Here is a 54403-nt window from a genome sequence, read left to right on the forward strand (position 1 = left end):
TGGATGTGCTCGTAGCGTGCCCGTGGAAGACTCACCCGACCAGCACCCATCAACAAAAGCAGAGAGCAAAAAAAAACGGGAGCCCAAAGGCTCCCGCTTCATAACAAACCGAAAAAAGCTGAACGTCAGCTACCAGACAACGACTGATCCGAAGGATCAATCTCCATCTGCTGAATCGCAATCACCGCCTGAGTTCGATTACGAACCCCCAGTTTCCGGAACACCGCCGTAATATGCGCCTTGATGGTCGCCTCCGACACATCCAGATCATACGCAATCTGCTTGTTCAGAAGCCCCTCGGCCAACATACCCAGCACACGGAACTGCTGCGGCGTCAGCGACGCCAGCTTCTCGGAAAAATCCGTCATATCCGAATGCATCTGCTCGATTTTGTCCGCCACACCCTGTGGCAACCAGACATCCCCTTCCAGGACCGCCTGAATCGCCTCGGTAATGGTAGGCAGAGGCGCCGACTTCGGAATGAACCCCGACGCCCCGTAGTCGATCGAACGGCGCATCACCTGCATCTCCTCCGAGCCCGACACAACCACCACCGGCAACCCCGGATACTGCCCGCGCATAAACACGAGCCCCGAGAAGCCATGGGCACCCGGCATATTGAGATCCAGTAACACCAGATCCGCATCCGGATGCGACTCCACCGCCGCCTGCAGCGCCTTGATGCTGTCGACCTCGACTGTTTCCGCATCAGGAACCGCCTGGCTGACCGCCTGCTTCAATGCTGCACGGAACAGCGGGTGATCATCGGCGACGATAATGGTTTGTGTCATTCAACAGATTCCTCGCAGGTTACACGACCTGATCTCAAACAGGCCTTACTTGTTCTCACGACCGCTGATCAGGTCATCCACCACGCCCGGGTCCGCCAGTGTGGAGGTGTCACCCAACTGATCGTGCTCGTTCGATGCAATCTTACGCAAAATACGGCGCATAATCTTGCCAGAGCGGGTCTTGGGCAGTCCAGGCGCCCACTGAATCACATCCGGAGACGCAATGGGACCGATTTCCTTGCGTACCCACTGAACCAACTCCTTCTTCAGCTCGTCCGACGGCTCCTCACCGTGAACCAGGGTCACGTAGACATAAATGCCCTGCCCTTTGATCTCGTGAGGGTAGCCTACCACAGCCGCCTCGGCGACTTTGTCGTGGGCCACCAGAGCGCTCTCGACCTCGGCGGTACCCAGACGGTGACCGGACACGTTCAGAACGTCGTCCACCCGGCCGGTGATCCAGTAGTAGCCATCCTCATCACGACGGGCGCCGTCACCGGTGAAATACATGCCCTTGTAGGTGCTGAAGTAGGTCTGCTTGAAGCGCTCATGGTCGCCGTAGATGGTGCGCATCTGGCCGGGCCAGCTGTCCAGGATCACCAGGTTACCCTCGGTCTTGCCTTCCAGGATCTTGCCGTCATTATCCACCAGTGCCGGCTTCACACCGAAGAACGGCACGGTAGCCGAACCCGGCTTCAGGTCGACGGCGCCCGGCAGCGGCGAAATCAGGATGCCGCCGGTCTCGGTCTGCCACCAGGTATCCACAATCGGGCACTTACTGTTGCCGATAACACGGTGGTACCACTCCCAGGCTTCGGGGTTTATGGGCTCACCCACGGAACCCAGAAGACGCAGGCTGTCACGGGTGGTGCCATCCATGCAGGACTCGCCTTCCGCCATCAAGGCGCGGATGGCGGTAGGCGCTGTGTACAGGATGTTCACCTTGTGCTTGTCGACCACCTGCCCCATGCGGGAGGTATCCGGGTAGTTGGGCACACCCTCGAACAGAACCGTCGTGGCGCCATTGGCGAGCGGGCCATACAGGATATAGCTATGGCCGGTGACCCACCCGAAGTCGGCGGTACACCAGTACACGTCGCCATCGTGATAATCAAACACATACTGGTGGGTCATCGAGGTATAGACCATGTAGCCACCGGTGGTGTGCAGTACGCCCTTCGGTGCGCCGGTAGAGCCGGAGGTGTACAGCATGAACAGCGGGTCTTCCGCGTTCATCGGCTCCGCAGGGCAATCCGTTGAAGCGCTCTTCATAAGCTCTTCATAACTCTGATCACGGCCGTCTTTCCAGGGCACATCGCCACCGGTGCGCTTGACCACAATCACCTTGTCAACATTGGCGTTCGCTTCATTGCTCAGTGCCGCGTCCACGTTCTTCTTCAGGGGGATCTTGCGACCACCTCGAACACCTTCGTCGGCGGTAACCACAAAACGGGACTTGCCGTTGGCGATACGCGCGCCGAGGGCTTCCGGTGAGAAACCACCAAAGACAACGGAGTGAATAGCACCGATACGGGCACAGGCCAGCATGGCAACGCCCGTTTCAACAATCATCGGCATGTAGATGGTAACCACATCCCCCTTTTTCACGCCCTGAGCTTTCAGGACGTTGGCGAACTTACAGGTTTCTTCATACAGTTCGCGATAGGTCACATTGCGGGAATCAGCGGGATCGTCACCTTCGAAAATAATGGCGGTCTGATCGCCGCGCTTTTCCAGATGGCGGTCCAGGCAGTTGGCGGCAGCATTCAGCTCACCGTCTTCAAACCATTTGATGGAGAGGTTGTCGTAGTCGTAGGTGGTATTCTTGACCCGGGAAAACGGCTTGATCCATTCAAGGCGCTTACCGTGCTCGCCCCAGAACGCGTCCGGGTCCTCGATAGATTGCCGATACATATCTTCGTACTGATCACGGTTCAGCAGCGCATGTTTCGCCACCTCCGGACTTACCGGATAAACGTGTTTCTCAGTCATTGTGCTCCCCCTATAGTTTAGAGTCTGTTGTCATTATCGGTTTTGTAATACAGAGCTTGGCGGGCGCCTTGGCCCGGAAGACGGATACCTGTAGTTCAACATGTGTGCCACCACACAATGAATTAGACTAACGTCCTAATGTTACTGAACTTTTCTACGAGAAAGCAGCCAAATCCATATGAAAACAATGGGTAATCACGTTATGTGAGAGTCTGAGTAGAAGGATAGTCCTGTCGCAATGAACCGCAAGGTATGGAGACGGGGATCAACGGGAAGAGAAGGGAACGGAAATGCCCGGCCGGCAGGCCGGGCACCTCACTGGCCATCAGGCGGCCTTTTTTCGCGTTTTCGCACTGCGCAGACTGTACAGCTTACGCTCCTTCAGGGCGTACTGATTGAGGCCGGCCAGATGGATTTTGCGCAGATAGACTGACCAGTCGATCCGGCGGGCGTCTACCGGGAACAGCGCCTGATCCTGCTCTCCCATTCGGGAAGCCAGAGCTTGCAGCTCATCATTGCGGAAAATGTAATCCGGCGCCGTGTAGAAACCAAAGATGGTCGCCAGGGACCGGCTGGTATCCAGGTTCCGCAGCATCTTCAGTTCACCGTTCTGTCCCAGCATTCTCATGACCCGCGCGGTAACACTCAGCGGTACCCTCACACCACCAACAACCGCATCGAACAGCTTGCGATTCACCGCAATGAATGGCTTGGTCGGCTGGCGATAGAACAGTTGATCATAGGCAGCGTAATTGGCCTTGGATTCCGCCATCAGGTGATCAATGAACTCACCCAGTGAAATCGGATTACTGCTGCCGCTACAGCACTGATAAACCCGGCGCTGCGGTGATTCCGAGAGGGCTTCCGCCAGGGACAGAATAATGGCGTTGGCCACCATATCAACGGGAATCACGTCGATGACGCCGCTGCGCTTGCCAGGGAAGAGAGTCACCTTCTCGCGGGCGTAGGCGAGGATAATGGCGTCCGCCACTTTGACCCCTTCAATCCAGCCCGGAGCGGGTTCTTCCAGGGCGCTTTCGATGATGGACGGTCTGACGATAGTCAGCGCACGCTTATCCAGCGCCTTCATCAGCAGTTGCTCACCCAGCCACTTGGTGAAGGTATAGGTATCGCTCCAGCCGTAGTGATTGGCTTCCTGAATACCCAGATCAACCAGTTTCTTTTCCAGAACCTTGCCGGAGTACCGGGAACGGACGTCGGCAATCTTGTCTTCCAGGAGCCTGACCAGTTCCTCTATCTCATAGTAACCGGAGGTGCTGCGGGGAATGCTTTCACCGGCAGGTTTGATCACCGACTCGGTCACCTGGCCGGAATTCTTGCCATTCACGTAGCAGGTGGACACCTGGATAACCGCCATACTGCGGTTTTGCCGGGCCAGCTCTACCACATTGTTCAGGCACAAGGTGTTGATAGTCAGGGCCTTGTCCAGCTCTTCGCGGAAGTTCACGCTCGCGGCGGAGTTAATGAACGCATCCGTACGGCTGGCCAGCGCGCTGAAACGCTCAGGCGTCAATCCGAACCCAGGCTTCGTGACTTCACCGGTAATGCAGTGGATCCGCTCATCGATGAAGGTCTCGAAGGCGTCGTTGTCCTCCTGCCTTAACCTTTCAAAAACCGAGGAGGTGGCAATTTCGTGAAGGAAGCGCTCACGCGCATTCGGATGCCGCTTGTTTCCCCGGATCAGCAGATGTATTCCGCCGATATCGGGAACCGCACGAATAAGTTTTTCCAAAACAACCTTACCGAGAAAGCCGGTTGTGCCCGTTACCAGAACGTGCTTTCCCCGCAGCTGTTCCAGAACTGTGGAGGATGACTCTGATGTTTGAAGCTGCTGTACCATTCCGAGAACTCCTTCTCATAAATAATCTGTGGCCACGAATGCTTCTCTCCTGACGACCTGCCGCCCCACTGTGGAAATAAAGGAAGCACTGGAATAGCCGCTGCATTATGCGGGCCACTATCCGAAAGAACGCGGTTAATGTTTGCACGACTTCGATGACGGTGCGGTGACACAAAGCAAATTTACGCTACAAAAAGATACAATCAAATGAAAAAAGCTTTAGGTACGGGTATCCCGCAACAGAGAGGAAAATCAAATCAGGAACGATCGTTGTCAGCCGCCGCCATTGAGCGCACCAACTGATCCTGCTCGCCAGACAATGCCCTCACTCAAGAGAGGCCAGACCAGTCTGGATGATTTCAACTGTCGCGTCATCCACTGTGCGCCCCAACAGTGCAAATATACGGTTGAATGCCTCACATCGCAGCAGCGCGGCATCCTTCTCATACGCCTGCAACTCAGCCCGCTCTTCTATCAACTAACGCTTCTGTCCCTGGCACTGTCGGAAGATTGAGCAGGTTTTCATCCCGCCAAGCGGCACCAAAATCGCCATCAGAACCTGTCTAAATTCTACGCACATCACAAATTGGTGAACACAACGTTCAAAACTGCAGCAATAGCAGTTTAATAAATCCACGTTATTGTCTAAGCTCTTGACGGACAATAATAATGAACATGTCGTCAGAATATGGCGACACCAGGCGCTCACAGGTAGCCCATGCAAATTGCCCCAGACATCCAGTTACCGAGTCTTCCGGAGGTTACCCTGCGGGCACTGGAATCCTGCCGCCAGGACGACAATTACCGCAAGATCAGCGATATCGTCTCCACCGATACCGCGTTGGTCACCCGGGTGCTGGCGCTTGCCAATTCCGCACTTTACGGTCCCGCCACCAGGATACGCTCGATAGAGCAGGCCCTGATGCGACTTGGCACTCATCGCTTCCATACCCTGCTGATGACCACAGCTCTTCGGCAGATGTTGCTCGAACTGGGCGCAGACCAGTGGCAGCAGCTGCGGGATTTCTGGCGGCATTCTCTGACCACAGCGCTGACGGCCCGGGCACTGGCCAACCTCACCCGCTACCCCGAACCTGATCAGGCATTCATGTTGGGCATGCTCCACAACGTCGGCGAACTTGTTGCCCTGAAAACACCACCCGGAAACGCCCGCCAATACTATCTCAACCACCATGCTGACATTGCGGCGGCACTGGTCAGATCCTGGGGGCTCGGCAGCATGGCGGAAGACGCCATGCGCTACCAGCAGGTCCAGCCTTCGGAAGTCCAGAATGCCGGGCATCTGGTCAAACTGATCAGTCTTGCCACCCGGCTGGCTATGTGCGACGCAGCCGGTATCGCCGCCGTTGGCACAGTATTCGGACTGAGTGAGGAGCTGACCCGGGAAATTAACCGCCGCATCGACCGGGAAGTCTCCGACGTCGCGGAATCCCTGGGTATTTCCCTGAACGACGAATACTGTGCCACCGCGGCGCAGCGTCGATTAAAGCACGCCGTTCTTGAGCAGGCCATGACCAGCCATGCTCTGAACATGCCCTCTTTTGAGGGTGCCCCGGAGAGCGCGATGGCCGAAACCGTCGACAGCCTGACCCTGATCACCGGGCTGCCGGCACTGTGCTTTGGCAGCGAGGATGACGGGCTGACGCTGCTGTCCGGAACCATCGGCGACATTCCAGATCTGAACGTCGCGAGCGCCCCCGCCGCCAGCGTCCTGACCGAGGCCTTTACCCGGCAGGCAGCCGTGCACCTGGGACAACGAGATCAAACGGTTCTGGACCGGCAACTGCTGTCACTGCTACACACACCCTCGCTGCTCGCCCTCCCCCTTACCGTGGAAGGTAGCTGCCCCGGTGTATTTGTCCTGGGCACGGACAAAACAAACGCGGCCTCGGCCGAAAATATGGCGACGCTTTTCACGACCGAACTGGCTAAATCCCTGATCCGCAAAGGGACGGTGTCACCCCGCATCGGCACCCGGGATGATCAGCTAGAGGCGGAGCTTGCCCAACAGTCATTGCGACGGCAAATTCATGAAGTCACCAATCCACTGACCATTATTCGGCAGTATATCCATCAGCTTCGTCACCAACTCGACGATGCCGGCGTACATAACGAGCTGGACGTTATCCGGGAGGAACTGGACCGGGCCGGAGACCTGCTACTGCGAATCAGTCGCCCGGAGGCGTTCGGAGATACTGGTGATACCGTCCGTGCGACCCTGAATCAGGAGATTCACGCTCTCAAGGAACTTCTGGAAAACGGGCTGTTCGCCGAGGATAGCAAACAACTCACGACCTCACTGTGCAGGGAAAACACCGAGGTGACAGCCCCGCCATCGGCAATCCGACAGATCCTCATCAACCTGACTCGCAATGCCGCCGAATGCCTGGCCGAAGGGGGCAAAGTTTCCATCAGAACATCAGCCCCCGTCTGGCAGAGTGGCCAGGCCTGGGTTGAACTTGAAATTTCCGACAACGGTGGCGGCATTCCTGAACCTATCCGGAACACGCTGTTTTCACCGGTAGAAACCAGCAAGGGGAAAGGCCACAGTGGACTGGGCCTGAGCATTGTCAAACAGCTCATCGACGACATGGAGGGCAGCATCGCTTGCCGCACGGGGAATGAAGGCACGGTCTTCAGGATGTTACTACCCGCGGCAGGCAACCATAAGAACGATAACGATTGAAGAATAACAGGCAAACACCAATGACACCGGCTCACTCCGAACAGCCTTTCTGCGACCGGTTACCGGCGCGGGTTCTCGTGGTTGATGACGAACCCAGACTCCTGGCCAGCCTTGGCTCCCTGCTTCGCAGCCAGGAATACCATGTTACCGAAGCAGACGATGGCCAAAGCGCGTGTCAGTTGATCGACAGCCAGACCTTTGACCTTGCGATGCTGGATTTGCGCATGCCCGGACTGGACGGGTTTGACGTCATGCGGCACATCGCAGCGCGACAACCGGATTGCGGTGTTGTCGTAGTCAGCGGTGAAAGTTCCTTCGACTCAGTGAGCCGCGCCCTGCGACGAGGCGCTCTGGACTATATCCGCAAGCCATTTGATCCGGACGAGTTACTGGCCACCGTTGGCAGCGTACTGGAAAAGCAGGCCCTGCTTCAGGCCCATGAGCACATTCGCGGACGCCTCGAAAAATCCGAAGCGCTGCACCGCTATATCGTCAACAGCTCTCCGGACATCGTTTTCATGCTGGACGGAGACGGTCACTTCTGTTTCGTGAACAACAAGATCGAGAGCATGCTCGGATACCAGCCGCAGGAGTTACGCGGTCGCCATTTTCGCCACATACTCGACGACCGGGACGTGGCCCGGGGCACCTATGCTCTCAATGCCCCGAATATATCCGCAGACAATCCCCGCACCCTGGAGGTTCGCCTGAAAACCCGGGGCAGCCGTCGTGCCAACCGCCACTTTGAAATCACCGCCTTCCCGATTGACCCGGAAACCTGGCCCCAGGCTGGCGGCGACACACAGGGCAAATGCCGGGAGGCCCGCTATTACGGTACCGCCCGGGATGTCACGGAGCGCAAGGAAGCGGAAGCGTTTATCAACTTCCAGGCCTACCATGACCTGCTGACCCGCCTACCCAACCGTGCCCTGTTCAAGGATAGGCTTGAACTGGCCATTACCCACGCCCGGCGGGGGAACCAGAAGCTGGCGGTGATGTTCCTGGACCTTGATCGTTTCAAGGTGATCAACGACACCCTCGGCCACGCCATGGGAGACCGACTGCTGCAGGCGGTTACCCATCGCCTGGAGCGCTGTCTGCGCAAGGGCGATACCTTATCGCGGTTTGGCGGCGACGAGTTCACGCTATTACTGCCGTCCATCCGCAGCCACGAGGATGCGCGCCAGATTGCGAAGAAACTGATCAAAGCCCTGCGCTCCCCGTTTCAACTCGGCGAACACGAAGTATTTGTCGGCGTCAGTATCGGCATTTCCATTTTCCCGGAAGCCGGGGAAACCATGGATAACCTGATCCAGAACGCGGACATAGCCATGTACCACGTCAAGGCCAAAGGCAAGGACGGCTATCGCTTCTATTCCGAAAGCATGAGCATTGACTCGGCCAACCGACTCGGCCTTGAGCGTGACCTGCGACTGGCCCTGGAGCGGGACGAACTGCGGGTGTTCTATCAGCCCCAGGTCTGCTCAGACAGCAACCGCGTGATCGGCCTGGAAGCCCTGGTGCGATGGCAGCATCCCAGGCGTGGCCTGCTCTACCCCCGGGATTTCCTGCCCCTCGCCGAAGAGACCAGGCTGATCTCCCAGGTCAGCGAACGGGTCATGGATCAGGCCTTCCGGGATGTTGGTAACTGGATCAGGTCCGGCCACCACGACCTGCGACTGGCGGTGAACCTCTCTCCGATCCAGGTCGAACACCCAAAGTTTGTGGACAACCTGATGAACCAGGTCCACGCCAGTGGATTCCCGCCACAGAACCTGGAAATAGAAATTACCGAAAACCTGATCATGAACGACCTGGAGCAGATCAGCCAGAAATTGCGGGAGCTGGCAGATTTCGGCGTTCGCATCGCTATTGACGATTTTGGCACCGGCTACTCATCCCTCAACTACATTCACCGCCTGCCAATCCACACCCTCAAGGTGGATCAATCGTTCGTCAAAGCCATTCGCAGCGGCGAAGACGGCGCCTGCATCGTCAACGCTATCATTGCCATGGCTCACGGTCTGAAACTCGATATTGTGGCGGAAGGCGTTGAGACAAACGAGCAGCTGACCTACCTGAAGCAGCTCGGCTGCCACCAGATCCAGGGGTTTATCCATGGCGCGGCAAGGCCCGCCGAAGTAATCGGGAAGTCCCTGAACCGCCCGCATGCCAAGGCGGCCGCTCTCTGACCGCCGCCTGACTCATTCACCTGTTCCGTTCGCCCTCCATACAATTGTCCGACATTCCTATTATAAATGTTGACTTGGTTTGCAAAGCGTTTCACTGCGTTACTTTATGTATCCGGAAATGCGCGGTGCTGCACATAATTCCCCCTGCCTCTTCCCTAGAGTGAGATTCACAAGGCGTTGTCACCGGAAAGCCGACAGGCAGTCGAGCCAACAATCACAAAAACGGTGACAACATCCACAGGATCCGGACAGGCAGCAGTGATCATGCGCGACAAGTACAAATACATTGGCCCCGTTTACGATTTCCTCAGCAACCTATACAGCGGCAAAAATATCCACCGGTGCAAGACTGCCATGCTGGACGTGGAGACCGTAGGCCCCGGATCACGCGTTCTGTTTGCCGGGGTGGGCCACGGGCGGGACGCCATCAGGGCAGCAGAGCTCGGCGCCGACGTAACGGTGGTCGACCTGTCCGAAACCATGCTGCGCAAATTCGGGGAAGCCCAGGAGAAAGAAGCCCCCCACCTGATCATTCGCCGCATCCACAGCGACATTATGAAAGTCGAAGAGTTCGGGCAATACGACATGGTCGTTGCCAATTTTTTCCTCAACGTGTTTGACGAAGACATGATGGTGCGGGTGCTGGAGCATCTGATTCGACTGGGCAAGGCAGACGCCAAAGTGGTGGTGGGAGATTTCTGTTACCCCACCGGCAACCTCGTCGCGCGGATGTTCAAGAAAATGTACTGGTACATGGCGGTTTTCATATTCTGGCTGTTCGCCAACAACGCTTTCCACAAGATCTACAACTACCCCGAGCATATGCAGCGTCTCGGCCTTGAAGTCACCGAGAAGAAACACTTCAAGCTGCTGAACATGAACTGCTACTGGTCGATCCTCGGTCAGAAACAGGCGCAGTAACAGGCTCTCAAAGCACTCTCTGAACAAGAACAAACCGGGGGAGCATTCATATGTCAGACCAGATTCTTGCACTCGATGATATTCGTTCGCTGGACGAGGGCGCCTTCAGCTTTCCGGAACGTGTGGGCTACCTGAAAAAATACGGCGGCCATTCCCAGTCTTTTTCCACACTGCAGCCAGGCATGAAGTATTACGACATGGCCGGAGTCGGCTACGTCGCCTACATGCGCAAATGGGGCGGTACGTTTGTATTGTCGGACCCAGTCTGCGCTCCGGAGCACGTCGCCCTCATTCTGGAGCGGTTTCACAACCGCTTTCCGAATGCCTGTTACATTCAGGTCTCCAAACCGGTGGTGGACTTCCTGCATAGGCGTTTCGGGTTGTTTGGCACCCAATTCGGCAGTGAGTCCCGCATTGACCTGAAACACTGGACCCTGAGCGGGAAGAAAAAGCAGGTCCTGCGCACCGCCCTGAACCAGGCGGGAAAAAACGGGATCACCGTGAAAGAGCGGTTCAGCGACGACCATACCCGGGAAATCTCAGACGCCTGGATCCGCACCCGCAAGTGCAAAAGCAAGGAGATCCGGTTCCTGATTCGTCCCATGGAAATGGATTACCGGGAAAACGAACGTCACTTCTATGCCTACCAGGACGGCAAGGCGGTGGGTTTTATCTACTTTGATCCGGTTTACCGCAACAATGACATCGTCAGTTATGTACCCAATATTTCCCGGGCCAACGCCGATTTCAGACAGGGCATCTTTTATACACTGATGGCCCACGCCATGGAGGTGTTCAGGTCGGAAGGTGTGCCCTACCTGGATCTCGGGCTGATTCCGCTATCGCTGGACCCGGCTACCGAGCATCAGGAAAGCCGGTTGCTCAAGCGCTTACTTCATGGTCTCTATGAACGCGGAAATTTCCTGTACAACTTCAAAGGGCTGGAGTTCACCAAATCCCGCTTTCGCGGTGATAATTTCAAGACCTACTGCTGCCACCGCAAAACCATCCCGGCACTGGAATTCCTGGCCATGTTCAAGCTGACCCGGCTGTTGTAACCCCTTCATCACCGGGCCAGTGGCCCCGGATGTTATCCGGGGCCAACCCTGCCTGTTCCATGTAATGCCTCAACCCATCGGGCACTTCCCCGGAAAACAGAGCTGCGCATACCGCCCCCCCGGGCAGCGTTGACGGAGGCAAGGACACACCCTGCTGGCTCAGGAGCCACTCGGTGCGACGGGCAATGGCATCTCCGGAATCCACCCAGAAACGCACCTCCGGCAGGCATGCCTGGAGCTGGTCGCGAATCAGAGGGTAATGGGTGCAGCCCAGAACCACCGTGTCGACACCGGTTTCCCGGAACGGCTGCAAGGCTTCCTTCAGCGCCTGTTGCGGCAGGTCGTGCCCGATGACGGTGTTTTCAATCCAGCGCACCAGCTGCGGATGGCCGATGCGCTCAATCCGGCAATCAGCGGCAAATTCCTGAATCAATTCGTCCAGATAGGGGCGGCGGATAGTCGCCGGAGTCGCCAGGATGCCGATATGGCGGTTCAGACTGCACGCTGCCGCCGGTTTCACTGCCGGTACAACGCCCACCACGGGCACGGATGTCATTGCGCGCAGATCCGGCAGCACCACCGTACTGGCGGTATTACAGGCCACCACGATAACGTCACAGGGATACATCCGCAGTGCCCCGGAAATCAATTCCCGGCAACGCCGGATAACCACGGGTTCGGGCTGGTCACCGTAGGGAAAACCGGCATTATCCGCGACATACACCTGCTCGGCGTACGGCAGGCGCTGCCGGATACAGGCAGACACACTGAGACCACCAATACCGGAGTCAAAAACCAGAATACGCGGTACCGTCACACCATCCATCCCGACAGTTTCATCAACCCTGTCATATCTGCTCCAGCTCCTGCGCCATCTCCCGAATCAACCGCCCGGCGATGGTGGTTGTTGGCGGCACCGGCGGTAAATCGTTGGGGAGAAACCAGTCCGCGTCTGCCAGCTCATCCTCCTGGAGCACCAGATCGCCACCACTGTAATCGGCGAAAAAACCAACCATCATCTGGTGCGGGAAGGGCCAGGGTTGGGAGGAACGATAGCGGATATTGGTCACATCCAGGCCGGTTTCTTCCTTTACTTCGCGGACAACCGCCTCTTCCAGGTTCTCTCCCGGCTCCACAAACCCGGCAATCAGACTGTAAAAGTGCCGTTTCACCCGGGACGATCGGGCCAAAAGCATACGATTTTCCCGGCGAATAACCACGATGACGCAGGGCGCAACCCGTGGATACCAGGGAATGCCACAGGGCTCACACCACTTCGCCCGCTCCAGTGGATGGAGCCCGGTGACGCCACCACAACGGCCACAAAAACGATGATCCCGCCACCACTGCCAGACCTGGAAACCGGTTCCCAGCATGTCCGCGGGAGCCTCTTCCATCATCAGGATCGCGTCCCTCAACGGAATCACTTCCATCGTATCCGGTAACCGGTCGGCGGCCAGTTCAACCACGTAAAGCGGCTGACCGCCCCACTGGCCAAGGTTTACCGGCACCAGATCACTTGCGGCGTATGGTTCCGCCCGGTGCCAGCGAGTCAGCCACTGACCGCCGGACCTCACCACGTTTTGCCCGGTGATTGCCAGCACCGGATCACCCGGAGCGGGAGGCGTTGTTGTCCAGCCTGGCTGCCATGACGTCATACACAGAACCTGAAACAATAATTGGAGGTTTTAACGATCAAACGGTGATTCCTGTCTGCGGGAAATGTATCACACGGAGCTTGGCAGCAGAACGCCGGCACGTCTTTCCGCACCGCACACAACCAAGTAAACTTAGCGCCTGTTCAGCAGACCGGAGCAACACTTTATGCGAATTTTACAGGCCCTTCGCAGCCTGATTCTGACTTTTTTCCGCAAGATTCTGTTTCTGTGGGTCAGGACCGATGTCAGTGGTAACAGCCGCGAAGCTCTCGGGCTCGATCCCGAAAAGCCTGTCTGCTATGTGCTGCAGTACAGCTCCATGTCCAGCCGGCTGGTTCTCGAGCAGGAAGTATTGCGGGCCGGTCTGCCCGGCGCCGAGGCGTCACTACCCGTCAAGAACGGGCCGGTGCATTCGTTTTTCTTCCTCTATCGACGCATTGGCGGGCTGTTCCGGAAGCGGCAAACCCCGGTTCCCACATCGGAATTCAAGGCGCTGGTTCGCTACGGTCTCGAGCAACCGGACAAGGACGTGCAGATTGTGCCGGTGTCACTTTTCTGGGGCCGCTCTCCGGATAAGGAGAAATCCCTGGTCAAGCTGTTGCTCTCCGATACCTGGTCTGTTGCCGGCCGGCTGCAGAAACTGCTGATCATCATGCTTCACGGCCGCAGCACCTACGTCCAGTTCAATCAGCCGCTGTCCCTGAAACAGGTCATCGATGAATACCGTCACAGCGAAGAACGCGCCAACCGCAAGCTGGCCCGCATCCTTCGCACCCATTTCCGCCGCGTTCGCCAGGCCGTACTCGGCCCCGACCTGTCCCACCGCCGCACCCTGGTGGAAGGACTGGTGCGCACCCAGGCGGTAAAGGAAGCCATCCGGGAGACCGCCCGCCAGGACGACATCCCGCCGGAAAAGGTACGGGCGAAAGCCTACAAGTACGCTGACGAAATCGCCGCCAGCATGTCCATCGTCACCATCCGCTTCCTGGAAGTGGTGCTGTCCTGGCTATGGAACCGCATTTACAACGGCATTGCGGTGAACAACATCCGCGTAGCCAAAGAAGTCGCCCAGGACAATGCCGTGGTGTATGTGCCCTGCCACCGCTCCCACATTGACTACCTGCTGTTGTCCTACGTGCTTTACAAGAACGGCCTGATGCCACCGCACATTGCCGCCGGCATTAACCTGAACATGCCCATTGTCGGCCCTATACTGCGTCGGGGTGGTGCCTTTTTCATGCGCCGCAGCTTCAAGGACAATCCGCTCTACGCCACGGTATTCAACGAATACATGCACGTCATGTTCACCCGGGGTTACTCGGTGGAATATTTCGTGGAAGGTGGCCGCAGCCGCACCGGCCGCATGCTCCAGCCACGGCCCGGCATGCTGGCCATGACCGTCCGCAGTTTCCTGCGCAACCACCGCAAACCCATTGTCTTCGTCCCGGTATACGTGGGCTATGAGAAGGTCATGGAGGGTCGCTCCTACCTCGGGGAGCTCCGCGGTAAGAAAAAACAGAAAGAAAGCGTATTTGGCCTGGCCAAGACCGTGCGCAAGCTCAGCAACTCCTTTGGCCGGGTTGCGGTCAATTTTGGCGAAGCCATTCCCCTTGAGGACGTGCTGAACGAGGTTCATCCAAGCTGGCGCGACGAGGCCTACGACGCCGAGTATCGTCCCTCCTGGCTGCCAGAAGCGGTGGACAGCCTTGCCACCCGCGTGGCGGCTAACATCAACGCCTCGGTGGCCGTGAACCCCATCGGCATGACCGCAACCGTGCTGCTGGGCACCGACCGGCTGGCCATGGACGAAGGCCAGCTTATCCGCCTGATGGACCAGTACGCCAACCTGCTGAGGGCTTTCCCCTATGCCAGCACCGTTACCATGCCCGAGGGCAGTGGCAAGGACTGGGTAGCCTACTGCGAAAATATGGGACTGGTGACCCGCCAGCCCCAAAAGCTGGGGGACATCATTGCTCTGGAAGGCAGCAATGCCACGCTGATGACCTATTACCGCAACAACATCCAGCACCTGTTCGCGTTGCCGTCGCTGATTGCCAGCCTGTTCGAGAACAAGGATTCGCTGCAGCGGGACAAAATCGTGTTCCTGGCCAGTGTCGCCTACCCCTACCTTCAGTCCGAGCTGTTCCTGAAATACCAGCCGGATGAAGTAGAAGGCGTGATCAATCAGTGGATCGACCTGATGATCGAACAGGGGCTTATATTCGAGAGGGACGAGCGCATCTGCCGACCGGAAGAAGGCACCGATGCCATGCTGCGGCTAAGGGTTCTGTCACGCTTTATCATCCAGACTCTGGAGCGCTACCACATAGCCATTGGCATCCTGCGCAAATACGGTTCCGGCCGTATCAGCGCTGCCGAGCTGGAAGAGCAAAGCACCCTGCTCGCGGAGCGTATGTCGATTCTGTTTGGATTGAACGCCCCGGAGTTCTTCGACAAGAGCCTGTTCCGAAACTTCATCGCCAATATGCAGAAAAACGGCGTCATCACCACCGATGACAACGGGCTGCTCAGTTATACCGAAGGATTAAACGAGGTGGCGGAAGACGCCCGCCTGGTTCTGAGTGTTGAGAAACGCCAGGCCATCCAGCAGGTCACCATGCTCGGTGCCTGAATCCGGACTATCAGGCGTTGCCGCTGGGTAGCGCCTTGAGCGGGTATATGTCGTAGCGGCTGCTCTTGCCTTCAATGCGGGTAGCCGGTTCGGGACCCTCAATGGACGGCGCCTTGCGGGGACGCTTGACCACCACCCGGTAAGTGGCTGCTTTCAGTGCTGCGGCCAGCAGCTCCGCAGCATCGTCGTCGTCCCCCACCACCGTGCGAAACACCTGCATTTCCTTTTTCACCAGTGCGGACTTGTCGCGATGGGGGAACATGGGGTCCAGGTACACAATATCCGCTACGTCTCCCTCCGCAGTGTCTCCTGCTCCTTTCCCCAGACTTTCAAGCCACGCCCTGCTGCTGCCTGCCCGCAGCGTCATCCTGGCAACGATGGGGGCACATTCGGTATTCAGGGCCGCCCTGGCCAGTCCGTCCGCCAGCAGGGCGTGAATGACCGGGTTGCGCTCAAAAAGGGTGACCCGGCACCCCAATCCGGCCAGTACAAACGCATCCTGCCCCAGGCCTGCCGTGGCATCCACCACGTGCAGTGGGACACGGGTCTTTTGCAGACCAATGGCCTTGGCGACCAGCTGCCCGGTACCGCCACCATGTTCGCGACGATAGCCGGCCTTACCCGACACGAATTCCGCACGCACCGGCCCGGGCGCACCTTTTCCGGTCACTTGCAGGCTCAGCCCCAGCTCATCAAACATTAATAACACGGGAAAGTCGGCAACCAGCTTGGGCTTGACGGCCCCCAGAAAGGGAATGGCCAATTGTGTGGCCAGTTCCCGGGCCTGTACGGCATCACCCAGCGGACTGCAGGCTACGGCAAGGGATTGGTCTGAAGCGGGAGGTTCTGAAGACATCAAACCAGGATATCAATACCGGCCAGACCATTGTCACCATTATCACCGCGGGCAGCGATATCAGTGAACGTGGACAGGGCGCGTGTGGTGGATAACGGCAACTCGTCTGCGCGAAAGCGTTCCAGGCGGGCGTCTTCCGCAGCCCGACGTGCTTCCACACGACGCTCCAGGGACTCGGTGTTAACCTGCCGGGGAGCAGTCTCAGGACGTCCCTCGGCCAGATCACGGCGTACTCCCTCGGTACTTCTGTCAGGCGAGGACGCAGGCGTCCGCGCCACATCACTACGCTCCCGGACTGGATTGCTGTTACCAGACTGGAACGGGTAGTTGTTGTTGGGATTAACACCGCCGATCATGGACTGAAACCGGAAAAATGGATGGAATTCGAGTATGAAAGATCGTCACGCAATTTGAAAGCCCGACGAACAGTTTTTAACCAACCTACCACAGCATGACAACAAGCAGCAGCCCCAACAGCAGGCGATAGATCACAAATGGCATCATGCCCAGACGCTCGAGGAACTTCAGGAACAGATGAATGCACACGACAGCGCTGACAAAGGACACCAGGGTACCCAAGAGGATAGCGGTCCAGTCGGTGGCGCCGCCCTGCTCGACCAGTTCCAGGGTCTTGAGCAGTCCTGCGGCCAGGATCAGGGGAATGGACAGCAGGAACGAGAATTTTGCAGCCGCTTCCCGTTTCAACCCGAGAAACAGCGCCGCAGTGATGGTAATGCCCGAGCGCGAGGTACCGGGAATCAGCGCCAGAGCCTGCGCCAGTCCGACGATTACGGCGTCCTTCATGGTCAGCGCCGGCAACTCCCTGGCCCGCCGCCCCACGGCATCAGACCACCACAACACCAGACCAAATCCGATGGTGGAGGCGGCTATCACCAGCCCCGACCTCAGCTCCGTTTCGATAAAATCATTCAGCAGCAGGCCTGCAAGACCCGCCGGTATGGTACCGACAATCACCGCCCAGGCCAGCCCACTGTCCTGGCCTATCCGCCCACGGGTCGTGTCGCCCACCCAGGCCACGGTGAGCCGATACACTTCGCGGCGGAAATACCACATCACCGCCGCCAGCGTGCCTACGTGAACGGCCACATCGAAGGCAAGCCCCTGGTCCGGCCAGCCCAGCAGCTGCGAGGGTAAAATCAGGTGAGCGGAGCTGCTGATCGGAAGAAACTCCGTCAACCCCTGCATAACCGCCAGGGCAATGATGTGCCACAGTTCCATGGGCAAAGATTCCGGTAACGGGTAAGAGTGGATCAGCGGCCTGGTAGTTTCTTCCAGGTCACTTCGTCACGAACGTACACTGGTTGCGCCTCGGCAGCGGACACACCACCGCCGGCAGCCAGTTCATGACTGGCGAGGCGGGCCACATGGCCGGCACGCGGTACCAGCGTGTCATCCAGCCGCGACATGGTCGCCACCAGGGCTTGGGGCATCTGATCCTGCAAACGCCAGCCCTGACCAGCGCCATACCAGCTGCCGGTGATCACCGAGGGCAGGCTGACGGATGCCGGGGCACAGACCTGTTCGGGCACAAGCAGCTCGGGCAAACCCTCACTGGCCTGGAAACACCCCCAGTAGACTTCCCCCATACGCGCATCAAAGGCAACGGCAAGACCGTCGCCTTCGGCAACATTGAGGGTTTCCATTGCGCTGAGGGCCACCGCAGCCAGGGAGGAAACAGGAACAACCGGTACTTCCAGCCCCCATGCCAGGCCCTGGACCACACCCGTGGCGATACGCAGCCCGGTAAAAGACCCTGGGCCCCGCGCAAACGCTAATGCATCGAGGTCCGCCGGCGCCAGTCCCTGTTCGGCAAGCAGCTCGCGGATCATCGGCATCAGCAGTCGGGTATGACCACGAGGGGCCAGCTCAAAACGCTCGGTCAGGCTGCCATTGATCAGCAGCGCAGCCGAGCAGCCTTCCGATGAGGTATCCAGTGCCAGTAACTTCACGGATGCTGCCGTTGCCTCAAGGTTAGGTGGTTTACTTCAGCTGCTGGAGAATCTGGTCGCGGATCGCGTCCAGGCTGCCGACGCCTTCCACTCGCACGTATTTCGGTGCGGCACTGGCGTCTTTTTCAGCCCAGTCGTGATAATAGTCAACGAGCGGAGCGGTCTGCTCGTGGTAGATGGACAGGCGCTTGCGCACGGTCTCTTCCTTGTCGTCCTCGCGCTGAACCAGGGGCTCCCCGGTTTCGTCGTCCTTGCCGTCCTGCTTGGGCGGATCGTATTTGACGTGGTAAATGCGACCGCTGCCCTCGTGGACGCGACGACCGGACAGGCGGCTGACGATTTCCTCGTCATCCACGGCGATTTCGACCACGTAGTCGATAGCGATGCCCTGGTCTTTCAGCGCCTCGGCCTGCGGGATGGTGCGGGGGAAGCCATCCAGCAGGAAGCCATTCTTGCAGTCCGGCTGCTGGATACGCTCTTCGATCAGCGCAATGATGATATCGTCAGACACCAGACCACCGGTCGCCATCACTTCCTTGACCTGCTTACCCAAATCGGACTCGGCCTTGACCGCCGCACGCAGCATGTCGCCGGTAGAGATCTGGGGGATGTCGAAGCGCTCGGTAATAAACTGGGCCTGGGTCCCCTTACCTGCGCCCGGTGCGCCTAACATAATAATTCGCATAACGCTGTGCTCCCATAATATTTAGTCATTATCGTTTGAAAAGCTATGGCAAAAACGTCTGCCTTTGCGAAAGCCTCTCGACCAGGAACAGGTGCAAGCCGGAGCCGGCGAAGGCGCATTATACGAAGTCAGCCGCCTTAGAGAAAGTCGACCTCCGTATCATGCACCAGAACGGGACACGACTGCCCGGAATGCCAGGCAGGATCAGGATGACAGGGAGGCGGCCAACGCGTCCAGTTCACCGGCCACGTCATCGATACTGGTACCAATGGCCGAGATTGCGTTGTCGTCCAGGCCCAGTAACCTGGCCAGCGCGGGCACATCGTCCGGATTGAACTCGTCACCAATACCGCGTTCTTTCAGTAACCCGTTAGCAAGCTGCACCATTAATACATAGTGTTCATGCTCACCGTGGTATCCGGTTTGCTGGTGCATACCGGCGGCCTTGACGACCGGATCGGGCAATTGCCACAAGCGATGCAGGATCCCGCCGATGGCACCGTGGCCGACCGCCAGCACATCCTGGCCATGCCCCGCCCCGAACACCTGCTGCTCCAGGGAGTGCATGCTTGCTTCGGGGTTCGCTTCCCGCAATGTGTTCAGGTCTTCAAACTCGCTGGGGAACAGATGCCCCACCAGCAAGAGCCCGAAATTGTGCAGAAGGCCGCACAGATACGCCAGGCCTTTGTCCTCGTTGCAGTAAGAAGCGATACGCTGGCACAGGAAAGCACAGTACAGGGAGTGCCGCCAGAAGCTGTCCATCCCCAGCATCCCGTGACGGGGCACATCGAAAGCCCGAACCGAGGCAATGCCCAGCGCAATATGGGCCACCCTGTCGAACCCGAGCACCCGGGTGACCGCCTCCTGGACGGAATTGATCTGCCCGGGATAATTGAATAGCGCTGAGCGCGCATAACGCATGATTTGCGCCGTCAGGCTGGGATCGAATTCGATCAGTTCCGCCAATTCCCTCGCGGTGGCTTCGGTATTGGCGGTTAACTTGAGAATTTTCAGCGCAAGGGCCGGCATGGGAGGCAGGCGATAAAGCTTCTGCAGCTTGTTTGCGACCTCTTCCAGGGTCAAGACGTCCCGTTCGCCATCACCCTGCCCCCTTATAACCAGGCGCCCGCCACGAGCCCCCGCCAGCGCAAGGCGTAACGCACCACCATCAAGCTCAATCAGGGTATGATCATTGCCGCTGGTCATCAGGGCGCGGGAGCAGCCCAGCACATCCTCGTCGACCAGCACCGGAATGTCATAGGCCCCGCCCATCGGCGGCTGGAAACCGGGATCACAATCTGCGAACAAGCGATTACCCTGACGGGCCGTCAGCGGCTGCAGCCGCCGCCCCGTCAATTGCTGCACGGCGTCCATGTCGAGCGTGCTATCGAAACGGTGAACAGCCATAACCACACCGTTGATGTCGATCAGCAGCGTGGCGCGGATGAAGTCATCCTGCGGCCGCCCCGATGCAATCACGGCGGCATCCAGGTTGATCACCTGATCAATCGGTCGCTCCGTGAAGGAAATCCCCTTACGGGCAAAAAAACGTGCCAGTCGCGCAGCTACAGCCACGGCGTTACTCCTGTTATCCATACTGGCCGACACTCCAGCCAGCCATACATCGTCGGGCCTGATCAGCCGGTATTACGCATACCGGCGGCAATACCCGCCATGGTTACCTTCAGGGCCCGTCCGACCACTTCCGGCACTTCGCCCTTACCTTCGCTTTGCCGGTCACGCTTGAGCAATTCCGCCTGCAGGTAGTGCAAAGGATCAGTATACGGGTTCCTTACGCGCATGGAATGGGCAAACACCGGTTCCCCTTCCAGCAGGGTCTGCTGATCCTTTAACTCCAGCAGCCTGTCAATGCACCCGTTCAGGCGCTCCCGCAGACTGCCCCCCAGTTTCTTCAGGTCTTCATCCTCAACCAGGGTCTGCTCATAGTAACTGGCAATCCGCAAATCGGCTTTTGCCAACACCATTTCCAGCATATCCACGTAGGTGCGGAAGAACGGCCAGCCGCTCATCATCTCCCGCAGCACTGGCAGGCGGTCATTGCGGGCCGCTTCTTCCAGCGCCACATCACTGCCGAGCCAGCTTGGCAGCATCAGCCGCATCTGGGTCCAGGCAAAAATCCACGGAATGGCGCGCAGACTCTCGACGCCTCCGCTCGGTTTCCGGCGGGCCGGGCGGCTACCCAGGGCCAGCTTGCCCAGCGCCTGTTCGGGGGTGACCTGGCGGAAGTAGGGTACAAAATCAGGGTCTTCCCTCACCACATCCCGATAAGCCTTGAGAGACCTCTCAGTCAGCCAGTCCATGGTTTCACGCCAATGCGGTTCCGGTTCGGGTGGCGGCGCCAGTGTCGCTTCGACCACCGCAGTGGTGTACAGCGTCAGGCTCTGCTCCGCCAGACGCGGCAGACCGAACTTGAAGCGGATCATCTCTCCCTGCTCGGTGATGCGGAAGCTGCCATTCACCGACCCGGGCGGCTGGGACAGAATGGCCCGGTTAGCCGGACCACCGCCCCGCCCCACAGTGCCACCACGACCATGGAACAGGGTCAGGTGAACGCCATAACGGGCAGCAACAGCCGTCAGCTTTTCCTGAGCCTGGTACTGGGCCCAGGCCGCCATCAGCTGGCCGGCGTCCTTGGAGGAATCGGAATAGCCGATCATCACTTCCTGGCGCCCGCCGCAATAGTTTCGGTACCACTCCACGTCGTACAGGGCCGCCATGCTGTCGGGCGCACCGGTCAGATCATCCAGGGTCTCAAACAGGGGAACGACCCGCATGGGAAAGGTCATGCCGGATTCCCGCAGTAACAGGATGACACTGAGCACGTCGGAAGGTTTGCTGGCCATGGAAATCACGTAGGAACCCAGGGCTTCCGGCGTTTGACGGGCAATCACTTCGCAGGTGGCGAGCACTTCGCGCACCTCTTCCGAGGCTTCCCAATGTCTTGGCACCAGGGGGCGACGCCCCTGCAGTTCTTTCAGCAAAAACTGCTGACGCTGCTCCTCGGTCCACGACAGGTAATCGCCAAGCCCGAGGTAATCCACCATTTCCGCCACCGCCTGGGCATGCCGGGAGGCCTCCTGGCGAATATCCAGACGGATCAGCGTCAGGCCAAAGGTATGAGCGCGCCGGATGGTGTCCAGAAGAGGACCATTCGCAATGTTCTCCAGACCACAATCCACCAGCGAGCGGTAGCATATTTCCAGGGGCTCGATAAAATCCCTGTTCTCGAACAGGATGTCCCTGTCATCTCCGGACCCGCCATTGACACCGGCCTCAGCCCAGTCACGGGTCTTGATCAGCCGGTCCCGCAATCCGGCCAGGATGTAACGGTAGGGTTCCCGGCTCTCGCCCGCCAGCGCTTTCAGTTCGTCATTGGCCTGCCACATGGACAACTCGGCACGCAGCGCCTGGATATCCCGCAGATAGAGGTCCGCGGCCATCCAGCGCCCCAGCAGAAACACCTCGCGGGTCACCTGATGGGTCACGTTGGGGTTGCCGTCCCGGTCTCCGCCCATCCAGGAGGCAATTCGAATAGGCGCCGCATCGAGCGGCAGCCCCTGTCCGGTCACTTCGGTCAACGACAGGTCGAGGCTTCTCAGAAACCGGGGCAAGGCCTGCCAGAGGCTGTTTTCGATCACCGCAAACCCCCACTTGGCTTCATCTACCGCCGTCGGGCGCTCGTGTCGAATCTCGTCGGTATGCCAGGCCTCGGAAATCAACTGGGCCAGCCGGTTCACGATCTCATCCCGCTCCGCCGGCAGCAGATCCTGGTGATCCAGGCGAGCCAGGCAATCGGACATTTCATCGTACTTCATGATCAGGGTGCGGCGGGCAACCTCGGTGGGGTGCGCCGTCATCACGAACTCGATACTCAGGCCCGCCACCTGACGATGTAATTCATCGGCACTGATGCCGGACGACGTCAGACGCTCAAACACTTCCTCCAGGGACTCCACCATCAGGTCCGACTGGTGGCCTCGCTTGCGGCGTATGCCATGATACTGCTCTGCCAGGTTGGCGAGGTTCAGGAACTGGTTGAAGGCGCGGGTGACCGGAAGCAGTTCTTCATCTTCCAGCTTCCCCAGCAGGTTGACCAGACGCTGCCCCGAACCGCTTTCCTGGCGGCGATCAGCCTTGGCTGCAGCGCGAATCTCCTCAATCAGGTCAAAGCAGTCCTGCCCCGGGTAACGCTGGATGCTCTGGCCCAGCAGTTCACCCAGCATACGAACGTTTTCTCGAAGGTCGGGATGTAACTCGGTCACATTGACGTCCTTTTAAATTGACGGAAGCGAAGTAAACTAACGATACTAATAACGATTAAAGCCCGTAGTCGCAAGGAGAATTCATGAAAGTTACTGATCTGCCCAAGCATTGGGAAAGCAAGAAGAAAAACGTCGAGAGGACCCACGACTACAACCTGCGGCTGCCGCTGGAGGATGCCGCACGGATCGCCGCGCTGGCCGAGCTTTATCCGGACCGGTCGGAGAGCGACATACTCAATGACATGATCGGAGCCGCGCTGGACGACCTGGTCAGGCAGAGTCCGCTCAAGGATAAACTAGAAGGAAAAGAAAAGTAGCGCAGAAGGCATGGATTCGGGGTGGCGGGACCACCCCGACGGGAGAAGCCAAAGGTCAGTGAAGCTGCCGTGTCAGGCAACGGACTCCAGCTGACGGGCTTTCAGACGCTGGATGTGCTTCTGGCTCAGGCTGACAAAGCGCGGTGTCATACCCTGATCCTCGTAGATCTCGAAGCCGTCCTCATCGTATGCCACCACCTTCGTTCCCTCAACGTACGGGAAGCTGGTTTCCAACTCATCAAGAGCGGCGGAAATCAGATCACGCATCAGGTCCTGGGATGACTTCATCGGATAAAGCGCGGCGAGCTTTTCCAGTCGCTTGTGATGCTGGTCAGACAGCTCCATAAAATAGGCATCGCGGGTCAGACGTCCCCGTGCATGCTTATCCCAGTAATTGACCAGATCTTTGATTTTCATGGTGCCTTCACTCCTGCATCTTCTCTGCGGCCTACGGCGCACTGATAAAGTGCATCCGTTTCAGGAAGTGTAGACGAAGGAAACGCATGCCGGGACAACAAATTGGTAACGGATTGTACTTATCAACCCTTTGCCAACCCCCTTGCAGGTGCCGGGTTTTCAGCCTTTCTCCACACCTTTGACCTGTTGCCAGATGGCGTCCAGGGCCTCCAGGGTTTCATCGTCCAGGTTACGGCCTTCGCCCTCCAGGCGCTGCTCTATGGCACGAAAGCGTGCATCGAACTTGTGATTGGTTCGATTCAGCGCCTGCTCAGGATTCACCTTCATGAACCGTGCCAGGTTAACGCAGACGAACAGCAGATCCCCCAGCTCATCCTCAACCGCATCACGGGCGCCAGTACCGTTCTCGGCAGCGTGCCAGGCTTCCTTGAGTTCATCGATTTCCTCGTGGAGCTTGTCGAACACCGGCTCAATATCCGGCCAGTCGAAGCCGTGGTTGGCGGCCCGCTTCTGCAGTTTTTCCGCACGAGCCATGGCTGGCAGGGTCCGGGCGATACCGTCCAGTCGACTGCTGTCGCTCGTTTCCGGCTTGGGGTTGAGTGCGCGTTCTTCTGCCTTGATTCGCTCCCAGCTCGCCTTAATCTCGGCCTCGCCAGGCCGATTATCGGGGTCAACACGGCTCTCAAGGGTGCCTTCGGGGAAAACATGCGGATGGCGACGCAACAGCTTGCGCACCAGATTGTCCACCACCGAGTCAAAATCGAAATGCCCCTGTTCCCGCCCCATCCGCGTGTAGAAAATCACCTGGAACAGCAGGTCCCCCAGTTCGTCTTCAAGGTGGGGGTAATCAGCCCGCTCTATGGCATCCGCCACTTCGTAGGCTTCTTCCAGGGTGTGAGGCACGATGCTTTTAAAGGTCTGTTTGATATCCCAGGGGCAACCGGTCTCGGGATCCCGTAACCGCGCCATCAGGGTTTTCAGGTCCTCAATGGAGTAACTCATCCTCGCTTGCGCCTCACGTCAATGATGTTGGGCAGGTTGCGTATCTGGGCCAGCAGCTTCGCCAGTTGCTCAAGACTGGAAATCTCCACCGTTACGGTCATTGTCGCGGTGTTCTCATCCTTGTTGCTGAGCGTGTTCAGGGACAAAACATCACTTTTGGAGGACGACAGCACCTGGGTGATATCCCGCAGCAGCCCCGAACGATCGTAAGCCTGGATTTCAACATCCACGGGATAGACCGCCGCTGGCTGACCGCCCCAGCTCACCTCAATGATCCGGTTGGGCTCCAGATCCTTCAGGTTCAGGAAGGTGATGCAATCCTGCCGATGCACGGTCACTCCGCGACCAACCGTAATGTAGCCACCGATATCATCCCCCGGCAGCGGTTTGCAGCACTTGGCCACCTGGGTCTTGAGTTTGCCGACCCCCAGGATGCGGATATCCGATTCCGTATCATAAGGCCGGCGACGCTGGCCGCTGAGTTTGAGGTCCAACTGCTCCGACTTGGGCTCCAGCATCTGCTGGGCCACATTGGCCACGTGGGTGGGGCGCAGGTCGCCGGCGCCTAGTGCAGCGAACATATCCTCGGCATCGTGGTAGTTGACCTTTCGGGCCAGATCCCCGAGGTCGACATCATAGAGGGAGAGACGACGAAACTCGTCCTCGAGAATGGCTCGTCCATCGACGACATTCCGATCGCGATCCTGCTCCTTGAACCAGTGGGTCACTTTCGCCCGTGCCCGGGAGGTCTGGATGTACCCCAGGCTGGGATTCAGCCAGTCCCGACTGGGCGCCGGATTGTTCGAGGTAAGAATAAACACCTGATCACCGGTTTTCAGGGGATAGGTCAGGGGCACAATCCGGCTATTGACCCGGGCGCCACGGCAGGCGTGACCGATCTCGGTGTGTACCCGGTACGCAAAGTCCACCGGGGTCGCCCCCTGGGGCAGATCCACCACATGCCCTTCGGGCGTGAAGACATACACCCGGTCGGAAGCCACGTCGCTTTTCAGGTGATCGGCGAGCCCGGACAGGTCACCCAACTCTTCCTGCCATTCCAGCACCTGACGCAACCAGTTGATCTTGGCATCGTAGCCAGTGGAACGGTTCCCGGTGTCCGTGCCCTTGTAGAGCCAATGGGCGCACACGCCCAGTTCCGCTTCCTCGTGCATCTTGTGGGTGCGGATCTGCACTTCCATCACCTTGCCCTCGGGGCCAATCACGGCGGTATGCAGGGACTGGTAGCCATTTTCCTTGGGGTTGGCGATGTAGTCGTCAAACTCGTTGGGGATGTGGCGCCACAAAGTGTGCACGATACCCAGCGCCGCGTAGCAGTCCCGCACTTCGGGCACCAGTATCCGTACGGCTCTGACATCGTAGACCTGGGAGAAATCGATGCCCTTACGGCGCATCTTCCGCCAGATGCTGTAAATGTGCTTGGCGCGTCCCGACAACTCCCCTTCGATACCAAAATTCTTGAGTTCGGTTTTCAGGGTATCGATCACCCGGCGGATATAACTCTCCCGGTCGAGACGCTTCTCATCCAGGAGCTTGGCAATTTTCTTGTAGGCCGTGGCATGGAGATACCGAAAGGACAAGTCCTCCAGCTCCCACTTGATGTGCCCGATGCCCAGGCGATGGGCCAGGGGCGCATAGATGTCGAACACCTCCCGGGCCACCCGCATACGCTTTTCTTCGGACGCGTTCTTGACCGCGCGGATCGCACAGGTTCGTTCTGCCAGCTTGATCAACGCGACACGAACGTCGTCAATCATGGTTACCAGCATCTTGCGGACATTGTCGAGCTGGCCTTCACTCTGGCCAAGCACATTGCCCTTCAACGGGTGATGGATCGAGGAGATGGCAGCCATATGCTGAACGCCATTAATCAGCCCGGCGACTTCATCGCCAAACTCCTTGCGGATCTCCTCCAGGGGCACCCGCTCCTCACGCACCGCACGGTAAAGTATCGCAGCCACCAAACTGGCCTGATCGAGATGCAGCTCCACCAGCACCTGCGCCATTTCTATGCCGGTACGGAAACTGCTGGCGCCTTCGGCCCACAGGCGATCTTCGCGGAAAGCCTGCAGATCGATCTCTGCCGCTTTTTCGCAGGCACGGCGAAACTGGTCCACATTCTCCAGGCGGGTCTGGGATTCGATCCGGCGCACCCAGCGCCCGATATCTACCTGACCATCACCGGTGACTGCGTAATCTTCGCGTACTTTTACCATATCGGTTTTGTTCTTCCCGTTTATTCACCCGGCCATCCCTGACCGGCTGGTTAATCTGTCATTGATCGTCACGCTCAAACATCGCAATGGATTCCACATGAGTGGTGTGTGGAAACATATCCATCACACCCGCCCTGACCAGGCGATAACCATTACGCACCATAACGCCCGCATCCCTGGCCAGCGTAGCCGGATTACAGGAAACATACACAATACGCCTGGCGCCAAACGCTGTCAGGTATTCACACACTTCCTGGGCGCCCGACCGGGGCGGATCAATCAGGATCTTGTCGAACCCTTCAACTGCCCACGGCTGGGATGTGAAATCTGCCTGCAAATCGGCACCGTGGAAAGTGACATTGGTCAGGCCGTTGAGTTCCGCATTTTCCCGCCCACGGACCACCATGGCGTCATCACCCTCGACGCCGACAACCTGCCCGGCCTTGCGCGCCAACGGTAACGTAAAGTTGCCAAGGCCACAGAACAGATCCAGAACCCGCTCTTCCGGCTGAACATCCAGCCACTCCACAGCCCGGTGAACCATGGTGCCATTGATGCCCGCGTTGACCTGGGTGAAATCCATCGGATGGAACTTCATCGTCAGGTCAAATTCGTCGAGACGATAACTCAGGCGCTCTTCGCCCTCTTCGGGCCAGATGCGATGCACGGTATCAGGCCCTTTCGGCTGCAGGTAAATATGCAAATCGTGGGCCTGACCAAAGGCAATCAGGGCGGCCCGGTCCGGGTCACTGAGGGCGTCCATGTTACGGAACACCATGACCGCGACATCATCGCCACAGGCCACTTCGACCTGGGGAATGCGGCTGAAGGCGTCCAGCTTGTAGAGCATCTCCCGCAGCGGAGTAATACGCTCGCCAATTCGCGGATCCAGAACCGCGCAGCGGTCAATATCCGTCAGAAAACTGTTGCGCTTTTCCCGGAACCCCACCAGCACCGAATCCCTGGCCTGGACATGGCGAACACCGAGACGGGCCTTGCGGCGGTAGCCAAGGGAGTCCGGCGACCGCATCGGCGGTACCCATTCTTCGGGCTCAATGCCCCCGAAATGGGCGAAGTGCTCCCTGAGAGTATCTTCCTTGAACTGAATCTGGGCATCGGCCCCCATGTGCTGAAGGCTGCAGCCACCGCACAAATCTGCATAGTCACAGGGAGGCGTCACCCGCGCGGGAGAATCTTCCAGCACTTCCAGGGTTCTCAATTCGTCAAACTTGCTGCGGGAACCCACCACCTTCGCCATCACCGTCTCGCCGGGCAAGGCGCCATCGACGAACTGGGTTTTCCCGTCCTGACGGGCAATGCCCCGGCCATCGTGACTCAGGTTTTCAACTACACAACGGACAGGTTCTTTCGGAAGTACCTTCCTGCGTCTTCTGCTCATACTGAATTCTCTTGCTGCGGTTCAGGCGCCGGGAAAGACGCCAGTAGACAGGTAACGGTCGCCACGGTCACAGATAATGGCCACGATCACGGCGTTTTCAACCTGTCGGGACAACTGCAGGGCCGCGGCAATAGAGCCCCCGGAAGACACGCCGCAGAAAATCCCTTCCTCGCGGGCGAGGGCTCTCATGGTGTCTTCCGCTTCCTGCTGGCCAATATCCAGCACCTGATCAACCCGACTGGCCTCGTAGATTTTGGGCAGATAGGCTTCCGGCCAGCGCCGGATACCGGGAATGGATGCGCCTTCCCTGGGCTGCAAACCGATGATGCGGATGTCCGGGTTGCGTTCTTTCAGGTATCGGGACACCCCCATAATGGTGCCGGTGGTGCCCATGGAGCTGACAAAGTGTGTCACCCGACCTCCGGTCTGCTCCCAGATCTCGGGGCCGGTGGTGCGATAGTGAGCCAGGGGGTTATCGGGGTTGCTGAACTGATCGAGGACCTTACCCTTGCCATCGGACTCCATTTGCAGGGCCAGGTCACGGGCGGTCTCCATCCCCTCTTCTTTCGAAACGGTGACGATTTCCGCGCCATAGGCCCTCATGGACGCCCAACGCTCCTCGCTCATGTTCTCCGGCATGATCAATACCATGCGGTAACCCTTGATGGCGGCGGCCATGGCCAGAGCAATACCAGTGTTACCACTGGTGGCCTCAATCAGCGTGTCGCCAGGGCTGATTTCGCCCCTGCGCTCGGCTTCCTGAATCATGCTCACCGCCGGGCGGTCTTTCACCGAGCCGGCCGGGTTGTTGCCTTCCAGCTTGGCGAGAACGACATTACTGGTATCACCCGGCAGGCGCTGCAAACGGACCAGCGGTGTGTGCCCGACATAATTTTCTATGGTGGGGAAATTCATAACGGAACCTTTCCTCAAATCTGCCTCCTCCCGGCATGCCAGATAACCAAGCTGACAATAGCCTGTGGTACACTTCCGGGTTCGCATGATACGCGTTATGGTCGCCGTCTCCCAATACAGCTTCTCGCTATATCCATGACCGGCGGCTATATCCGGAACACTACCGGGCTGTCAGCACAGCACCGATGTTCCGGATCATCTATTCTGACAGGGAAGTAAGGCCAGATAACCGGCTGGTAACGACAACATCGGGAACACGATATGCGGCGTTGGGGCATTCGCAAAAAAGTACTGGTGGTGACGCTGGTCCCCACTCTTCTGACCACCCTGGTCCTGGGGCTATTCTTCACCTATAGCTGGGTCAATAACATTGAAAACCTGCTCCAGGATCGTGGCCAGTCGTTGTCGCGGCAACTGGCGGCAGGCTCCGAGTATGGCCTTTTCACCGCCAACAGAAGTCTGCTGAACAGCCTTTCCAACGCCCTTCTGGAAGAGCAGGACGTACGTTCCATCACGTTTTTCAACGCCGAACGTCAGCGCCTGCTGCATACCGGCCCGGGAAGCACCGACGCCATCTCCGCCGAGGACCTCACGGCGGATCGCCCCTGGCGCATCTTCCGCGAGAACAGCACCCTGTTCGTCACCCCGGTTTTCCTTCAGGACCTGATGATCGAAAGCATGCTGGACCCGGATGCCGGGCAGCCAGTGAATGGGGTGCGGGAGCCCCTGGGCTGGGCGGCCGTGGAGATGTCCCACATCCGCACAGAAAAGGAAACCTACAAGGCGCTGCTGATCTCGCTGATGCTGGTACTGGGGGGCGTCATTCTCAGTCTCATCATCGCCATGCGCCTCAGTCGCGCCTTTACCGATCCGGTTTTCGAACTGAACGAGGCCGTTGCCAAACTCAAGGAAGGCAAGCTGGATACCCGCGTGCACACCGCTGCTGGCCCTGAGTTCGAGCAACTGGAATCCGGCCTCAATGCCATGGCGGAGGAGCTCAGCAAGGCCCAGGCGGAAATGCAGCAGAACATTGACCAGGCCACCGAGGATCTTCGGGAAACCCTGGAGACCATCGAGATCCAGAACATCGAGCTGGATTTCGCCCGTAAGGAAGCCCTGGAGGCCAGTCGGATCAAATCCGAGTTTCTCGCCAACATGTCCCACGAGATACGCACGCCCCTGAACGGCATCATTGGCTTCACCGAGCTATTGATGAAGAGTCCTCTGCCCCGCCAGCAACGGGACCATCTCAGCACCATCCGAAAATCCTCGGAGATCCTGCTGACCATCATCAATGACATCCTGGATTTCTCGAAAATCGAAGCCGGCAAACTGATCCTGGACAGGGTTCCGTTCCAGCTGAGGGACATCGTCGAGGATGTCATGGTCATGCTGGCCCCGGCCGCCCACGGCAAGAACCTCGACTTGGTGCCGCTGGTCTACAACGATGTGCCAGACAACATCATGGGCGATCCATTGCGGGTCAAACAGGTGATTACCAACCTGGTCAACAACGCCATCAAGTTCACCCAGACCGGCGAGGTCGTGCTCCGGGCCAGCCTCGAAGAGGAGGACCAGGAAAGTAACAGGGTGACCCTGCGCATCAGCATCACAGACTCCGGTGTGGGCCTTTCCCGGGCCCAGCAGCAATCCCTGTTCAATGCCTTCAATCAGGCGGATGCCTCAACCGCGCGCCAGTATGGCGGTACCGGCCTCGGGCTGGCGATCTCCAAACGGCTGGTTGAGGAAATGGGCGGCAAAATTGGCCTGCAAAGCGACCTGGGCAAGGGATCGACATTCTGGTTCACCCTCACCTCGGAGCTGTCTTGCTCCGGCGAGGCCATCGCTCCCCGGGACGCCCTGCGGGGGGAACGTGCCATTTACCTGGAGCAACAGAGGACCACTGGCCTCGCGGTGGAGCACATGCTCAGAGAATGGGGCATGTTGGTCGATGTGGTCGCCTCCCCCGGCGCCATGCAGGAACAGGTGGAAGAGGCCCAACGCAACCAGTCCGGCTATGCTCTCGCCATCGTTGGGATTACCCGGCATTTGCTGAATTCCAGCCAGTACTGCGGCCTGGTACGGACCCTGGAACTGGAGCGTGACTGCCGGACACTCCTGCTGACACCGACTCTGGACACCCACGACACGCCCCTCTCCGGTCTCGCCAGCGGGCACCTGACAAAACCTGTGTGTCGTGACGCCCTGTATGACGAGCTACTGTTACTGGTTCACGGCATCAGCACCGGACAGAAAACCCTGCTGGAGCACTCCGCGCCACCGCTGTGGCAACCGTCCGGAGCCATGCCAAGGATCCTCGCGGTGGACGATAACGACGCCAACCTGAAGCTGGTCATGACCTTGCTGAAAGACTGCCAGGTCAACGCGGAAGGCGCTTCCAGTGGCTTTGAAGCCATCAGCAAGGCCCGCAAAAACCCGTTTGACCTGGTCTTTATGGACCTGCAAATGCCCGGCATGGACGGCGTCGAGACCACGGCCCGGTTGCGCGCCATGGACAGCAAGACCCATCGCACCCCGGTGATCGCCCTCACCGCCCATGCCCTGGCCGATGAGCAGGACCGCCTGGCACGCCAGGGATTCGATGGCTATCTCGCCAAACCCATCAGCAGCCACCAGCTGGTCGAAACCATTCGCGAATATACCGGTTATTCCTCTTATGCCTCACCGCAGCCCGAACAGACCCGGATTCCGGAAGTCAGGGACACCCGCAAGACCCTGAGGCCATCGACTCGCAACCTGCAACAGGAATCCGTCAGCGTTGAGGAGAGCATTCAGTTGGCCGCCGGCAAGGCGGATCTTGCGGAGGAGTTGTTCAGCATGCTTCTGGAGCAGCTGTCAGCGGATGCGGACAAGGTCCGCAATTTCTGGAGAGAGGGCGATCTTGAACCGCTTCTTGAGTGTGTCCATAAACTGCATGGCGCTACTCGCTACTGCGGCGTTCCGGAACTGCGTGCTGCCGCCAATCAGTTCGAGACAGCACTCAAGTGTTCTTCCTCGGACATGGCCTACCAGAAAGATCAGTTACTGGCGGCCATTGAGAGGCTTGAGATATGGAGCGACCAGACGGACTGGCAATCCCTGTTCCGCCAGCAATCCGAGAGCGGGACAACGGACGCCGAGAACACCAACACCCTGTCCTGACCTAGCGGCTCCGAGCACTCTCAAGAATGGTCTTCATGTCACGCACCGCGTCCTTCAGGCCAGTGAAGACCGCCCGGGCAATAATGGCGTGACCGATATTAAGCTCGTTGATGCCGGGAATGGCCGCCACCCGCTCGGTATTTTGATAGTGCAATCCATGGCCTGCGTTCACGATCAATCCCTTTTTACGGGCGTAAGCCACAGCGTCCGCCAGTATCCTGAAGGCTGACTCCACGGCCTGAGGCTCCTTAGCCTCGGCGTATTCACCCGTGTGTAGCTCCACTACAGGGGCGCCGCAACGAACCGCAGCATCAATCTGCGCCGGATCAGGATCAATAAACAGGGACACTTCGGCTCCGATCTTAGCCAGACGCTCGCAGGCTTTGGCCACCCGGGCCTCCTGACCGTCAACGTCCAGCCCACCCTCGGTGGTGAGCTCCTCCCGTTTCTCTGGCACCAGGCAGACGCATTCCGGCCTCACCTGTTCCGCAAATGCCAGCATGGCATCGGTCACCGCCATCTCAAGGTTCATCTTGGTCTGCAGGGTCTCTTTGAGCATCAGCACGTCACGATCCTGAATGTGACGGCGATCTTCCCGCGGATGAATGGTGATCCCGTCAGCACCGGCCTCTTCCGCCAGCAGTGCCGCCTGGACCGGATCGGGATAGCGGGTACCCCGCGCCTGACGGAGGGTGGCCACGTGATCAATATTCACACCAAGTAACACTCTAGGATTCATTCGGTTCTCTCCGTGCATGACTGAAAAGGCTCCTGCTGTGCAGTGGCCTGCCCTGTAACAGGTAGTCCACCAACACGCGCATGACCCGTTTGGCGGTACGACGGCATTCCGGTGACTGCAGGTCTCCCTCCGCCAGGGCAAGCAAGGTATCTCCCGACAGACGCCTTAACCGTACATTCTGGTCCGGGCGCTGCAAAATGCCCTGCTCCGGATCATAGCAATAGCTCTGCCCCGCCTCGACCCCGATTCCGGTATCTGTCGCCATGTCCCAGGCGAAGCTGTAACCCAGCGCCTCGGCAAATGAGCGCTCAAACCGGCGCAGCACCGGTTCAACGTCGTCCGTGAGCGCCAGTTCGGCGATAACATCAATGTAGGCGGCAAACAGGGAGGGGTGGGGATCCGCCACTGGCAGGATCCTCTGCAGCAACTCATTAATATACAACCCGCTGTACAACGCAGTCGTACGGTTAAGCGAGGGACCACTGCGCACCTCTGCCTGGGTCAGGGTTTTCAGATTACTGCGGCCGGTCCAGTCCAGCATCAGCGGCTGGAACGGTTGCAACTGCGCCTTCAGGGGACTTTTGGCGCTATTGGCGCCACGGGCGATCAAGGACACGCGGCCCGCATTCAGCGTGAATACGTCAACCTGAAGACTGGTTTCCCGCCAGGGACGGCGATGGAGGACATACGCCGGCTCCTGCTGAACTGACCCGGCCATACGGTTCTCAGAAATCGTTCATGCCCAGGCTCTTCAGGGCCCGGTCGCTATCAGCCCAACCCCGCTTGACCTTGACCCACAGGCGAAGCATCACCTTGCTGTCGAACAAACGTTCCATATCAGCGCGGGCTTCCTGGCCGATGCGGCGCATTCGCTCACCCTTATCGCCTATGATGATCTTCTTCTGGCCCTCCCTTTCCACCAGAATAAGCGCGGAAATATGCAGGGTTTTGCCATCACGACGAAATTCCTCTATCTCAACAGCGACGGAATAAGGCAGTTCCGCACCCAGTTGCCGGGTGATTTTCTCCCGCACCATTTCGGCTGCCATGAATCGCTCACTGCGATCGGTGACCTGGTCATCCGGGTAGAAGTGCACGCTCTGAGGAAGATAGCGGCCAACCGCCTCTTCCAGCGGCTCCAGGTTCATCTCCTTTAGGGCTGACAGCGGAATGATCTCGGTAAACTCCCGCTTTTTTGACAGCATATCCAGATGCGGTAACAGGGCTTCCCGCTTCTCTATCCTGTCGACCTTGTTCACCGCGAGAATCACCGGGCACTTGAGGCTGGATAGCTTTTCCAGAACCAGTTCATCGGCCGTGGTCCACGCCATCTGGTCAACCACAAACACAACGACATCCACATCAATCAGCGCCGAAGTCGCGGCCTTGTTCATGTAGCGGTTCAGGGCCCTGGGCTCATCCTCGTGCATACCCGGGGTATCAACATAGATCGCCTGCACCGGCCCCATGGTCTTGATACCCAGCACCTGATGGCGGGTGGTCTGAGGCTTGCGGGAGGTTATGCTCAGCTTCTGGCCGAGTATATGATTCAGCAGCGTGGACTTGCCCACGTTTGGCCTGCCAACGATGGCAACAAAGCCACATCGGCTTTCCGGGTCGTCCGGACGGGTAATATCGTTCATTAGTCGTTCTCCACGCCCAGTTCCTTCAGGGCATTACGGGCGGCCTGCTGCTCGGCAATACGACGACTGCTGCCAACACCGGACGTATTACGACCCAGTGACGGCAAAGCGCAGGAAACATGGAAAGTCTGTGCATGGGCTTCCCCGTCCACCGAGATTACATCGTACCGCGGCAGGGGAAACTGGCGCGATTGCAGATATTCCTGAAGACGGGTTTTCGGATCTTTCTGGGTGTCCTGGAGGTCCAGATTCTTCAGGCGCTGCTCAAACCAGCGCAGAACCTGCTGCCGACAGGTATCGAAATCACTGTCGAGGTAGATGGCGCCGATGATGGACTCCACGGCATCCGCAAGGATCGATTCGCGGCGGAATCCACCGCTTTTCAGTTCACCGGACCCCAGCCTGAGGTATTTTCCCAATTCAAACTCACGCCCGATCTCGGCAAGGGTCACGCCTTTGACCATACGGGCGCGCAAGCGACTTAACTGGCCCTCCCGCGCTTTCTCGAACTGCAGGTAGAGGTGTTCGGCAATAACCATATTCACGATGGAATCCCCCAGGAACTCCAGCCGTTCGTTATTCTGGTTGCCATAACTGCGGTGCGTCAGTGCCAGCAGCAAGCGCTCCGGCGTCTTGAACTGATAGCCGATACGACGCTGTAGTTGTTCCAGATCCGGTTGTGAACTCACTGGCCCTTCATCTCGTATTCGTGTTGGAAGTGGATGACGGTATCCACGTTACGGAACAGGTTATTACGCACCTCATAGTCCACTTTGATCACTACAAATTCACCGTTTTTCTCAACACTGATCTGTTTGGCATCAAAACCGCGGACGTTGTTCACGCTCAACCTTTTGTTGATCAGGCTCCTTACCTGGGGAGGCCCCATGGTCGAAAGACCTTCCGTGCCTTCCAGACCCTCAAGGGCTTCCTGAATGGTAATGTCATCCAGATAGGCCGGCCCCAGCTTGATCACCAGTGTCAGCAGGCTGCCAAAAAACAGCACCATCACCAGCATGGTAAGGGCCGAGGCACCGCCCTGACGCCCCATTGAAGAGACTTTATTCTTCTTCATTCAGACTACACTCCTTGAAAATTATTCAATGGCGCCGACACGATCAAAGGATGGCAGACTGGTCAGTGATTTCCAGTGCATCCAGATAGCAAATGCCTTTCCCACGATCAGTTCATCCGGCACCGTCCCCCAGTAACGACTGTCGTTACTGTTGTCGCGGTTATCACCCATCACGAAATAATGCCCCTCTGGTATCGTCCATTCTCCTTCACCGGAGCCACCCGGACGCCCCAGGGTCAGGTAAAGGTTGTGTTCGATATCACCCAGGGTTTCACGGCGGAGCTCCATCGGTGGCAGTCGAGCCACAAACCGGGAGTCCACCTTGTCGCCATTGATAAACAGGTCCTTGTTGCGGTAACGGACATGATCCCCGGGCAAACCGACCACACGCTTGATGTAGTTGGTGCGTCCGTCCTCGGGATAGCGGAAGACCACCACCTCACCACGATCAGGATCATCCACTTCAAGAATCTTGGTACCAGCCACCGGCAGCCGCAGACCATACGCGTACTTGTTCACCAGAATAAAGTCGCCCACTTCAAGCGTCGGCAACATCGACCCCGACGGTATCTGGAAAGGTTCCACCAGAAACGAGCGCAGCACCAGGACGATCGCCAGTACCGGGAAAAAGGAACGGCTCAGATCCACCAGGTAAGGCTCTTTGGGTTCCTCCGCCTCGGTCCCCTGTGAGCCATCATCGGAGGGCACACCGGCCATTCTGCGCTTGCGGAGAAACAGCCTGTCTGCCAGCCAGATAAGGCCCGTTGCGAACGTCAATACAACCAGGACTAGGGGAAAATCAATATCCATTCAGGCGCCTTCTATTTATCCACTTTCAGTACGGCAAGGAACGCTTCCTGAGGCACTTCAACGTTGCCCAGTTGCTTCATGCGTTTTTTACCTTCTTTCTGCTTCTGCAGCAGTTTCTTCTTACGACTCACGTCACCACCGTAACACTTGGCGGTGACGTTCTTGCGAAGCGCTTTCACCGTCACCCGCGACACCACGTGAGTGCCAATGGCAGCCTGAATGGCAATATCAAACATCTGACGCGGGATCAGTTCCTTCATTTTTTCAATCAGCTGCCGGCCTTTGTAGTGGGCCTGGTCCTTATGCACGATCAACGCCAGGGCGTCGACCCGCTCACCATTAATCAATACATCAAGACGTACCAGATTGGCCGTCTGGAAACGGGTGAAATGGTAATCCAGGGAGGCAAAGCCGCGGCTGGCGGACTTGATGCGGTCAAAGAAATCCATCACCACTTCCGCCATGGGCAACTCATAGGTGAGTTGCACCTGGGTCGACATGAAGTGCATGTTCTTCTGAACACCCCGTTTCTCTTCACACAGGGCGATAACACTACCAAGATGCTCCTGGGGCACCAGAATGTTGGCCTCGACGATAGGCTCACGCATTTCCTCAATGGACCCAACATCCGGAAGCCGTGAGGGGTTGTCCACCGACAACGTCTCATTCTGCTTATTCAGCACCTCATAGATGACCGTCGGGGCGGTGGTAATAAGGTCAATGTCGTATTCCCGCTCAAGCCGCTCCTGGATAATTTCCATGTGGAGCATGCCGAGGAAACCGCAACGGAACCCGAAGCCCAGGGCATCGGAGTTTTCCGGCTCGAAAAACAGAGAGGCATCGTTCAGGGTGAGCTTTTCCAGGGCATCCCGGAAATCGTCATAATCGTCCGCACTGACCGGGAACAACCCGGCGTACACCTGGGGTTTCACTTTTTTGAACCCCGGTAGCATCGGTGTGTCTTCCGAGAATTTCTGATGCACGATGGTATCGCCCACCGGCGCACCATGAATGTCCTTGATGCCCGCAACCACGAAGCCCACATCACCGGCCTGGAGAATGTCGGTGTCTTTGGGCTTGGGGTTGAAGATACCCACCTTGTCCGCGTTCCAGGCCTTGCCAGTGGACTTGATGACAATCTTGTCGCCCTTTTTCAGGGTACCCTCGGTGACCCGCACCAGGGAGACCACCCCGAGGTAATTATCGAACCATGAGTCGATGATCAGTGCCTGCAAAGGCGCGCCCCGATCACCTTTGGGAGGCGGTATCTTGCGGATCAGGTCTTCCAGTACATCTTCTACTCCCAGCCCGCTCTTGGCACTGCAGCGCACGGCATCGGAAGCCTCAATACCAATGATATCCTCAATTTCAGCTGCCACCCGCTCCGGCTCGGCCTGGGGCAGATCCATCTTGTTGAGCACCGGCACCACTTCCAGTCCCTGTTCGATGGCGGTGTAACAATTGGCTACGGACTGGGCTTCCACGCCCTGGCCGGCATCCACTACCAGCAGCGCCCCTTCACAGGCGTACAGAGAGCGAGATACCTCGTAGGAAAAATCCACGTGCCCTGGGGTGTCGATAAAGTTCAGCTTGTATTCCTGACCATCCCGGGCTTTATAGTTGAGCGTGACGCTCTGGGCCTTGATGGTAATCCCGCGCTCACGCTCAAGGTCCATGGAGTCCAGGACCTGCTCCGCCATTTCTCGGTCGGTCAGGCCGCCGCAAACCTGGATAAAACGGTCCGCGAGTGTGGATTTACCATGGTCGATGTGGGCGATGATGGAAAAGTTACGGATTCGGCTCAGTTCAGTCACAGACAATGAATACTCATATAAGACGAAGGATTGAGCCCGGAGGGGCCGCTACCGCAGTCCGGGAACGGCGTGATTTTACCGGTTACTAGCCGCCATTGCCATGTTCAGGAAATAAGCGGTCGCTCATACTGCCGAATCAGGAAGCCAATCAGCGCATCCTCGTCCAGCGGATAGCTGAACAGATTGCCCTGACACTGGGCGCACCCGGCCGTTTTAAGGAAGCTGAGTTGCTGGGGCGTTTCCACACCCTCCGCCACGACCGTCAGGTGCAGTTTCCTGGCCAGGGCAATGACGGCGGACGCCACGTCAGTGGCGCTGACATTATAGGGGATGTCGCGGATAAACCGATGATCAATCTTGATCACATTCAGCGGCAGTTGCTGCAACGCCACCAGGGAACAGGAACCGGTGCCGAAGTCATCAAGGATCAGGCACACACCGAGATCGTGCAGGGACACCAGCAACTCCCGCAACCGACGGGGATCTTCATTCAGCAGTTCCGCCGGCATTTCCAGTTCCAGCCGTTCTGGCGATACTCCGGTTTCAGTAATCACCTGGCGCACCATGTCCAGGAATCCCGGATCAATCAGCTGGTGCACGGACAGGTTCACCGCCATTTTGAGCGATTCAAAGCCGGCGCGCTCAAGCGCCTGAACCTGAATGCAGGCCTGGCGCAGGGCGATCTCCCCGAGCCGTACAATAAGACCCGTTTCCTCCGCCAGCCCGATGAACTGTTGGGCCGACACCAGCCCCCTCTCCGGATGGTGCCAGCGCAGGAACGCTTCAACACCAATCACTCGCTCGGTTTCGAGATCCACCTTCGGCTGATAGTGAAGAACAAACCGGTCGCCATCCAGGGCGGTCGCCAACTCCTCCTGCTGCAGCAGACGACGCGCCGCCTGAATATTCATCGCAGGAGTAAAGAACTGATAGGTATTCCGGCCCATCTCCTTGGCACGATACATGGCAAGGTCGGCATACTTCATCAGGGTACCGGATTCCTCGCTGTCATGAGGAATCATGGTGATACCGATACTGACGGTAATACCTACTTCGTGCTCGTTCAGACGGATGCGCTGGCACAGCCGCCTCAGGATGGTTTCCGCCACTTTGCCGGCGGCATCCGGGCCGCTGATTCTCGACAGCAGGACAACAAATTCATCCCCACCCAGACGGGCAACGGAATCCTCCTCCCGCACGCAACCAGTGAGCCACTGGGCAACCTGTTTCAACAGCTCATCGCCGGAATCGTGACCGAGGGTGTCATTGATCCGCTTGAAACCATCAAGGTCCAGAAACATCAGCGCGGCAGGCTCCCCGCTACGGCGGCTCCGGCGAACCACGTGGTTCAGCCGGTCACGGAAAAGCTGTCGGTTCGCCAGACCGGTCAGAGGATCATAGAACGCGAGGCGATGCAGTTCCGACTGAGCCGCTTTCAATTGCGTCAGGTCCCGCAGGCTCAGCACCACACCGTTCACCCCCGGCACATTCAGCATTGCAGTATAGGTGCCTTCCATGTCCCGCCACTGGCCTTCGGCATCACGTACACGGGCGCGAATAACCGGCATTTGTTTACCGGGGGCCCCGATCGCGTCATCAAATCCGGTCACCAGCTGTGGCCAGTCATCGCCATGCACAATCGACTCGAAGTCCAGTTCCTGCAGCTTGTCGGGATCAAAACCAAGAATGTCCATGCTGGAGGGGCTTGCATACTGTGGCTTGCCATCGCGACCAAGCACCAGGGTGACATTGGCTGCGCCTTCGGTAATGGCACGGTAACGGCCAGCACCCACCTGCGCGAGTATGCGGGAGCGGATCAGCGTCAGGGCGAACAGGAATAACAACAGACTGATAACAATACCGGCACCCAGGACAATCGGGGGCCTGGGATCGGACGCCAGGAAATCAAAGGCGGGTGTCGAGCGGGTCTGTAACAGCCAGTCCCGGCCGCCATGGCGGATGGTCTGGCTCATTTCAAAACTGAAATCGTTATCCAGGGAACCGAGGTTAGAGCCATACATCACCGCGTCCCGGGAGACCTGGTTACCGTCGTAGATACGCACATCCAGAAAAGGCGAAATCAGGCCGACAATGCCGTCAATCAGGTTATTCATACGGAATGCACTGAACACGTAACCGGCCAGCATCATCCGGCGCTCCCCACGGAGGTCCGGAATCTTCCCGCCCTGGTACACCGGGTAATACATCAGGAAGCTGGCCTGATCTTCCGCCACTTCCTCCTGGATCAGGATCACTTTCCCGGTCACTGTTGGTTTGGCATCATCCCGGGCTTCTTCCATTGCGCGGCGATGAATGGGATCACTGAAAGCATCGTAACCCAGCGCCCTGCGATTGCGTTCGGTACCGGGCTCCAAATATACCATCGGGTAATAATCCGGGCCGGCCCCCAGCGGCGTGACCAGGTAATTGCGCACGCCCTCGGCACGGACCGAGGAAATATGATCCGCCATACGCCGCACGCCAATGCGCTCAACATAGCCAATCCCCTGTATGCCGGGGTAGTAACGGTCTATATCGACCTTGTCCACGTACTCCCGCCACTCATCGCGACTTATCTCTCCGGCTACGGCAAACAGACCCGCGCTGCCGGCCAGCACCTGCTCATAGTTCAGCAACCGTTCTTCGATGGCGGTCTTGAGCTGGAGCGACTGTGTACGGAAACGGGCCTCAGTGCGGTCTTCAACCAGTCGAATGGAAACCTGCCAAAGCAAAAGGGTCACCGCGATACTGGCAGCGAAAAGAAGCCACGCAACCCAGGCGTTGCGCAATTTCAGAAGTGTCCTGAGGGGAAGTTCCTTTTTGTTCATCATTCGGGCAGGTCCGGTCCGTGGCCAACGTTCTTGTTTAGTTCCGGCAGTATAACAAAAGCCCCGGGCAATGTCCCTGACCAGACATTACCCGGGGCTTTGGTACCAACGCCGGATCAGGGCTTCATCACAAGATAGATGGCCCGCCCCTGGCGCACTATGCGAACCGACACGGCACGATCCTCGGGTAAAGAGGATACGACCTCATGAAACTCCTCAACCGAACGAACCGGCTTGCGGTGGATCTCGGTAATGACATCCCGCGGACGAATACCCGCGTTCAAAGCCGGTCCCCGGCCAACATGCGCAACCAGAACACCCGAACTCAACTCCATGGCATCGGCGAGCTCCGCGGGTATCGGCTCAACCGACAGCCCCAACGGTGCCGACGCCGGGCCATTCTGATCCGTTGCGGGAGCGCCTGCCTGAACATCACCCTGCTCGGGCAGCTTGCCAATTTCCACATCCAGACTCATCTCCCGGCCTTCCCTGAGCACCGTCAGAGATGCAGTCTCGCCGACGGGGGTGCGCCCAACCATGGGCGGCAGGTCCGACGACAGCTCGACATCGTCACCGTCGTACTCAAGCACGATATCGCCTGCTTCCAGACCCGCCTCCTCAGCCGGTGACCCTGCCATGACTTCCGCTACCAGAGCGCCCCGGGGACGTTCGAGACCAAAGGATTCAGCCAGGTCCCGATTCACTTCCTGAATCAGCACGCCCAGCCAGCCGCGGGCTACCACCCCCTTGTCACGAATCTGCCTGAAGACATTCATGGCGTCATCGATGGGAATGGCAAAGGAAACTCCCATGAAGCCCCCGGAACGGGTGTAGATCTGGGAATTGATGCCAACCACTTCGCCGTCAAGATTGAACAGCGGACCGCCGGAGTTCCCCGGATTAATGGCAACGTCAGTCTGGATGAACGGTACGTAGTTCTCGGTAGGCAGTGAACGACCGAGCGCACTGACAATGCCAGCAGTAACTGTGTAATCAAACCCGAAGGGAGAACCAATAGCCAACACCCACTCCCCCACTTTCAGATCCCGGGACTGGCCAATCTTGACCACCGGAAGGTCATCACCATCCTCAATCTTGAGCACGGCCATATCGGAACGGGGATCCGTACCCACCAGGGTTGCCGGCAATTCCCGCCGATCACTCAGGCGCACGACAATCTCATCAGCACCCTCGATCACGTGATTGTTAGTCAGCACATACCCGTCTTTCGAAACAATGAAGCCGGACCCCATGGAACGACGGGGTTCCGAGCGCCCGGGACTGTTACCAAACGGAGACTGGGGCCCCCGAAAGAAGTCCTGGAAGAATTCCGGCAGCTGTTCCAGCTGGCGTTCATCAAACGGCATACCGGGATAGCCGCCACCGCTGCGGGAAGACGACGGAGTGCTGGTCGTACTGATGTTAACCACGGCGCCGGAGTTCTCCTCCACCAGTTCGGTGAAATCCGGAAGACTGCGTGCACTGACCCCCTGGGCCCAGACCAGAGACACCATCAGACACAGAACGAATGCCAAAGCCGTGGATACACCACCGGAGGTTGTCGCCAGCGTTCTGCGCTTCTGGTTTATTGTTAACATTTAGAACCCCCTGTTTATCAGAACTTTACGAATATTCTGTAGTCAGATACGCGATTTTCAACTTACAAAACGGTAGGGTTTGCGGGCACATGTCTGTCGATGGCGGCAGCAACTCGGATCAGCCGGGGTTCGTAACGATGGGCAGAGTGTCGCTGCAGCCAGCGAACCAGCGCGAAGCCACCGGCAAGCCCTGCTACAGCGCCAGCGATAGAAGCAGGATCCTGCCCCCCTGAACCCTGGTAACCCAGTACCGCCCCCATAACCATCAACAACAACGGCACGGCATACACCAGCAGGGACGCCCTCAGCAAGGCCGCCTCATCAATGGCCAGGGTGACCTCGTCGCCCACCTGCGCCTCCAGGTCATTAGCCACCAGCACCTGGTTGGCCCGGCCACCGGTCGCGCCGGCCAGCGCACGCTGACCACACCCATGACGGGCCGCACAGCTCTGGCAGGCGCTGCTACGAATGGTCTGTACCCAGACGCGCGCGCCGTCGATCGCCACAACCTTACCATTTTCAGTAATCATCGCCGGGCCGTCTCAAACGCCATGGCATCGTCTACCTCCACGGATTCCGCCACTTTCTTCGCCGTTACCGGGGGCACTTCGCCGACCACTGTTACCATAAAAGAACGGTCTCCCGTCTCCAGCTGATTGATGTATACGGTAGTGGCGCCAATCCTGGACGCCCCGGTGGGCATGGTAATCCGCCCTGTCGGCTCGACAAACACAGAAAAGGCCGCCAGCCCGTCTGAAAATGCTACCGCCTGACCATTGCCAGAGCGCGGCGCGGCGGCCGGCATAAACCCCTCGGGCTGCCAACGCAGTATCCAGCCATCCATTCGCGGCGCCTGGGAAGAGGAGCTCCCGTCGCTCAGGGAGCGCTCTATTTCCTGGCCCCGGGTTTGCACCTGAAATTCGCTGTCCGGCAGATTATCCGTGATTTCCAGACTGGTAAACTGGAAATGCTCCAACACCTCGTCGGTATCCGAGCGGACATGGCTCTTGACCAGCAGACCAGTGGATTTCTCAAGCCACAAGCGGTGACTGTAGCGGTGTTCATCCCGTGCCTTGAGCGCAATTTTCACCACATCGTAGCCGGCCACCCGGTCTTCCCCCATCAACTCCGGGGTATACCACTGGATGACCGGCATCAACTGGCTCGAAAACGCTTCTGCAAACGGACCGGAAGGAATCACCTGATCCAGCTGGATGCGCCCCTGGTCAGGCAGAACACAGACAACCCGCATGCCCTTGCGGACGATTTCACCAGTGCCGCCATCCTGGAGCACCAAACGCTCCTCAACCACGCCGTCACGGTAGCGATGGGCAATTTGCAGGGAACTGACCTGGTCCCCACGGGCATATACAAACACACCGCGATAGGAGGTCATATTGAGCGCCGGCCCCAAACGGGCCAGCCATTGTTCAGCAGTCTTTGACGCGGTACCGGTTTCGGATTCTGCACTGACCGCAACGGCAGGCGAAGCCGCGAGGAGCATCGCGACAGTCACCATACAGAGCCTGTGAACCCGAAAATACCGGGTAATTGCCCGCCAATTCAACATCGACCACTCCACTTCCGAATACTAGTAAGCCGGGGCTGACGCACTGACCAGCCGGGCATAGCCAACGGATCCCCGACCAGCTCCCACGCTGTTGTGCTGAGCATGTTCAAGCAGATACCGACTCAGATGTTCCCATTGTTCCTCGTCCAGCCCCTGCAGGGCGACTTCCTGTACCTCGTCACCCGCGCCTTCACCTGCGGCAGCGGCATCCGCACTGGCCACTCCGGCAACTTGTCCCTCGAGCGCGGATGAGTCCCACCCTGCGCCGACACCAAACCCGACAATCAACGCGAGACTCACCATGGCAACTGCCGGCCAGTGCCAGCTTCTGTTCCGATGCACGTTGACGGCCTCGACCCCGGTTCCGGTGGCGCTCTGACCTGAGAGCGCGCGCCTGACACCGGCACTGACATCGATAGCATCCGAGGGAGCGTGGCTCTGGTGCATGAGATCCCGCACTTGCTGCCAGCGCTGCCACTGGGAGCGAACATCGTTCTGCTCATCATGGGACAACAGCCGTCGGACGGATAGCTCATCCGCTTCATCGTCCATCATGGCAGACAGTGTTTCTCTGAGACGATCATCCATGGGATGCAACCTCATTCACGTCGGGGAATTATTGAGTAGCGGCCCGAGCTGTCGATCAACAGCATCCCGCGCCCTGAATATCCGGGACCGGACGGTGCCAATCGGGCACTCCAGTATGCGCGCGATATCCTCATAGCTCAGACCATCATATTCTCTGAGCAGAAAAGCGGAGCGGAGTTCCTCCGGGAGGTTCGATATTGCCCTGCCCAGTTCCTGCTGCAACTGCTCCCGCTGCAACAGCTTCTCCGGGGACGCGCTGTCCCGCAGCCTGGCGCCGTCTTCAAAGTTTTCCGCTTCGGTGACATCCGCACTCCCCTGCGGCCTTCGACCACGGGCCTCAAGGAAATTTTTGGCGGTATTGACGGCAATCCGGTAGAGCCAGGTATAGAATGCGCTGTCACCACGAAAACGGTCCATTGCCCGGAAGGCCTTCACAAAGGTTTCCTGGGTCAGGTCCTGCACTTCCTGGCTGTCGTAGATATACCGGCTGATGATCGAGGCCACCCGGGACTGATACTTGACGACCAGGAGGTCAAACGCTGCCCGGTCACCATGGCGCACTTTGCGTACGAGCTGGAGATCGGTCTGGCTGTCGGGGGCATCCCCCTTGTGCTGATCAGTATCCGGAGTCATGGACGGATTGCCGGGGCGCTCAAGTTTTATAGCCTGCCTTGAATTACTTTGCATCATAATGCTGTCCGGCGTCCGTTTGAGAATCGGCCAGGGCCAGGTCAGGCCTGCCCTCGTCAGGGCAAATAGACAGCAAGCGTAAAGTTTAGTTCAATACACGTCCACATTATGGCCCGCGATAACGACCCAATGCCACAGTCTCACGAATACGATGTCCTGATTATCGGCAGCGGTGCTGCCGGCCTAACCGTCGCTCTCAATCTGCCGGAGCACCTGAATGTCTGTGTCGTAAGCAAGGCCGACATCAGCAGCGGGGCCACGCTCTGGGCCCAGGGTGGCATTGCAGCGGTACTGGATGACGAAGACTCCCTGGAGAACCATGTCCAGGATACGCTGAATGCCGGAGGGGGCCTGTGCCATGAAGACGCCGTGCAATTCACCGTCGAACACGGCAAGGAGAGCATCAACTGGCTTATCGACTCGGGAGTGGATTTCACCCGTGACGAACGCTCGCAGTACCACCTGACTCGCGAGGGCGGCCACAGCCACCGACGCATCATTCATGCCGCGGACGCCACCGGACATGCCGTTTCCACCACCCTGACATCTCAGGCACAGGCACGCTCCAATGTCACCCTGATATCGGGCCGGGTAGCGGTGGACCTGATCACCAACCGCAAACTGTCATTGCCGGGCAATCGCTGTGTCGGCGCCTACGTTCTCAATCTGGAAGACAATCACGTTGAGCTGATCCGGGCCCGTTTTACCGTGATCGCCACCGGCGGCGCCAGCAAGGCCTATCGCTACACCACCAACCCGGACGGCGCGTCCGGCGACGGCATCGCGATGGCCTGGCGTGCCGGGTGCCGGGTTGCCAATATGGAATTCAACCAGTTCCATCCGACCTGCCTGTACCATCCTCACGCCAAATCCTTCCTGATCACGGAAGCCGTGAGGGGTGAAGGCGGCGTGCTCAAGCTTCCGGACGGCAGTCGCTTCATGGACCGGTTCGACAAGCGTGGAGAACTCGCGCCCCGCGACATCGTGGCACGTGCTATCGACCATGAGATGAAACGCCTGGGCGCCGACCACCTGTACCTGGACATCAGCCACAAGCCGGCCGACTTTATCAGACATCACTTCCCGACCATTTACGAGAAGTGCCTTGAGTTTGGCATCGACATCACCAAAGAGCCCATCCCCGTGGTGCCGGCGGCACACTATACCTGTGGCGGCATTGTCAGTGATGACCGCGCCCGCACCGACATCAACCAGTTGTATGTGGTTGGGGAAGCCGCTTTCACCGGCCTGCACGGCGCCAATCGCATGGCCAGCAACTCCCTGCTGGAGTGCCTGGTGTATGGGCGCGCTGCCGCCGCCGACATTACCCGCCGGGAAGCCGACATTCCGCCACCGCCGCCAGTGCCGGACTGGGACGAAAGTCAGGTGCGGGATTCCGACGAGGACGTGGTAATCTCCCACAACTGGGACGAACTGCGCCATTTCATGTGGGACTATGTTGGCATTGTACGCACCACCAAGCGCCTGCAGAGAGCCAAGCACCGCGTCGATCTGCTGTCGCGGGAAATAGGTGAGTTCTACAGCAACTACCGGGTCACCAATGACCTGCTTGAGCTGCGCAACCTGGTTACGGTGTCTGATCTGATCATCTGCTCCGCGCTCCAGCGCAAGGAGAGCCGGGGCCTCCATTACACCCTGGATTACCCGGGGCTACTTAACGAGCCGGGGGACACGGTGCTGTTCCCGACAACGTACAGAACGCTATCACCCTGACACACCCGACCAGCGGAAAGAGAAACCGAATGTCTGACAACACCGAATACAAACGCCTGTGGTGGCACAGCCGCCGGGGAATGCTGGAACTGGACGTATTGCTGGTCCCATTTGTGGAAGAGGCGTACCCCGACCTGCCCGCAGACGACCAGGCGCGCTACGAGAAACTGCTGACCTGCGAGGACACCGACATGTTCGAGTGGTTCATGCAGCGTAGTCGACCGGAAGATCCGGACCTTCAGCGTATCGTGGATATGATCCTGAACCGTGTCCAGCCGGATTAACCTGCATCTTCGGCCGTCGGCTCCCCAGGGCTGGTTGCGTAACTTGCTAAGGGCGGTTAACACCGTGACGGAGCTGACCCTGGATCACAACCAACTCCGGGCCCGCTTCGGCTCCGGCGACAGCTGCCCGGTCGCCGTCGCGGGGGAGAGCCGGCTAAGTCCCCGGCTGACACTCTTGAAAATTCGGCCAACCGACTCCAGATTCCATTCACGCCTGGTTGTTCTGGCCAATTTCGGCCCAGGGTTTCGCAATGTCGATCCCGAGGAATTCCGCCGTTTGCGGATGTGGCTGAGACTGGGTCAGTCCAACCGCCCCCTCGTCAGCAACACCGATACCGGGAGTGCCCAATGACAGATCCATCGACCCTCGTTGCAGGCCAACCACTGCCTGCTTCAGCCTGGGCCGCCCTTGAAGACCAACGCATTGTCCGTATTGCAGGTTCCGGAACCGACAAATTTCTCCAAGGTCAGTTCAGTCAGAACCTGACGGACGTCACCGAGGCCTTCTCGCCCCGAGCTGCGGCCAGCACCCCCAAAGGCAGGGCCTATTGCCTGACGCGCATGGTGCGTGACGGGGATGACGTTCTGCTCGCGCTGCCGGAAGACCTTGCCGACCACATCACCAGCCAGCTGCGCAAATACCTGATGCTGTTTCGCGGCACGACGATGGAGGTTGTCGACGGCGCCCGCGTGCTTGGCATCCTTGGCGATGATATTGCCCGGCGCTTCGGTGAGGATGCCGCACTCAACCTCCACAACCCCGGCGACAGCCTTGTTGTCGGCCAGCACCACCTGATCAGGACCGAGAATACGGCCGAGGGCCTTCCCCGGTATGAGCTCTGGCAACTGGGTGAGTTTTCGCCGCAACAATCCGAAGCCTTCCCGGAAGCCGAACGCACAGAACTCGTCGACTGGCAGGCATCGGAAATCGCGGCGGGTATTGCCAGACTCACACCGGAATCCATGGAAGCCTACGTGCCACAGATGCTGAACTGGCAACACGTGCTCGGCGTTCATTTCAAGAAAGGTTGCTACACGGGTCAGGAAGTCATTGCCCGTATGCATTTCCTCGGTCAGCTCAAGAAAAGCCTGTTTCGCTTTTCCGCCACCGGCGTAGATGCTGCTCCCGCTTCCGGAACATCGATCAAGGCCGGTGAGAAAACCGTCGGCGAGGTGGTCAATAGCGTTCGTCTGGCAAACCATTCCGTGCAATGTCTGGCCGTTGTCCGCCACAATGCCGTGGATACTCCGCTCCACCTGGACCCCCATCCGGACATCACACTGGAGCGACTGGCACTGCCTTATTCTGTGCCTGAGCAGCAACAATCCGATACGCCAGATACATAAGTTGACAGGCATTCCGACGATTTTTTGCTATAAAGTACGTCATATTTTTGAATATTTTCAGGCGACGGACCTCAACTGACCATGTCGAACATTGTTGAAACCATCAGAAATGATCTGATCAGTGCGATCGAAAATGACAAGCTGGTGCTGCCAACGCTGCCGGAAGTCGCCTTGCAGGTGCGGGAGATTGCCGAGTCGGAGGACTCCGCCATTCTGGACCTGGTCAAAGTCATCAGTAACGATACCGCCCTGTCCGCCCGTATTATCCGTGTCTGCAACAGCCCCCTGTTTCGGGGCAGCCGCGCCATAGAAAACCTGAATATGGCCGTCAGCCGCCTGGGTATGGCCTATACCAGCAATCTGGCGATGGGACTTGCGATGGAGCAGATGTTTCAGGCCACGTCTGACATGATCGACAAGCGTCTGCGGGCAACATGGCAGACCAGCACAGAAGTCGCTGGTGTTTGCCACGTTCTGGCCCAGCATTACACCCGACTGAAGCCGGACCAGGCCACGCTGGCCGGCCTGGTTCATCTGATTGGTGTACTGCCTATCCTGCGGTACGTTGAGGATCGGGATATCCAGATCAGCAGCATTATGCTCGATAATGTCATTGATGCACTGCATCCGCGTATCGGCAACCTGATCCTGAAAAAGTGGGATTTTCCGGAGGAACTCCAGTCCGTGCCACTGGACTATGCCAACTTCCAGCGCGAGGTGCCGGCGCCGGACTACGCTGACCTGGTAATGGTGGCCAATTTGCAGCTGGTGGCTGGTTCCGATCATCCCTGGACTGAGATGGACTGGAAATCCATTTCCGCCTTTGATCGACTTGGCCTTGATCCCGAGGTGGACATGAGCGAGGAGGAAGACCTCAACGCTCAGATGGAAGCCGCTATGGCTTTGCTTAAGTAGTCTTAGAGAACTGGGGCTGGTCCCGGGGCGGGGGTACTTTTTCTTCGGGAAAAGAACTCGCTTCGCTCAGACACCTTTGTCCTGTCAGAAAAAGTACCCCCGCCCCGTGACCGATCGGATGCTTTTCTTTGCCGCCCGAACAGCAGAACCCTGCATTTCGGTTAAGACTGTTTCTGGCTGTAGCGTTTAAGCAGGTCAGACTTTGTTGGTAACGACCAGTCTACGGGCTGCATCCCTTCCTGCTTCAGCCAGTCATTAGCACGTGAGAAATGCTTGCAGCCGAAGAAGCCACGGTAAGCGCTCAGTGGTGACGGGTGCGGACCATCCAGTACATGATGGCGGCTGCGGTCGATGTGCTGCCCCTTCTTTTTCGCGTAACTGCCCCAGAGCAGGAACACCACCCCTTGCCGTTCACGGTTGATGGTTTCGATAACCTTGTCGGTGAAGACTTCCCAGCCCTTGCCCTGGTGGGCGCCGGCCTGGCCCTGGACCACGGTGAGTACGCTGTTGAGCAGCAATACGCCCTGTTCCGCCCAGGGTTGCAGGCAGCCGTGGTCCGGTGGCTCGATACCCAGGTCCTCGCGGATTTCCTTGTAGATGTTTACCAGTGACGGGGGTGTGGGTACGTCCGGGCGGACGGAGAAGCAGAGGCCGTGGGCCTGGCCGGGGCCGTGGTAGGGGTCCTGGCCGAGGATCACCACGCGCACTTTGTCCAGCGGCGTGCTGTTGAGGGCATTGAAGCAATGATGGCTGGCCGGGAACAGGGTTTTACCGGCCTGTTCCTCGGCAGCCAGGAATTCCGCCAGCTTTTGCATGTAGGGCTGGCGAAACTCCGCTTCTAAATGCTGACTCCAGCCCCGGTCGGGCCTGAGCTGGCTGGCCAGTACCTCCGCCGGGTGCATGGGTTACTCCTCGTCTTTCCGGGCTTCAGCCTTGTGTTCCGGGCGCATGGCCGGGAACAGGATGACGTCGCGGATCGACTGCGAGTTGGTCAGCAGCATGGCCAGGCGGTCGATCCCGATGCCCTCGCCGGCGGTGGGCGGCAGGCCGTATTCCAGGGCCATCACGTAGTCTTCGTCGTAGAACATGGCCTCGTCATCACCGGCGTCTTTCTCGGCGACCTGGGCCTGAAAACGTTCGGCCTGGTCCTCGGCGTCGTTCAGCTCCGAGAAGCCGTTAGCGATCTCGCGGCCACCGACGAAGAATTCGAAGCGTTCGGTGACAAACGGATCACTGTCCTTGCAGCGGGCCAGCGGTGACACTTCTTTCGGGTATTCGGTGATGAACGTCGGCTGCATCAGGCGGTGCTCAGCCGTGGCTTCGAAGATCTCGATCTGCACCTTGCCCAGGCCCCAGCCATCCTTGAGGTGGATGCCCAGATCCTTCGCCACCTGGCGGGCGCTTTCTTCGTTCGCCAGCTGCTCAGCCTTGATGTCCGGGTTGTAGCGCAGGATGGCGTCGACCACGGTCAGACGATCGAACGGTTTACCGAAATCGTATTCGATGATTTCTTCCTCACCGTCCTTCAACGTGCGGGTGTTCTCCACCGTGGTAGTGCCCAGTACCTTCTCGGTAATGGTCCGCAACATGTCTTCAGTAAGATCCATCAGATCGTTGTAATCCGCGTACGCCTGGTAGAACTCCACCATGGTGAATTCCGGATTATGACGGGTGGAAAGCCCTTCATTGCGGAAGTTGCGGTTAATCTCGAACACCCGCTCGAAGCCACCGACCACCAGGCGCTTGAGGAACAGTTCCGGCGCAATGCGCAGGTACATGTCGATGCCCAGGGCATTGTGATGGGTCACGAACGGCCGAGCCGTGGCGCCACCGGGAATCACCTGCAGCATCGGGGTTTCCACTTCCATGAAATCCCGGTCAGTGAAGTACTGGCGCATGGAGCTGATGATTTTCGAGCGCGCGTAGAACACCCGGCGACTATCCTCGTTCACCATCAGGTCGACGTAGCGGTGACGGTAACGGGCCTCGGTATCGGTCAGGCCTTTGTGCTTCTCCGGCAGCGGGCGCAGGGACTTGGTGAGCAGTGTATACTCGTCCATGGTCACGTACAGGTCGCCCTTGCCGGACTTGCACAGGATGCCTCGCACACCCACGATATCCCCAAGATCCCAGTGCTTGGTGTCTTTCTGGACATCCTTGGTCGCATAGATCTGGATGCGGCCGGTCATGTCCTGAACCACCTTGAACGCCTTGCGGTCAAGCATCATGCGGCCGGCAATGGCCACCTGGATACCCATCTCCGCCAGCTCTTCCTTGGTCTTGTCACCGTATTTGGCCTGCAGCTCGGCGGCCGTCGCGTCACGGCGGAAGTCATTGGGGAAGGCGTTGCCCTGCTCGCGCATGTCCGACAGCTTGGCGCGGCGCTCGGCAATCAGCTTGTTGTCCTCGTGCTGTGCATTCTGGGTTTGTTCAGTCATGTTGGCTCACTAAAAATCGGGGGTTGTCCGGGTTAGCGTGGCGAAGGCGCTGGGTTACAGCGCCATCTTCAGGCTGGCTTCGATGAACTTGTCGATGTCACCGTCCAGCACCGACTGGGTATTGCTGGTTTCGACCTTGGTGCGCAGATCCTTGATACGGCTGTCATCCAGTACGTAGGAGCGAATCTGGCTGCCCCAGCCGATATCGGCCTTGGCATCTTCGGCTTTCTGCTTCTCGGCGTTACGTTCCTGCATCTCGCGTTCAAAGAGTTTGGCCTTGAGCTGTTTCATGGCCTGGTCTTTGTTCTGATGCTGGCTGCGCCCGGCCTGACAGGCCACCACAATCCCGGTGGGGTTGTGAGTCAGACGTACCGCGGACTCGGTCCGGTTTACGTGCTGACCACCAGCGCCGGACGCACGGTATACGTCAACGCGCAGGTCAGACGGGTTGATTTCGATTTCAAAGCTGTCATCCACTTCCGGTGATACAAACACGGAAGAGAAGGAGGTATGGCGACGGTTACCGGAATCGAACGGCGACTTCCTCACCAGGCGATGGACACCGGTTTCGGTGCGCAACCAGCCGTAGGCGTAATCGCCCTGGATATGGATAGTGGCGCTCTTGATACCGGCCACATCCCCTTCCTGCAATTCGACGATTTCCGCTTTGAAGCCACGACGCTCTGCCCAGCGCAGGTACATGCGCAGCAGCATGTTACCCCAATCCTGGGCTTCGGTACCGCCGGAGCCGGCCTGGATGTCCAGGTAGGCGTTGTTGGCGTCCATCTCGCCGGAAAACATGCGACGGAACTCGAGTTTTTCCAGTTCCTTGTCGAGGCTTTGCAGATCGGCCTCGATTTCGCCGACGGTACCTTCGTCCTCTTCCTCGGCCGCGATTTCCAGCAGGCCGTCGGCGTCTTCAAGGCCGGAGGTGAGGTTGTCGATGGTGCGCACGATCAGTTCAAGGTCCGAGCGCTCCTTACCCAGGGCCTGGGCGCGCTCGGGATCGTCCCACACCGTGGGCATTTCCAGTTCCCGCTCTACTTCGACCAGTCGTTCGCTACGCTGATCGTAGTCAAAGATACCCCCTGAGCGCTTCGGTGCGCTCACGAAGTTCTTTAATCTTCGTCACAATGGGATTAATTTCCATGGAAACCTTACTCGCTATTGAAAAATGGAGAGTAAAAACAGAGGCGGAATTCTACCGGAATTCTGTTTGTAAATCAGCCTGTGGGTTTTGTTTGCCTTGGAGTTGGTTCCGGGGTGGGGGTCGCTTTT

The 54403-nt window shown here is 58.4% G+C and carries 45 protein-coding genes; 11 read left to right on the forward strand and 34 right to left on the reverse strand.

The window, feature by feature from the left end:
* Positions 1 to 125: 125 nt before the first annotated feature.
* The 3 genes from ACJO3M_RS14240 to ACJO3M_RS14250 form a co-directional block, all read right to left on the reverse strand.
* Positions 126 to 791: a response regulator transcription factor gene (locus ACJO3M_RS14240; protein WP_297796042.1), complete on the reverse strand. Its 666-nt coding sequence runs from the start codon at positions 789 to 791 to the stop codon at positions 126 to 128.
* A gap of 45 nt (positions 792 to 836) precedes the next feature.
* Positions 837 to 2783 carry an acetate--CoA ligase gene (acs, locus tag ACJO3M_RS14245; RefSeq protein ID WP_407002060.1) on the reverse strand — a complete coding sequence of 649 codons (1947 nt, stop codon included), beginning with the start codon at positions 2781 to 2783 and terminating at the stop codon, positions 837 to 839.
* A 325-nt stretch (positions 2784 to 3108) separates the two neighbouring features.
* The gene (locus tag ACJO3M_RS14250) at positions 3109 to 4644 is read right to left on the reverse strand and encodes a fatty acyl-CoA reductase (protein WP_407002061.1); all 1536 of its coding nucleotides are present in this window, start codon (positions 4642 to 4644) and stop codon (positions 3109 to 3111) included.
* A 718-nt stretch (positions 4645 to 5362) separates the two neighbouring features.
* Here ACJO3M_RS14250 and ACJO3M_RS14255 point away from each other — a divergent pair.
* From ACJO3M_RS14255 to ACJO3M_RS14270, 4 genes are all read left to right on the forward strand, one after another.
* A complete protein-coding gene (locus ACJO3M_RS14255; RefSeq protein ID WP_407002062.1) occupies positions 5363 to 7351 on the forward strand; it encodes an HDOD domain-containing protein in 1989 nt (662 codons plus the stop codon).
* 20 nt (positions 7352 to 7371) lie between these two features.
* The gene (locus ACJO3M_RS14260) at positions 7372 to 9543 is read left to right on the forward strand and encodes a putative bifunctional diguanylate cyclase/phosphodiesterase (protein ID WP_407002063.1); all 2172 of its coding nucleotides are present in this window, start codon (positions 7372 to 7374) and stop codon (positions 9541 to 9543) included.
* A 264-nt stretch (positions 9544 to 9807) separates the two neighbouring features.
* On the forward strand, positions 9808 to 10464 hold the full coding sequence (locus ACJO3M_RS14265; protein WP_407002064.1) for a class I SAM-dependent methyltransferase: 657 nt from the start codon (positions 9808 to 9810) through the stop codon (positions 10462 to 10464).
* Between the two features lie 50 nt (positions 10465 to 10514).
* Positions 10515 to 11522 (forward strand): DUF2156 domain-containing protein, encoded by a 1008-nt coding sequence (locus tag ACJO3M_RS14270; protein WP_407002065.1) that lies wholly within the window; start codon positions 10515 to 10517, stop codon positions 11520 to 11522.
* Here the strand turns inward: ACJO3M_RS14270 and murI are convergent.
* Positions 11500 to 12348, reverse strand: a complete 849-nt coding sequence (gene murI, locus ACJO3M_RS14275) for a glutamate racemase (protein WP_407002066.1) — start codon at positions 12346 to 12348, stop codon at positions 11500 to 11502. The genes ACJO3M_RS14270 and murI overlap by 23 nt on opposite strands.
* Positions 12349 to 12370: 22 nt before the next feature.
* A complete protein-coding gene (gene nudC / locus ACJO3M_RS14280) occupies positions 12371 to 13180 on the reverse strand; it encodes an NAD(+) diphosphatase (RefSeq protein WP_407002067.1) in 810 nt (269 codons plus the stop codon).
* Between the two features lie 166 nt (positions 13181 to 13346).
* Here nudC and plsB point away from each other — a divergent pair, with 166 nt between their 5' ends.
* Positions 13347 to 15812 (forward strand): glycerol-3-phosphate 1-O-acyltransferase PlsB, encoded by a 2466-nt coding sequence (gene plsB, locus ACJO3M_RS14285; RefSeq protein WP_407002068.1) that lies wholly within the window; start codon positions 13347 to 13349, stop codon positions 15810 to 15812.
* A 10-nt stretch (positions 15813 to 15822) separates the two neighbouring features.
* On the opposite strand, the gene ACJO3M_RS14290 is transcribed toward plsB, so the two are convergent.
* The 7 genes from ACJO3M_RS14290 to ppc all read right to left on the reverse strand — a co-directional run bounded on the left by ACJO3M_RS14290 (position 15823) and on the right by ppc (position 23606).
* Positions 15823 to 16668 carry a class I SAM-dependent methyltransferase gene (locus ACJO3M_RS14290; protein WP_407002069.1) on the reverse strand — a complete coding sequence of 282 codons (846 nt, stop codon included), beginning with the start codon at positions 16666 to 16668 and terminating at the stop codon, positions 15823 to 15825.
* Positions 16668 to 17024, reverse strand: a complete 357-nt coding sequence (locus ACJO3M_RS14295) for a UDP pyrophosphate phosphatase (protein WP_407002070.1) — start codon at positions 17022 to 17024, stop codon at positions 16668 to 16670. Before ACJO3M_RS14295 ends, ACJO3M_RS14290 begins: the two co-directional genes overlap by 1 nt.
* 85 nt (positions 17025 to 17109) lie before the next feature.
* A complete protein-coding gene (locus ACJO3M_RS14300; RefSeq protein ID WP_407002071.1) occupies positions 17110 to 17907 on the reverse strand; it encodes an undecaprenyl-diphosphate phosphatase in 798 nt (265 codons plus the stop codon).
* Between the two features lie 32 nt (positions 17908 to 17939).
* Positions 17940 to 18638, reverse strand: a complete 699-nt coding sequence (gene tsaB, locus ACJO3M_RS14305; RefSeq protein WP_407002072.1) for a tRNA (adenosine(37)-N6)-threonylcarbamoyltransferase complex dimerization subunit type 1 TsaB — start codon at positions 18636 to 18638, stop codon at positions 17940 to 17942.
* A 31-nt stretch (positions 18639 to 18669) separates the two neighbouring features.
* Entirely contained in the window at positions 18670 to 19323 is a 654-nt protein-coding gene (adk, locus tag ACJO3M_RS14310; protein ID WP_407002073.1) for an adenylate kinase, read from the reverse strand.
* A 204-nt stretch (positions 19324 to 19527) separates the two neighbouring features.
* Entirely contained in the window at positions 19528 to 20898 is a 1371-nt protein-coding gene (locus ACJO3M_RS14315; protein WP_407002074.1) for an HDOD domain-containing protein, read from the reverse strand.
* Positions 20899 to 20960: 62 nt separating this feature from the next.
* Positions 20961 to 23606: a phosphoenolpyruvate carboxylase gene (ppc, locus tag ACJO3M_RS14320; RefSeq protein ID WP_407002075.1), complete on the reverse strand. Its 2646-nt coding sequence runs from the start codon at positions 23604 to 23606 to the stop codon at positions 20961 to 20963.
* A gap of 83 nt (positions 23607 to 23689) precedes the next feature.
* On the opposite strand from ppc, the gene ACJO3M_RS14325 reads away from it, so the two are divergent.
* A complete protein-coding gene (locus ACJO3M_RS14325; RefSeq protein WP_406986465.1) occupies positions 23690 to 23923 on the forward strand; it encodes a hypothetical protein in 234 nt (77 codons plus the stop codon).
* Between the two features lie 72 nt (positions 23924 to 23995).
* Here ACJO3M_RS14325 and ACJO3M_RS14330 read toward each other — a convergent pair whose 3' ends face one another.
* The 5 genes from ACJO3M_RS14330 to cysM form a co-directional block, all read right to left on the reverse strand.
* Positions 23996 to 24340 carry a pilin assembly protein gene (locus ACJO3M_RS14330; protein ID WP_406986462.1) on the reverse strand — a complete coding sequence of 115 codons (345 nt, stop codon included), beginning with the start codon at positions 24338 to 24340 and terminating at the stop codon, positions 23996 to 23998.
* Between the two features lie 159 nt (positions 24341 to 24499).
* Positions 24500 to 25342, reverse strand: coding sequence for a nucleoside triphosphate pyrophosphohydrolase (gene mazG, locus ACJO3M_RS14335; protein WP_407002076.1), 843 nt, complete (start codon positions 25340 to 25342; stop codon positions 24500 to 24502).
* The gene (gene relA / locus ACJO3M_RS14340) at positions 25339 to 27576 is read right to left on the reverse strand and encodes a GTP diphosphokinase (RefSeq protein ID WP_407002077.1); all 2238 of its coding nucleotides are present in this window, start codon (positions 27574 to 27576) and stop codon (positions 25339 to 25341) included. Before relA ends, mazG begins: the two co-directional genes overlap by 4 nt.
* A 58-nt stretch (positions 27577 to 27634) precedes the next feature.
* On the reverse strand, positions 27635 to 28975 hold the full coding sequence (gene rlmD / locus ACJO3M_RS14345; RefSeq protein WP_407002078.1) for a 23S rRNA (uracil(1939)-C(5))-methyltransferase RlmD: 1341 nt from the start codon (positions 28973 to 28975) through the stop codon (positions 27635 to 27637).
* A 21-nt stretch (positions 28976 to 28996) separates the two neighbouring features.
* Positions 28997 to 29890 carry a cysteine synthase CysM gene (cysM, locus tag ACJO3M_RS14350; protein WP_407002079.1) on the reverse strand — a complete coding sequence of 298 codons (894 nt, stop codon included), beginning with the start codon at positions 29888 to 29890 and terminating at the stop codon, positions 28997 to 28999.
* A gap of 261 nt (positions 29891 to 30151) precedes the next feature.
* Between cysM and ACJO3M_RS14355 the strand changes: the two genes are divergently transcribed.
* The gene (locus tag ACJO3M_RS14355; protein WP_407002080.1) at positions 30152 to 33052 is read left to right on the forward strand and encodes an ATP-binding protein; all 2901 of its coding nucleotides are present in this window, start codon (positions 30152 to 30154) and stop codon (positions 33050 to 33052) included.
* A 1-nt stretch (position 33053) separates the two neighbouring features.
* Here the strand turns inward: ACJO3M_RS14355 and pdxJ are convergent, their stop codons facing one another.
* From pdxJ to rpoE, 13 genes are all read right to left on the reverse strand, one after another.
* Positions 33054 to 33791 (reverse strand): pyridoxine 5'-phosphate synthase, encoded by a 738-nt coding sequence (gene pdxJ, locus ACJO3M_RS14360; RefSeq protein WP_407002081.1) that lies wholly within the window; start codon positions 33789 to 33791, stop codon positions 33054 to 33056.
* Positions 33781 to 34509 carry a DNA repair protein RecO gene (recO, locus tag ACJO3M_RS14365; protein ID WP_407002082.1) on the reverse strand — a complete coding sequence of 243 codons (729 nt, stop codon included), beginning with the start codon at positions 34507 to 34509 and terminating at the stop codon, positions 33781 to 33783. Before recO ends, pdxJ begins: the two co-directional genes overlap by 11 nt.
* 7 nt (positions 34510 to 34516) lie before the next feature.
* Positions 34517 to 35434: a GTPase Era gene (gene era / locus ACJO3M_RS14370; protein WP_407002083.1), complete on the reverse strand. Its 918-nt coding sequence runs from the start codon at positions 35432 to 35434 to the stop codon at positions 34517 to 34519.
* Positions 35434 to 36123, reverse strand: a complete 690-nt coding sequence (gene rnc, locus ACJO3M_RS14375; RefSeq protein ID WP_406986437.1) for a ribonuclease III — start codon at positions 36121 to 36123, stop codon at positions 35434 to 35436. Before rnc ends, era begins: the two co-directional genes overlap by 1 nt.
* Positions 36120 to 36509 carry a DUF4845 domain-containing protein gene (locus ACJO3M_RS14380; RefSeq protein WP_406986435.1) on the reverse strand — a complete coding sequence of 130 codons (390 nt, stop codon included), beginning with the start codon at positions 36507 to 36509 and terminating at the stop codon, positions 36120 to 36122. The genes rnc and ACJO3M_RS14380 overlap by 4 nt, the downstream gene beginning before the upstream one ends.
* Positions 36510 to 36530: 21 nt before the next feature.
* On the reverse strand, positions 36531 to 37319 hold the full coding sequence (lepB, locus tag ACJO3M_RS14385) for a signal peptidase I (protein WP_407002084.1): 789 nt from the start codon (positions 37317 to 37319) through the stop codon (positions 36531 to 36533).
* 11 nt (positions 37320 to 37330) lie between these two features.
* Positions 37331 to 39133 (reverse strand): translation elongation factor 4, encoded by a 1803-nt coding sequence (gene lepA, locus ACJO3M_RS14390; protein WP_407002085.1) that lies wholly within the window; start codon positions 39131 to 39133, stop codon positions 37331 to 37333.
* Positions 39134 to 39237: 104 nt separating this feature from the next.
* Positions 39238 to 41964, reverse strand: coding sequence for a bifunctional diguanylate cyclase/phosphodiesterase (locus ACJO3M_RS14395; protein WP_407002086.1), 2727 nt, complete (start codon positions 41962 to 41964; stop codon positions 39238 to 39240).
* Positions 41965 to 42077: 113 nt separating this feature from the next.
* Positions 42078 to 43475, reverse strand: a complete 1398-nt coding sequence (locus tag ACJO3M_RS14400; RefSeq protein WP_407002098.1) for a DegQ family serine endoprotease — start codon at positions 43473 to 43475, stop codon at positions 42078 to 42080.
* A 146-nt stretch (positions 43476 to 43621) separates the two neighbouring features.
* Complete coding sequence (locus ACJO3M_RS14405) at positions 43622 to 44089, reverse strand: SoxR reducing system RseC family protein (protein WP_407002087.1); 468 nt, start codon at positions 44087 to 44089, stop codon at positions 43622 to 43624.
* Positions 44086 to 45078: a MucB/RseB C-terminal domain-containing protein gene (locus ACJO3M_RS14410; RefSeq protein WP_407002088.1), complete on the reverse strand. Its 993-nt coding sequence runs from the start codon at positions 45076 to 45078 to the stop codon at positions 44086 to 44088. Before ACJO3M_RS14410 ends, ACJO3M_RS14405 begins: the two co-directional genes overlap by 4 nt.
* Positions 45079 to 45150: 72 nt before the next feature.
* Complete coding sequence (locus ACJO3M_RS14415) at positions 45151 to 45717, reverse strand: sigma-E factor negative regulatory protein (RefSeq protein WP_407002089.1); 567 nt, start codon at positions 45715 to 45717, stop codon at positions 45151 to 45153.
* A 15-nt stretch (positions 45718 to 45732) separates the two neighbouring features.
* The gene (rpoE, locus tag ACJO3M_RS14420) at positions 45733 to 46350 is read right to left on the reverse strand and encodes an RNA polymerase sigma factor RpoE (RefSeq protein ID WP_504362680.1); all 618 of its coding nucleotides are present in this window, start codon (positions 46348 to 46350) and stop codon (positions 45733 to 45735) included.
* 186 nt (positions 46351 to 46536) lie between these two features.
* Between rpoE and nadB the strand changes: the two genes are divergently transcribed.
* Both nadB and ACJO3M_RS14430 read left to right on the forward strand, forming a co-directional pair.
* Positions 46537 to 48141: an L-aspartate oxidase gene (gene nadB, locus ACJO3M_RS14425; RefSeq protein WP_407002091.1), complete on the forward strand. Its 1605-nt coding sequence runs from the start codon at positions 46537 to 46539 to the stop codon at positions 48139 to 48141.
* Between the two features lie 29 nt (positions 48142 to 48170).
* A complete protein-coding gene (locus tag ACJO3M_RS14430; protein WP_406986412.1) occupies positions 48171 to 48425 on the forward strand; it encodes an FAD assembly factor SdhE in 255 nt (84 codons plus the stop codon).
* Between the two features lie 208 nt (positions 48426 to 48633).
* Here ACJO3M_RS14430 and ACJO3M_RS14435 read toward each other — a convergent pair whose 3' ends face one another.
* On the reverse strand, positions 48634 to 48786 hold the full coding sequence (locus ACJO3M_RS14435; protein ID WP_407002092.1) for a hypothetical protein: 153 nt from the start codon (positions 48784 to 48786) through the stop codon (positions 48634 to 48636).
* Here ACJO3M_RS14435 and ygfZ point away from each other — a divergent pair.
* The gene (gene ygfZ, locus ACJO3M_RS14440) at positions 48774 to 49772 is read left to right on the forward strand and encodes a CAF17-like 4Fe-4S cluster assembly/insertion protein YgfZ (RefSeq protein ID WP_407002093.1); all 999 of its coding nucleotides are present in this window, start codon (positions 48774 to 48776) and stop codon (positions 49770 to 49772) included. The two genes, ACJO3M_RS14435 and ygfZ, sit on opposite strands and share 13 nt — an antisense overlap.
* 81 nt (positions 49773 to 49853) lie before the next feature.
* Positions 49854 to 50687, forward strand: a complete 834-nt coding sequence (locus ACJO3M_RS14445) for an HDOD domain-containing protein (RefSeq protein ID WP_407002094.1) — start codon at positions 49854 to 49856, stop codon at positions 50685 to 50687.
* 161 nt (positions 50688 to 50848) lie between these two features.
* Here the strand turns inward: ACJO3M_RS14445 and ung are convergent, their stop codons facing one another.
* From ung to prfB, 3 genes are all read right to left on the reverse strand, one after another.
* The gene (gene ung, locus ACJO3M_RS14450; protein WP_407002095.1) at positions 50849 to 51589 is read right to left on the reverse strand and encodes a uracil-DNA glycosylase; all 741 of its coding nucleotides are present in this window, start codon (positions 51587 to 51589) and stop codon (positions 50849 to 50851) included.
* Positions 51590 to 51592: 3 nt separating this feature from the next.
* Positions 51593 to 53125, reverse strand: coding sequence for a lysine--tRNA ligase (lysS, locus tag ACJO3M_RS14455; RefSeq protein ID WP_407002096.1), 1533 nt, complete (start codon positions 53123 to 53125; stop codon positions 51593 to 51595).
* A gap of 54 nt (positions 53126 to 53179) precedes the next feature.
* Positions 53180 to 54275 (reverse strand): peptide chain release factor 2 gene (gene prfB / locus ACJO3M_RS14460; RefSeq protein WP_407002097.1). Its coding sequence is split into 2 segments (ribosomal slippage): positions 53180 to 54202 and positions 54204 to 54275, totalling 1095 coding nucleotides; the frame shifts between segments, so codons are not numbered across the junction.
* Between the last annotated feature and the right edge of the window lie 128 nt (positions 54276 to 54403).

Source organism: Marinobacter alkalisoli (assembly GCF_045449795.1).
GTDB lineage: Bacteria > Pseudomonadota > Gammaproteobacteria > Pseudomonadales > Oleiphilaceae > Marinobacter.

Excerpts from the sequence above, each read along its gene's own strand:
- ACJO3M_RS14445 (WP_407002094.1), top strand. The coding sequence starts at position 49,854 with ATGTCGAACATTGTTGAAACCATCAGAAATGATCTGATCAGTGCGATC.
- ACJO3M_RS14240 (WP_297796042.1), bottom strand. The coding sequence starts at position 791 with ATGACACAAACCATTATCGTCGCCGATGATCACCCGCTGTTCCGTGCA.
- mazG (WP_407002076.1), bottom strand. The coding sequence starts at position 25,342 with ATGAGTTACTCCATTGAGGACCTGAAAACCCTGATGGCGCGGTTACGG.
- ACJO3M_RS14265 (WP_407002064.1), top strand. The coding sequence starts at position 9,808 with ATGCGCGACAAGTACAAATACATTGGCCCCGTTTACGATTTCCTCAGC.
- acs (WP_407002060.1), bottom strand. The coding sequence starts at position 2,783 with ATGACTGAGAAACACGTTTATCCGGTAAGTCCGGAGGTGGCGAAACAT.
- nudC (WP_407002067.1), bottom strand. The coding sequence starts at position 13,180 with ATGACGTCATGGCAGCCAGGCTGGACAACAACGCCTCCCGCTCCGGGT.
- relA (WP_407002077.1), bottom strand. The coding sequence starts at position 27,576 with ATGGTAAAAGTACGCGAAGATTACGCAGTCACCGGTGATGGTCAGGTA.
- rpoE (WP_504362680.1), bottom strand. The coding sequence starts at position 46,350 with ATGACTCCGGATACTGATCAGCACAAGGGGGATGCCCCCGACAGCCAG.
- ACJO3M_RS14260 (WP_407002063.1), top strand. The coding sequence starts at position 7,372 with ATGACACCGGCTCACTCCGAACAGCCTTTCTGCGACCGGTTACCGGCG.
- ACJO3M_RS14415 (WP_407002089.1), bottom strand. The coding sequence starts at position 45,717 with ATGGATGATCGTCTCAGAGAAACACTGTCTGCCATGATGGACGATGAA.
- ACJO3M_RS14255 (WP_407002062.1), top strand. The coding sequence starts at position 5,363 with ATGCAAATTGCCCCAGACATCCAGTTACCGAGTCTTCCGGAGGTTACC.
- rlmD (WP_407002078.1), bottom strand. The coding sequence starts at position 28,975 with ATGAGCAGAAGACGCAGGAAGGTACTTCCGAAAGAACCTGTCCGTTGT.
- pdxJ (WP_407002081.1), bottom strand. The coding sequence starts at position 33,791 with ATGAATCCTAGAGTGTTACTTGGTGTGAATATTGATCACGTGGCCACC.
- ACJO3M_RS14430 (WP_406986412.1), top strand. The coding sequence starts at position 48,171 with ATGTCTGACAACACCGAATACAAACGCCTGTGGTGGCACAGCCGCCGG.
- ACJO3M_RS14380 (WP_406986435.1), bottom strand. The coding sequence starts at position 36,509 with ATGAAGAAGAATAAAGTCTCTTCAATGGGGCGTCAGGGCGGTGCCTCG.
- ACJO3M_RS14405 (WP_407002087.1), bottom strand. The coding sequence starts at position 44,089 with ATGATTACTGAAAATGGTAAGGTTGTGGCGATCGACGGCGCGCGCGTC.
- ACJO3M_RS14395 (WP_407002086.1), bottom strand. The coding sequence starts at position 41,964 with ATGATGAACAAAAAGGAACTTCCCCTCAGGACACTTCTGAAATTGCGC.
- ACJO3M_RS14300 (WP_407002071.1), bottom strand. The coding sequence starts at position 17,907 with ATGGAACTGTGGCACATCATTGCCCTGGCGGTTATGCAGGGGTTGACG.
- murI (WP_407002066.1), bottom strand. The coding sequence starts at position 12,348 with ATGGATGGTGTGACGGTACCGCGTATTCTGGTTTTTGACTCCGGTATT.
- ygfZ (WP_407002093.1), top strand. The coding sequence starts at position 48,774 with ATGACAGATCCATCGACCCTCGTTGCAGGCCAACCACTGCCTGCTTCA.
- ACJO3M_RS14435 (WP_407002092.1), bottom strand. The coding sequence starts at position 48,786 with ATGGATCTGTCATTGGGCACTCCCGGTATCGGTGTTGCTGACGAGGGG.
- ACJO3M_RS14330 (WP_406986462.1), bottom strand. The coding sequence starts at position 24,340 with ATGAAAATCAAAGATCTGGTCAATTACTGGGATAAGCATGCACGGGGA.
- ACJO3M_RS14250 (WP_407002061.1), bottom strand. The coding sequence starts at position 4,644 with ATGGTACAGCAGCTTCAAACATCAGAGTCATCCTCCACAGTTCTGGAA.
- adk (WP_407002073.1), bottom strand. The coding sequence starts at position 19,323 with ATGCGAATTATTATGTTAGGCGCACCGGGCGCAGGTAAGGGGACCCAG.
- lepB (WP_407002084.1), bottom strand. The coding sequence starts at position 37,319 with ATGGATATTGATTTTCCCCTAGTCCTGGTTGTATTGACGTTCGCAACG.
- lysS (WP_407002096.1), bottom strand. The coding sequence starts at position 53,125 with ATGACTGAACAAACCCAGAATGCACAGCACGAGGACAACAAGCTGATT.
- nadB (WP_407002091.1), top strand. The coding sequence starts at position 46,537 with ATGCCACAGTCTCACGAATACGATGTCCTGATTATCGGCAGCGGTGCT.
- ACJO3M_RS14270 (WP_407002065.1), top strand. The coding sequence starts at position 10,515 with ATGTCAGACCAGATTCTTGCACTCGATGATATTCGTTCGCTGGACGAG.
- ACJO3M_RS14400 (WP_407002098.1), bottom strand. The coding sequence starts at position 43,475 with ATGGTGTCTCTGGTCTGGGCCCAGGGGGTCAGTGCACGCAGTCTTCCG.
- ACJO3M_RS14355 (WP_407002080.1), top strand. The coding sequence starts at position 30,152 with ATGCGGCGTTGGGGCATTCGCAAAAAAGTACTGGTGGTGACGCTGGTC.
- recO (WP_407002082.1), bottom strand. The coding sequence starts at position 34,509 with ATGGCCGGGTCAGTTCAGCAGGAGCCGGCGTATGTCCTCCATCGCCGT.
- ACJO3M_RS14295 (WP_407002070.1), bottom strand. The coding sequence starts at position 17,024 with ATGATCGGCGGTGTTAATCCCAACAACAACTACCCGTTCCAGTCTGGT.
- cysM (WP_407002079.1), bottom strand. The coding sequence starts at position 29,890 with ATGAATTTCCCCACCATAGAAAATTATGTCGGGCACACACCGCTGGTC.
- plsB (WP_407002068.1), top strand. The coding sequence starts at position 13,347 with ATGCGAATTTTACAGGCCCTTCGCAGCCTGATTCTGACTTTTTTCCGC.
- ung (WP_407002095.1), bottom strand. The coding sequence starts at position 51,589 with ATGCACCCGGCGGAGGTACTGGCCAGCCAGCTCAGGCCCGACCGGGGC.
- era (WP_407002083.1), bottom strand. The coding sequence starts at position 35,434 with ATGAACGATATTACCCGTCCGGACGACCCGGAAAGCCGATGTGGCTTT.
- ACJO3M_RS14325 (WP_406986465.1), top strand. The coding sequence starts at position 23,690 with ATGAAAGTTACTGATCTGCCCAAGCATTGGGAAAGCAAGAAGAAAAAC.
- ACJO3M_RS14410 (WP_407002088.1), bottom strand. The coding sequence starts at position 45,078 with ATGGTGACTGTCGCGATGCTCCTCGCGGCTTCGCCTGCCGTTGCGGTC.
- ACJO3M_RS14290 (WP_407002069.1), bottom strand. The coding sequence starts at position 16,668 with ATGTCTTCAGAACCTCCCGCTTCAGACCAATCCCTTGCCGTAGCCTGC.